The organism is Bradyrhizobium sp. (assembly GCF_016219575.1).
In the GTDB taxonomy this organism is placed as follows: Bacteria; Pseudomonadota; Alphaproteobacteria; order Rhizobiales; family Xanthobacteraceae; genus Bradyrhizobium.
The window spans coordinates 1-54997 of the sequence record NZ_JACRMG010000018.1 but is presented as its reverse complement, the minus strand read 5'-3'; the positions used below and the strand labels follow the sequence as shown (position 1 = coordinate 54997).

Genomic DNA, 54997 nt, shown 5'->3' with positions numbered 1-54997 from the left:
CTCGTGGCTGATCCGCGCCAGCATGTCGGACTTGGCGTTGGCGGCGCGTTCGCTGAGCCGTTGCGCCTGCTGCAGCTGGCTCTCGCTCTTGCGGCTCTGCGAGAGGTCGCGGAACACGGCGAAGAAATTCGGCCCGTCGGCGCGGGTGCGGCCGATGGTGATCGACAGCGGGATAAAGCCGCCCTGGCGCACGCGCCCGAGCGTCTCGCGGCCGTGGTCGAGCAGGCTGGCGCTGCCGGCGGACTTCACGCCGGCAAAATACTCGAACACGCCGTGCTGGCTTTCCGGGGCAAAGAGATCGGCGAGATTGCGCTGGACGAATTCTTCGCCGTCATAGCCGAACAGCGCCTCCGCGCTGCGGTTGCAGGCGGTAACGTTGCCCTCTTCGTCGAACATCACGATGCCCTCGGCCGTGGTGTCGAGAATGGCGCCGAGCTCTTCGGCATCGGCTTCGCCGGCCGCGGTCGGCAGCGCCTGCTGAACGGGCTCCGGCGCGATGGCGGGCGCAGGTACGGGGGCGGCATCGACCGGCCCTTCCGAGCAGATCAACGCCAGTGCGGCTTCATCGTCCCACGAAATCGTGTGCAGCCGCGCCGCGGTCGTGGCCGGCTCGCTCTCTTCTCCGCCGGCATGACTTGCCGAAATCGTCACGGGCGTGCCGGCTTCCGACGTACTGCTCGAGACCGAGACGCCGGGTTCGACATAGAGCGCGTCGAGACCTCCGGCATCTTCCAGCGCGTGCAGGCTGGAATAGCCGATGCGCCTGAGGAATGCAGGGTTGGCATAGAGCAGGCGGTCGAGCCGGTAGATCAGTACGCCTGCGGGGAGCAGATCGAGCAGCGCCTTGTCGCGCCTGGCCAGCCCGCGGGCCGGCGGCTCCGGCGGCGCCAGCCAATCGGGGCGGTCGCTTGCAGCAGGCGGGGCAATGGCGGCTTCCGGCTCGACGACGATTTCGGCTGCTTCGGCTTCCGCCGGTGCGCCCGCTTCGCCGGCCTCGCCATTGTCTAGACGCGCCGACAACTGGCGGGCGAGCTCGTCGAAGGCGCTGTTCTCCACCGGCGTCAGTATGGGCGGCTTGGCGTCGCCGACCGGGCGGAAGGGCAGCACGTTGGCCGACACCTCCGTCAGCGCCTCCCTCGGCAGCTCTGTCGACATCAGGGGTTCTTGCGTGTCCACGGGATGATCCAGGTCGGTTGAAGGCAAATTCTCCAAGACAACGGCTTCGGCAATTTCCTCCGCTGGCGCCGAATCGGCGACCGCCTCGGGTTCTACATTACCGGAGGAAGGAGGCTGCGGGTTGGACGGGGAAACGGAGATTCCGTGTCGCCGCAGCAATTCCAGCCGCAACAGGCCGGCAAGGTCGCGGCAGATGCCAAAGCCCCGGTAACCGTCGAAGCGCTGCTCGCTGTCGAGCGCCGGCGCGCCGGAGAGTTCGACGGGGAGGTAGCCGCCATCGACGGGCCAGTGCAAGCTGATGCCGCTGAATGCCTCATGCGAGCCCAGTGCCTTCCGCATCCGGGCGTCGCCATCGAGGCCGAGCGCGGCCGCGATCTCGCGCCACGGCCGGCCGACGAGGCTTTCCGTGAGCGGGCCGATCAGTTTCAGGAATTCATCGGTGCCGATATTGAAGCGGCCGTCGCGATCGGTCCGCCACTTGAAGCGTAGCGGATAGCGGCGATCGCCGATGGGCAGATCTTCATCGGCATCGTCGTCCGCCGGCGATGGCTCGCTCGCGGTGGCGGGCTGCAGGTCTTCCGCCGCGGCCGGCGGCTGTTCGGCCGGCGGTGGTTCGCGCCCCTCGGCGAATTCGTCGAACAGCGCGAACTCGGCAGGCGCTTCATTCGACTGCGCCGGAGTCTCATAGTCGGCCATGCGCGCCGGTGTGGGGGGCCGGCCGGCCGGTTCGCTCGTGATCTCGGGCGCCGCCGCGGCGATCGTCTCATGCGGCCGCTTCCTTCGCGCCACCCTCACTGCCGAAACGACCAGCACGCCATGGCGGCCGTCGGGAAAATCGATCCGCGAGCAGCTGCAGGTCGCAAGGCCGCCAGGCGCGGCGCCGAAGCCGCGCAGCCGCTCCATGCGCACCGTGCCGTCCGGATTGAGGTGTCGTGCGAGCTGCGCGATCTGGCGGCGGTGCGGATCGGCGGGACCGAAGATCGTTTCGGTCAGCTGCGCATCGCCGCGCGCGCCGAACGCGTCGACGCCGGCAGGATTGGCCCACAGGATTCGTGTGCCGTCGGCAGACCACAGCCAGGCGGGCAGGACGCCGTCTGCATGCGCCGCGAGTCGCGGATCGCTCGCGCCCAACGCCCTGAAATCGGCATCCTTCATTGTCCTGGCTTGACCGCGCTCGTGTGTCCTGTCGCCGCCGCGACGGTGGAAACTAACGTGGCGTTAGTATCGCCCGCGCGCAGGGGCAAGGTCCACGCTCGCCCGCCGATAACCTTAACCCCTGCCGGAGCTTTCCGGCGCCGTCGGCGTTAGGCATTGCAAACGGCAGCGGGAAGTCCACGATGCCGGCAGGCCGCCGCGGGTTGGCGGCCTGGGACGGACGGGTCAAACGGTGAAAACAGGAGTGCCGCATGAGTGACGATGGACGTGATCCCTTCGCGATTCCGAAGGATATGCGTGCGATGGCGGAGGCGAGCTTCGAGCAGGCCCGCAAGGCCTTTGACAAGTTCATGGAGAGTGCGCGGACGACCGCGGGCAATATCGAGGAGCGGCGCGAATCCGTGCGCTCCGGCGCCAGGGAGATCGGCGGCAAGGCCGTCACCTATGCCGAGAAGAACGTTCAGGCTTCCCTCGACTACGCGCAGTCGCTGCTCAAGGCCAAGGATCTGCCCGAGGTGATGAAACTGCACAGCGAATATGTGCAGTCCCAGATGCGTGCGCTGTCCGAGCAGGCGAGCGAAATGGGCCAGATCGTCAGCCGCGCGGCCATGGATGCCGCCAAGCCGAAAAGCTGAATTTGTTCAATGGTTGGCGGAACTCTCGGGCCGGAACCGGAATCCGGCTCGGTCTTATTATATCGCATCACAATTATACTTGTGCGGCATCGCAACAAATTTCATTGCATTGCACAAAATTGACATGATAAGGGTGTCTTATGTGCTCGCCCGATGAGGGCACCCCCAGACTTCCGAAGAGTACAGCGTGATCCAGTCCGTCGCGCCCGGCCCATCATTCCGGGACGCACGCATGGGGTCACACAGGTTTCACCTCACGACCCAAGGATGCACCCTCCATGTCGACCGATCCGTTCTCCGCCTCCATCATCCCGTTTGAAGTTCCCGAGCAGGTCCGCGCCTTCGCCGAGAAGGGCGTTTCGCAGGCCCGTGAAGGCTACGCCAAGTTCAAGGACGCCGCCGAGGCCCATAACGGCACCATCGAGGCCGTGTTCACCAGCGTGAACAAGGGCGCCAGCGCCTACTCCGCCAAGGTGATGGAGTTCATCAAGGCCAACTCCACCGCCTCGCTCGACTTCGCCCAGGAGCTGTTCGGCGTTAAGTCGCCGGCCGAAGCGCTGGAGCTGTGGAGCTCGCACACCAAGAAGCAGCTCGAGGCCTACACGGCGCAGGCCAAGGAGCTCGCCGAGCTCGGCCAGAAGATTGCGACCGAGACCGCCGAGCCGATCAAGGCCACCGCCGCCAAGTACTACAAGCCGGCCGCCTGATATTCGATCTGACTTGAGAACAAAGGCCCGGACCCGTCAGGTCCGGGCCTTTTTGCGCCGGAATCGTCGTCCGTGAACGCAACGTTCCGGCCTTGCCAAAGCCGGTCGTTGCACCTAGTTTCCGGCCAAATCGAGCCCCCTTTTTGCAGGGCGCGATCGGGATGCAGTTGTAGCTCAGTTGGTTAGAGCGCCTGTCTGTGGAACAGGAGGTCGGTGGTTCGAGCCCACCCAACTGTACCAACTAGATCAACCGGTTAGCAGTGCCCTGTTTGTTCGATACCTGTTTGGGTACCGAATTTAGGTATCGAACGTCAGAAACCTTCAAAGCGGAATTTGCTGCCGACCAAATATTCTTCCACGTCGTCGAAAGCGAGCCATCGTCGACTGAGAGTCTCGGCAACCGACCCTGTCGTGTTCGATCCTGCGAACGGATCGAGCACCACGTCGCCTTCCTCTGTCAGCATCTTGATAAAGAACTCGGGGAGGGCACGCGGATATCGCGCGGGGTGGACCTTGAGCCCTGCTTCCTTGCAACGCAGCGTGTACACGTCATTGGCTGCGTTGTTCCCCATGATCAGGGTGTTTGACGGAGGATCGCGCTCCTCCTCAAACATTTCTTGCTGAATGAAATTGGAGGGGATGGCTCCTTTTCCTTTGATCTCCGACCAGCTCGCATTGATCTTGTAGCCCCCGGGTCGCGTCGTCTCTCTGAGGCCCCGCTTGTTCAACCTGATCATGTCGGCGCTGAGACCTTGCGTGAGCACGCGTTGATTGGACGCCTTGGGCCACGGAGTCTTGGAGAGCCACCACACGTATTCAACGCTCTCCTTGATCCTGATCTTGCGGACTGTGACCCATTCTGCGGGCATCGGCATCTTGGCAGGGTTGTACCAGAAGCATTCCTGGGCAAGGTGAAATCCGATCTCGTCAACGAGCCGGATCAGGAGTCGATAGTGATAGAGGGATTTGGTCGGGACGCCCTTATTGTAGCTGCCTCCGATATTGAGAACCAAGCTCCCGTCATCGGCCAGCGTGCGATACATCTCGCGCGCAAATTCTAGAAACCAATCTACGTACTCGTTCTTATCGACGTTCCCGTATGCCTTCTTGAAGTGCAGGGCGTAGGGAGGGGATGTCACGATCAGATTGACTGATCCCTCCGGGATGTCGCGGAGCCCGACAAGGCTATCGGTCAGATAGGCTCTGCCGAACGCTGTTTTGTAGTACGGGGTGAGCGTATTGAGGGGCTCGCCTTCTTCGTGTTTCGATTTGCGAGGCTTGGCCGCAGACTTGGTCATCGTTCATCCGAGATCATTTGCTGTGCGGATTGTAGCGCACGGCGTGCCCGTCGTTTGACTTTGTCCGCACGAATTGGTGTAAGCGCCAATCTACCCACAGATGAAATAGTAATAGGTTGCATGTGTCAACCGATTTCCGGGCAGAAGATTGGATTTCGCAAGCTGAGGCTGCACGGCTTCGGCAAGTGTCGCGTCAGGCGATTTCCAAGCTTGTGCGCGGGAACCGCATTCGCACTATCGAGATCGGCGGCCACGTCCTGATCCGCCGCGAAGACATCAAGAATTTTGAGCCGAAGAAGGCGGGTCGTCCGAAGCGTCATGGATGACTTTGAGAAATTGCGCGCAGCTGCTCGTGCTCTGACGCCTGATCAGAAGCAGCAAATTTTCGCGGATATCCGGGACGGCGTTCTAATCCATCCGCTTGAACGTCAATTCCACGTCAACGCAGAAATCATCCTTGAGGCGATCCATCGTGCGCCCGACATCACGCAACGCGGCGTGCGAGGATTGATCGCGGAGTTGACGTTCGTCATCGACATCATGCCCAAGATGGAAGCCGAAGGTTGGAAAAACGATCCGCCTATCGGCGAACAGGCATACGATGCTCGCCTCAAGAAGGGTAATCAGAGCATCCGCATCCAGGTCAAGACGCAACGGAGAGCCAAGGGCGTCGCCATGCAACGTCGCAATGGCTTTCACGTGGTCGAGGTGCAACGGACGCGGACAGGAACTGACGGGGAGGGGCAAGCAACGCGGCCCTATCGGTTTGACGAGTTCGATCTGCTCGCGGTTTGTATGCAGGCGTCGACGGGATCATGGCATTCGTTCATGTACATCCCGTCTAAATCGCTCAAGCCAAAGCGAAAGGCTCCGGAGCAGATCAACACTATGCAGGCCATTCCCGCGTTCGGTGATGACGGGGTGTGGAGCAATGATCTCGCCACCGCGCTGGGTCGAGTAAACGACGCTGTTGAAGCAGCGGCAGGTGACGCTCCGATGCTGAGTTTCGAATAAGCTCATCGCCGCCTAGGACGATAATCATGTGAACGGATGAACAATTGAAAGTAGCTGCCCCATGCCGTTCAAACTGTGGTTGGATTGACACCGGTTTTGCCGTCTGGGAGACTTCAGTCGGCCCCGTTGCCGAGCTAGCCGGCAGCCTAACTCCTCGCCCTGCGAGGGTGGATCCGTAATTCTCGTATCCACCGGGGTCTCTGCGCGAAGGCGCAGGCTAGAAGCCCCTAACCCTGAGGGCTTCTATGAAGATCAAATTCAACAGAGACGATGTGTTCGTTGCGGAACTGCAAGTGAAGCGGCTGGCCAGAAAGCTGGCTAACGCAAGGCAGCTCTATCGCGAGATCAACGGAAATCGAAATGTGGAGCTGGTATGGGAACACATACCTCAGCGGCTTCAGAAGCTGTTCACTGCCCATTTTGACAGGGTCGCAGCGATGAGTGAGTCGGGTGAGCTAGACGAAGCCAAAGCGAAGCGTGATGCCGTCCTTGCGGAGAAAGATCGTCACAGTTTGCTAGGCCCGCTTTAGCAGAGTTGCCCCGCCGCCGCCCAGGAAAGGAAAACGGCGACGGGGCCGTTCTCGATCACGTTCGCCGCGTGATCGAATTGCCCGCCGCGTCGGGCAAAGGTTTTGGAGAACCTGACCGCGGGCTGTCGGGGTTGTTTCTATGAAGCGGACACTCGCCGACTTGTCCGCCCCGGGCGTGAAGACCGTCAAGAAACCGCCCGGGCCAAGCCCTCCGCTGTGATGCGCTCGAAGCGGAGGGGAACCGATCACGCCGCTTTCGCCTGTGATTTCGACACGACGATGCCTACCAAGGCCTCAACACCGACGTTCGGCCGATGCCCAATGATCGTGCCCTCTTCCTCAGCCGCATCGATATGCCCGCATTCCGCGCGTTCGCAATCCGCAAGCTCGGCTGCGATTGCGGCGAGGCGTTCGGCTTTTTCCTTGACCGTCAGCGCGAGTTTCGGCTTGGGCATCGCATCGACCATTTCGTTGATTTTGGCCTCAAGCTGTTCGGGCGCGATCCACGCTAAGAGTGCAAGCGTGTCGAGCACAGGTGCATAAGCCTGCGGGTCCATGTACGTGGCTTTCAGGTCGAATTTGTCATGCGTCGCAATCAGCGCAGGCTTTGCCTTCAACGCGCGATCAATGATCCATCGCTTTGCCGCGGCCTTGATCTCGACCGCAGGTAACGCAGCGAGTTCGGTTTCAGCGCGTTGCATGTGCAGGTTGACGATCTTTTCGCGCAGCGCCGTGACGGCCTGTTGCCGGGTCTGCCCGTTCAGCTTGACTTTGACTTTCTTCGCCTCCTCGACTTCCGCATCGGGCGGCAAGGTCGCGAGATAATGTTCGATCCTCGCGTTGAGGTCCGCGAGTGTTCTATGACGTGCTTGATGAGGCACCTGCACGTCCTGCAGTCGTGCAATTTCATCCTGCCACGCTGCGGCCTTTGGGCCGTGTGGATTGATGTCTACTGCGCGCTGCAACTCGGAGATCGTGCGCTGGTTCGACCGCATGAGGGTCAACGCCTGCTGCTCCTGATCTTTGAGTGCGAAGATTTTCGCGAGAGCGCGGGCGGGGAGTTCATCGTTTGTCATTGTTCACCTTCCTGTTTGGGTTTTCCCCCTGTGAGGGTTCACAGGGGGGGTCGCTTTTGATCAGGGCTTCCATGCGGCCTGTACGCGGCGATCACGGTCCGCAATTGCCTGATCGCGCGCCGCGAACAGCTGGGCGTTCGGCGCAGTCACCGGAACGAGAGCCGCGGGCTCGCTCGGCTTCGCCGTGTCGATCACGGGAGGCGGGTTGCGCCAGGCATCGCGAATGCTCGCGTCCCTCGCCTCTCGTGCTGCGTCGCCAGCCGCGTAAACGTCCTGCGTTGTGCCCGCGAAGCCGGGTCGGTGCTGACGTCCATCGAACTGCTCGTTGCGCTTGACGGCATCGGCGAGTGCAGCTGCAGCCGCAAGGCCAGGATTTGCCACATCCATCATCCGCATCGGGACGGTCATTCGGTCACCGTCCTGAAGAACGCCGTCGCGGCGAACACGCTTGCCGTATTTATCGATTACTTCCATTGGTCTGTTCCTTTTCGAGGGTTGGTTTACTCAGTCACACGTTGCGAACTTTCTTCATCGCTCAGCCCGTGATCGTGGTGCCGAGCATGACAATCTTCTCTGCGTCATAGTCGGACGCTTGAAACCACTTGCTGTAGATCTGACGTCCCCTGTGCGTGATCTCCCGCGTGATCACGTCGTCGCGCATCTCTTCCTCTGATCTCCCTGCCAGAGAGAACGTGTGGACTGCACCTTCGGCGTCTGTGATCGTGAAATGGGGCCGGTCACCATCGAGGTGGAGGGTGACGTTCTGTGCCAACTTGCCTAACCTCGTCCTCTGCACGTACTCCGCATGAAAAATGTAGAGCGCTTGATCGTGGTGGGCCGCATCGCACATGGTGGAATAAAGGTTCGTTACCGTCTTGTAGATTTGGCCGTGATCGTTCACGTAGGTGTCGGTGAACGTGTGCGAGAACATGTCCGCATCTCCACCGCGGGGTAGCTGGCGCTTTTTGAGGTAAGCCTGCCCGTCATAGATCGAGAAGAACGGGTAGATGTTGTCACTGTGCTTAGTCATCGGATTAATCCTCTTGCGGTCTGCATCTGAACGAGTGACGCCAATCGCTGGGCAGCGGGGCTCTGCTCTCGCGACGAGGACGGATCGATTGAGCCGACCCATGCCATCGAGGCGTCGTACTTGTATTTGCGGACACCCATGCTGGTGAGGACGCCGGCGACTGCGTTCGCAACGTCGTCATGTCCGCCGGGGCCGTGGTCAATCGAGTCCTTCCCCGCCCGACTTACTTTTCGTTCAAGGCCGAGCAACTGCGTTCGCAATCGTGCATGGTCGAGGAGATCGCACGTCTTGGAGTTCAGGAGCGGGAGAAACTCCGAATAAATCTGGCTCTTGGGCTTGAGCGAATGTTCGAGCGTGATTTGATGCTCGCGGAACGCCTCGACCGCGAACTCTGCGGCGAAGCGATCAGCCGTCACCTTGCGGATGCCGTACTGCTTGAGGGTCTCGCAAAGGTCAGAGATGACGGCTTTCGGCGAGAACGGCGGTTTCTTCTCCCTGATCACGTCGAGCACGGGCACTCTGTCTTCGACGTGCCCGATTGCGAGCGTGAAGCTGTCCTTGCCGGAGCCGCCCGCAGGGTCTGCAAAGGCGTAGTAGCGCCTGCCTGCAATGTACGGGCGCTCGCGTTCCTCTGCCGTGACTGCGTCAACCGCTTCGGCTGAAATGAAGGCTTCAACGTCTGTGCGGAACTGTGCGCCATATTCGGCTGACGCCGACACGGGGTCGCGCTCGTATTGTTCCTTGAGATAGTCAGGATCAATCGAGGGGTTCATGGTCTCGGTCGAGGCCTGCCACGACAAGACCCGAGGATCATCCTTGCCGTGATGCTGACGATGCATGTCCCACAACACGCCCTTGCGGGCATACGGCGAGGACGCAAGTAGGAGCATGGCGTTGGGGATCGTCGCCATCGACGGGCGAATTGCCTTGATGACTTCGGCATCGGGGTTTGCGCCTTCATCAGCCCAAAAAGCGATCTCGTCCGCCAAGGCGGCCACGCAGGTGGCCCCGCGAACCGAACGAAACGACGCGGTGGTCACTTCGATTGCGACGCTGTTGCTTAACTCCAAGCCGAACTGCGTCTCGCGTTCGATCAGTCGCGAGAGCATGGGCAGTTTGAAGAAGGCCTTGACGTAGCGGAGGATGATTTTCGCCTGATCGCGGTCTGCGGCGAGAACCTGAACGACGCCACGCTCACCGGGGTCTAGATAGGGCTTGTAATCGACGAAAGCCGCGAGCCAGGTCGCAATCAAGGCGAGGACGCGTGACTTGCCTCCGCGTCGGCCGACGACGAGGACAAGTTCGCGCATCTGTTCGGTCGGAGGGTCTGTGCGGCCTGTACACTTGCGATAGATCGCGAGATGGTCGCCCGTCATGGGCAGACCGAATGCGGCGCCGATCAGGGCTTGCCATGCGATCCAGCTATCAGGGTCTTTGAAGAACGGAGCGAACAGTCGGGGATCGGAGAACGCTTCAAGCAGTGTGAGGTGGTTTGATTTGCGAGGGCGGCGAGGTGGATGGGGGGCTTCGTCGTCAGGGTCTTCGAGGCGAAGCCGCTTGATCATGCCCTAGTCACTCCTCCTCGTCCTCGTCGAGGCGTGCCCTGCGGCGTGAGCCACCACCGCGCGCATACTCCAACGGGTCTGGAATGTCGTCGTCATCGCCATCGGCCTTGGCGTCAAACAAGCCGATCTTCTTCATCAGACGCGACTGCGTGTTTGACAGGCGCTGATATTCCAGTCGCTCGTCGAGGGTCGTCACGCCCGTCTTGACGTACTCGGCCTCGGAGTCTTCGAGCACGCATTGCAGGAAGGCGATGCGGCGAATGTGATTGCGGGTGGTCTCGCTAACGCGACTGTCGCCGCCACAGTCATGGGTGTATCGGAGCACCAAATCGGAGAAGCGACGGCCCCGCGGAGAATCCGTTGTCGATATGCGTTCGGCGAACAATCTGCGCCCTGACGTGACGGCAGACAGGTTGCGTTTGCGTTTCGGCTTGGCGTTTTGTTTCAAAGTGCCATGCATGTTGTTGCGTCGCGCTTGACGAATACTTGCCTCTATTTCTTGTATCGATGATACCCAACGGGCTACCCATGTCTATCCTGAGGTAGAAAATGGCGTTTTTTCCGGTGATTTCCTCGGCGATTACGAGTGTTGACCACCTGTTCGATAATCAGGCGGTCACAAATCAGCGTCGTTCGATGCGACGAAGAACTAAATAGAACAGTGGGTGAATGCGCGTGTTGCACCAAAAATTAGGTGTCTTCGCGGGCCTCGTTCTATCGATTTGAGACTAGGCGAACTATTCGTCGCGTGCTCTTGCCTGCTTCTTCATGAACTGCCGTCGATAGCGTGCGAGGTCATCACGGTCGATCAGGCCGACCTCCAGTAGCAACTGCAGTATCTCTTTCATTTCAGTGCGAATGTTGGAGATCGTCAGACCCGTGATGGAGTACCCCTGCTGTTTCATCGTTTCACATGCATCGAGGTAGCTCATGTCATGATCGAGCACTAAGTGCCGAATGCGTTTCTTGACGCCTCGTGCGTTTTGATACGCCTCCGACATTTCGACTTGTCTTGCTTTGCGGTTTTCCGCTTCAGGCTTTCCAATATAGCGGTTGGGTTTGACGCTGCGCGCGAGCTTCTCTCCCTTGACCCTACGTTTGAAGCCGGGGCCGGCGTGGGAGTAATCGTTATTCATGTCCATTGGGGTGGTCCCTCGTTCTGATTGTCGAGGGCAGGGGACGTTAATCGCCTTTTGCCGCGGTGACTAGGCGACGTGGCTCTCGATGTTGGGCGCTGGGGTATCGATTGCCGCCGCTAGGAGCGCAGATGAGTGGGGGTACGTCGTTTGACAGTCCGTCACCCCGTTTTGCGCAAAACCGCTTGTGCCGCCTCTGCCGCTTAGAGGAAAATCCGGCCAGCCACGGCCGTTAGGACGTCCGTGATCGGTTTTCCAAGAGGGCCGACACGATGGCATGTCCGCCGCACGCCCCGATCTGGCCGCACCAGGTCGGGGTATTTTTTTAATTTTTTTCGACGCACCCGGAACACATTTTCGATTTCATGTTTTTCCCAACGAGTGAGAAAGCGGGTGTTCAAGTGTTGAGTCGGAACTATTTCATTCAGCAAGCAACCACGTTGCTGAAGTTCGCGAAGGAGATCCGGGACCCGACCCTTGCGGTTCGCGCCCTCGATAAGGCCGCGGAACTCAGCGAGCATGCAGAGGAAGCGCCGGAGGCAATGGACGTAATGCCTCTCGCGCCCGAGGCCCATCCCCACTAGCGCAGTCTAGGAGTCGCGGTTCTTCCCTGCAAAGCTCGCCATCGTGTGCCATTCAATCGCAAGTTCCGACCATTGCTTTCTGGTCTCGGAGTCAGTCGCCTCCCGCGAGCGCTGTTCGGCTTCCAAGGCTTTCAAACGATACAGTTCCGATTTGCTTTTCAATCGCATGATTTCTTGCCCCAGCGGAGTACCCCAAACCGGGAATTCGGCCTTTGGTTCCAGTTGTGTTCACTTTGGTACTGTTATGCGGAACGAACGCCCTTGAAGCGCGTTCAGATCATGGAACTTTTGGCAGGACGGGAAAAAGTGGCAGAGTTACCGATTGTGCTTGTGGTCGAGGACGACCCTGAAATTCAAGCGATTGTCGAGGACGCGTTGGAAGAGGGCGGCTATGAAACGGCTATCGCGGCGTCCGCCGAAGAAGCTGTAACCCTGCTCAAGGGCAATGTGAGTAAGTACAGGGCGCTCGTCACGGACATCAATCTCAAGGGAACCATGGACGGCTGGCAAGTCGCGAAACAAGCCCGCTTGATCGATCCAGCATTTCCAGTCGTCTACACGACGGGTGCCGCCGCGGATTTATGGCCCTCGCACGGTGTCCCTAACAGCATTCTGCTGGAGAAGCCGTTCGCCCCCGCCCAACTCGTGACTGCCGTCTCCCAGCTTCTGAACGCGGGCACTGCGTCGCCATCGATTTCTCCATGACGCTGTGATGCATTTTTAATAAGTGTGCCTTCTAATCCGGCCACCATGCCGGTTTCTACAAACCCTTTGAAGCGCGACTTCTACGTCTACACGTTCAGTGTGGCTGGGTATCCGTTTTACGTTGGCATCGGGCGTTCGCTGCGCGGTCCAGATCGGCTTCGGTACGTGCGATCCCTGACAGCATCGAAACTAGCGACCAAGAGTTTGAGCGTGCGGGTAATGGCCGTCCTCGATAAGACGGTCTCGATCAAATATTCGTTCACGCGAAAGCCATTAAACAGGGCTCAGGCGCTTGCCTTAGAGAAGGAGACTATCCGTCGCTTGGTGCGCAACGGGTTCTTGCTGACGAATTGGCAGCACAACCCATATCGTCACACCGATACGAATAAGGCCGTAAACGCGGTATTGCGCAAGCGGTTAAGGCGTCCTTCTTATTAGCCAAACATATTGCATTTGCAGCGCCCATCCCGTTGCATTCATTCGCAATTAGCCATTTTCCCTTTAGGAAGCCACGAGTCATTGCTGATATCGGCCAGACATCGCACAACGGAGATGTTCCGCTTCTTTGCAAAATCAATCACGCCCTGCACGGTCTCGTTGATCCTGAGCAGATGCTGTCCCAATCTTCTATCAGTGTGATATTCGAAGCCACGCCTTGTGACGTACACACGCGGCTTTCGCGCTGTCAGCGTGCGTTTCTTCTGCCCGCGCTTTTTCGTCAGGCCGTTGCTGTATACGCGTCCCAGTCGTGCGAAATCGAATGTGCACAGTCTGAGCCTGCGTTGCCACAGCGCTCTGTGATCGAAGTCGATGAGGTCTTTTATGCCGTCTATATTCATGCGGCGGAGAGCGGCTACGCCGCACACTCGCCATTCAACGTGGAGGCAATAGAGTTCTCCCGTCAATTTTGCGAATTCGGGTCTATAGGCCACTAAATTCGTCGGTGCCCATCGTCGATCTGTGTATCGGGTCTTTTTGTAATATCGAACTTCGCCGCGATGCCCACGCTTCACCGAATGCCGATTGAAAAATTCAAAGGCTTGGTCGCGAGCTTCCTCAGTGTCAAATATCAGGTCCAGCGTGAATTCCGCTTGATTGAGAAAAGTGCCGTCGACCGAAGCCAAGAATGGAAGTAATTCTGCGCTGGGCTGTCTCGCTTCTACGCGGCGAATTAATCGCTGATCGAAGCGTGATTTATGCGCAGGCCTGTCGAGATCAGTGCCGCCGGAGCCGCATTGGCTTTTGATGTACGCCGTTTCATCATCGTCAAATTCACGCTCGATCCAAAACGCGATCTTGTCATTGTACGCGTATATGGCAATCGGCAAGCAGGGCTTGTCCGTTGGAGCGAGGTCACCTATCGTTGTGTGCATGGGCCGTCGCCTTTGTGGGTGATTGGTTCTGTCATGAGCTTTGACTTTCGCGGGTCGTTGTTCGTGATGTTGAGCGCACAACCATGACCCCACACTGTCCAGCAACGGTGTGGGGTCTTTGCGTTTTTATGGCGCGCTGCGCTTTGCGTATTTTTCGACGAGAGCTTCGAGATCGCTTAAGCGGAAAAAGCGTTTGCCGCTTCGTTGCGGCTTTGCACTCGTGTTCAAGAACACCGGTTTGAGCTCGCCAGCTTCAATCAGCCGGCGAAGATGCGAGACGGAGATGCCGCCCAGCATCGTGCGTGCTTGATCACGCGACACGAGAAGCGGTGTCGGCTGGGAGACGGGTTTCGATTTTGATTTTGAGTCGAACGGAATGACCTCTGACATGACGCGCCCATATCGTTGCGCGCAGCATCGTGCCTGTATAGGCAACGCTACCGCACTGAACGATGAAAGGAGCCTCGTCGGTATGTGCGAGGTCAGGCCGGAGCTGCGCGCTTATCATGCTCGCTGACGTGCCGGGCTTACACCGGCGACGTGGGCAGCTCTCTGATCCCCGTCGGGTTTCATCTGCCCGACGATGCCGCATAATCGCAAATCAATGGAAATGCTGTCAATCCCAATGACACCCATTGAACGCCCCGCTAGGAGCGGGATGGAGCGCGGTGCCCTGAGGCCCCGTACATCGCCCTCAACGACGCCCAAAAACGCATGGAGCGCGCTCCGCCCGCGTTTTCAGGCGCGTCGGGCGTGATCGAGGGCGACGACATTTGACGCCCCTTTGGGCGACGTGCCCCGATCAGGGGGCAGTCCGACGACGTTTGCGATGTGTTGCGCGAGGCGGAGCAGGGCGTCAGCGCGCTTCTCCTTGAACTGGGACCTAATGTACGTGCGTTTCACACCGGGGAGCGCGTGCCCCAGGACGACTTCGCCCGTTTGCATGTCGACGCCGATGTCCTCAAGCCGAGTGCGAGCCGTGCGCCGCAGATCGTGCAGGGTCCACCTTGGGATCGGATGCGGGAAGAGCTCCTGCAACTCGACCTTGCGTTGGCTGAACGAATTGAACGGCTTGTGCTCCCCTTTGTGCTCGACACCGAACACGTAGGGGTTCCCCTTGATGCGAGGCAGGGTCTTGAGGATTTGCAAGGCAAGGGGCGGGAGTTGCAGGACTTGGCCCGTGCCCTTGGCGTCGCCCGGCTCCTCGCGGATGTACCAAGTGTCCCCGACGACCTCCGACCATTTGGCCGTCGTCAGGCATTGACGGCGTTGGGCCGTCAGGAGAAGCAGTCGGACGAGACCACCGTATTGCCCGCCCAGCTTGGTCGCGGCGCGCCACACGAGCCGGAGTTCCTCGTCGTCGAGAACGCGCTCCCGGCCGCCGCCTCGCCGCTTGTTCTTACCTCGGCGCTTTGGCCGATAGCGGAGCGGGCTTTCGTAGTTGTCGAGGATCTCCTCGTCCTCGACCCACATCATGACGGAGCGGATCAGGGCGAAAACGATATCGGCTTGCCGCACGCCATTCGCCCTGCGCATGCTGCGCCGCAACTGGCCCGCATCGCTCTTCTTGAGGTCAATGAATACCTTCTTGCCCAGCGCCGGAACGACGTATCGGTTGAGACAGCGTTCGGTCTCCTTCTTGGTCCTGAAGTTGGCGACGACCTCGGCGATGTACTTTTTGATCACATCCTCAAATGTCGCATTGTACCACCACGCCTGATCCTCAGTTGCTCCTGCTCCAGGCTTCGGCCTGACATGCTGATCGGGGTCGAACTTTTGAGCGGCCTTGCGAGCGGCCTCCACGTTGAACTTATCGGGGTCCCATCGGCCGAGCTTATGCGTTCGCGTTTTGCCGTCCGTCTTGTATCGAACACGGAACGTCTTTGCGCCGCCGTATGACATGCGAAGAATGAGTTCAGTGCGAACAGTGTCGAACCAATCCTCTTGTGGCAGCGTGAGCTTGTGACGCGCGATCCACGTGTCGCTCAATCGCTGCTTCCTGTTCTCCTTCGGCCTTCTGCTCTCACTCATGACGCGCCCCGATTGTCGATTTAGGTGCCGTTTGGGTGACGATCATGCATTGATGATCGCAACTCCCGATGCACCCCGATGATATCGGATGAACGTCGAAAAATCGACTTAAGTTATTGAGTTTACGTGATTATTTGGCGTTGACAGCCTCGATGGTTGTTATTGAACGCCAATGACGCGATCAGGGGCATGACTGTGGAACAGGAGGTCGGTGGTTCGAGCCCACCCAACTGTACCAGCTTCGCCTGCCTGCACTTCGATCTCTGACAGCGTGGCGGCGCCCGGACTTCCGTCGCCTCGGCTTGCCAATCTCACCGCCTTCACCCACTATCCCCTCGGGGCTTTTCTCTGCTGGGGGATTCATGAGCGCCATTTTGAGGTGGGGATTTCATTTCGGCCTGGTGCTCGCGCCAGTGCTTCTGGCATCCGCAAGTCCCGCTTTCGCCTATACCCCGGAACAGCAGCAAGCCTGCACCCCGGACGCCATGCGGCTGTGCGGCAGCTACATTCCCGATGTCGACCGCATCACCGCCTGCATGATCCAGCGGAAGTCGCAGCTCTCGCCGGAATGCCGCCGTTTCTTCCGGCCCGGTCCGGAGCCGCGCCAGCAGGCGGCCGGGCCGCCGACCGACATCAGGCCGGTGGCCCGGAAGCCGGCGACCGCCGCCAAGACGAAGAAGCTGGCCGGCAGCGACCCGACCCGCCGTCAGGCCAAGGGAACTCCCGCCACCAGTTCCAAGCCGGTTTCCGCGACAGACTGACGCCTTGTCGCGGGCGATGCGATCGCCATCTCTCCGGCAGGGCGCGGAGAGACTTTCTTGAGCGTGAACTATCAAAACGAGCTCGACCGGCACTTTGCCTGGTTCGAGGCGAAGCTGCCGGCCGGTCCGGCGCGCTTCGTCAGCTGGCTGCGCCGCCCTTCGTCTCGGTTGGTGCGGATTCCGCTTGCCGCGCTCCTGGTGGTCGGCGGCTTCCTCTCGTTCCTGCCGGTGCTCGGGTTCTGGATGCTGCCGCTCGGACTCCTTTTGTTCGCGCAGGACGTGCCGGCGCTGCAGCCGCCGCTGGTTCGCATGCTCGCCTGGGTTGAACGCAGATGGAACGGGCGGCAGCGCGCGCGGAACGCGCCGTAGGCCAAAGGACTCGCCCGGTTGCGTTTTTCGGGCCGCCAGGGCCGAACGGTGTGACTCAAAAGCCAACTGTGCAGGCGATTCAGGAGCTTCGCCTGCAATTGCCCGCAAATTCTCCTTTCACGAATCACTTCGCTGATTCATTTTTGGCTTCTGGGGTCAATCTGGAGGCCAAGGGAATGAACGTCATTGTTTTTGCATCGCGTAAGGGGGGCTCGGGCAAAAGCACCCTGGCTGCTCACCTTGCCGCGCATGTCCACAAGTCAACGAGACCGTGCCTGCTGGTCGATGGAGATCCGCAGGGGTCCCTGACGCTCTGGCACAAGCTGCGCGGCACCAACGAACCGCCGATCCGCACCGCCGTCCGCTCGGTCGGCGAGATCATCGCCGCCGCCAAGCGCGACGGCATGGAATGGGTTTTCATCGACACGCCGCCGAATCTCTCGGCGGTCGTCGACGACGCGATCAAGAATGCGACGATGGTGATCATTCCGGCGCGGCCCGGCGTGTTCGACGTCAACGCCGTGCAGGAGACCATCCAGATCTGCCGTTCGGCCCGCAAGCCCTACGCGGTCGTGCTCAACGGTGCGCCGGCGCAGCGCGACGGGCTGGAGAGCCCGATCGTCACCATCGCGCGTGAGTCCCTCACAAAATTCCGTGCACCGGTGTGGGGCGGCCAGATCACCAACCGCGCCGACCTCTTGATGGCGCTCAGCCATGGCGAAGGCGCCCGCGAATATTATGCGGAAGGCCGCGCGGCGGCCGAGATTGCGCGCCTGTGGGCCGCGATCGAACGTTCGGTGAAGGCGATCCGCGGTGCGGCGCCGTCGACCGGCGCGATGCACAAGCAGGCGGCGTAACTTTCGCGTCAGCCCCGGAGTGTTGCAAAACGCGCGGCCTCCCGCGCGTTTTGCTTTTTGCCGGATGGCAGTTCCCGCGATGACTTACGCGACCATCAGCATGTAGAAGAAGATCACCGGCGACATGGTGAGCAGGACCGACCAGATGCCGATGGCCCACAGGATGTCCTCTATGGTGAAGCCTCTCTGCCTCACGATCGGCAAGACCGGCATGACCGGCGGTTCGATGACGGCAAGATTGTCTTGATTGTCCACGACGCGCCCCCGCGCTTTTTGTTCTCGTTGTCGTCAGACGATACGCGGCGGACTTTAAAATCCCGGCCGCGACTTCGCTCGCATTTGAACACAGGTGCTACCGCGGATTAACCACGGCAGCATCGGCCTCAGGCGCCGAGCAGGCGCAAGGCCGCGACCGGCACGAAGCCGATCAGCATCGCCCACAGCGCGAATGACGACACGATCATGACGTCGGTGGTACGTTGCGCGCGCTCGTAGGTCGCAAAGTTCGGATTGGTCGGCATGGTCTCCCCCCGTTTTTGTCGTTATGGGGACATTCATACGCCGAAGGTTTTAAGGTTGCGGTCGCGGCGTGGCGCGGAGTCGATCGAATGCTTTCACCGCTGCTTAACCACGCCGCTACCCCTGGATCAGGCCCTCCGCAGCAGCGGCGGTGCGCGGCGCGCGATCTCGCGATCGAGCGTGGCGGCAAGCTCAGTGCTCACCTCCACCATCGGCAGCCGCACCTCGGGGCTGTCGATCAGGCCGCTGCTCCACAGCCAGTGCTTGGCCGGCGAGGGGCTCGGCTCCGTGAACAGCAGCCGTGTCAGCTCCGCGACTTCGCGCCATTGCGCCTGCGCGCCCTCCTGGTTGCCTTCCCACAACATCGTCCGCACCGCGGCGAAGGCCTCGGTCTCGACATGAGCGGAGAGCAGGATCGCGCCGTCGGCGCCGTCGACCAGCGCATTGTGGTATTCCGCATCCTCGCCGGTCAGCACGCGGAAGCCGGCCGGGCGCCGACGCAACAGCTCGATCGATTGCTCGCGGTTGGCGCCGCAATCCTTCATGCCGGCGATGTTCGGATGCTCCGCCAGCTTCAGCAGCGTGTCGTTGTCGATGCCGACAGCCGTGCGATACGGAATGTTGTAGAGCACGAGCGGCCAGGAGGCGTGGTCGGCAAGCGCCGTGAAATGCCGCAGCAATCCGCGCTGCGACGGCCGGATGTAATAAGGGCTTGCGATCAGATAGCCGTCGATCGGCCAGGCCGCCGTCTCGTCCAGCGCATCGAACATCTTGTGCGTGCTCGCGCCCGACAGCCCCAGGCAGATCGGGATATAGCGGCCGCTTGCGGATATCTCGGCCCGCGTGATCGCGACCAGACGCTCCAGCTCGTTCATGCCGAGCGACATGCCCTCGCCCGATGTCGCCGCGAGGATCAGCCCGTCCACCGGGAGGGCCGCATAATGTCGCACCAGCCGCCGCAGCGAGGTCTCGTCCAGCTCGTTGTTGCGGAACGGCGTCACCAGCGGCAGCCACAGGCCGCGCAATTGTTCGCGTAAGTCAGTCATGGTCCTTCTCCTTGCAGTGTTGCGCCGGAGACGGGACCAACAAAAAACCCCGTCCGAACGGCGGGGTTTGGGATCGGTCGGGCTTTCAGAAATTTCAGCGCGCGCGATCGCAAGTCCCCGGGAGGGGACCTTTTTTCACCTGCGCTGCGACACACGGGAACGTGATCATGATTCGATCATGCGGGCCGGCGCGCCGCATGTCAACGGCATGACATTGCACCCGGTGCATTCGCTCAATCCAGAAAAAAAGCCGGGCCCATGAGAGCCCGGCTTAGGTATTGGCCACGTGAGGCCGACACAATCACCTTCCAAGAGGGATTACTGAACGTCCGCGCCACTGGAGGAGGGGGACAAATGCGTAACGCGAAAGCTCAGCGTACGTTCATTATGGGGTGCGTCATCGCCCTGCAGCAAGCACCCGAGCCGCATGTCAGACATGCGGACTCCGGGGGCTCGCGCGGAACGCGAGCCTGCCATGCGAGCCTATGAGGGCCAGCGCTGCGCCTTGCTGACCACGAAGTCGCGGAATACCTGCACCCGCGCCACCGTCTTCAGCTCTTCCGGATAGACGAAGTAGGTGTCGATCTGCATCGAGTCCGATTCGCCGAACAGCTGCACCAGGCGGTTGTTGTCCTCGACGAGGTAGTCCGGCAGCGCGGCGATGCCGAGGCCCTGCTGGCAGGCGCGGACGAGACCGAGGATGTTGTTGACCTTGAAATAGGCCTCGCGCGGGCCGGAGCCGTTGCGGCCGGCCTCGATCAGCCAGCTGCGGTTCTGCAGGTGGGTCGGCACCTGGGCGTCGCTCAGCATGATGATGCGGTGCTGGTCGAGATCGTCGAGCGTGCGCGGCGTGCCGAAGCGCTTGATGTATTCCGGCGAGCAATAGGCGTGGAAGCCGATCGAGAACAGCTTGCGTTGGATCAGGTCCGGCTGCGTGGGCTTGCGGGTGCGGATGGCCACGTCGGCCTCGCGCATCGACAGGTCGAGTTCCTCGTCGGTGACGATCAGCGAGATGCGGATGTCGGGATAGAGCGCGGTGAACTCGTCGAGCCGCGGCACCAGCCAGTTGATGCCGAGCGCGGGCGGCGTGGTGATCTTGAGATCGCCGCTCGGCCGCTCGCGGCTGTCGGTGAGCTTGGCGCGCGCCGCCTGCAGCTGCATGAACACGTCATGCGCGGTGCGGAACAGCAGGTCGCCCTGCTCGGTGAGAATGAGCCCGCGGGCGTGGCGGTGGAACAGCGAGACCGAAAGCTCCTGCTCCAGCGCGCTGACCTGGCGCGAGACCGCCGATTGCGACAGGCCGAGCTGCTCGCCCGCATGCGTGAAGCTGCCAGCCTCCGCCGCGGCGTGAAACACCTTCAGCTTGTCCCAGTCCATATCCGTGAATCCGTCCCTGGATCGTGCCATCGCTTTTCCGCCGCTGTCGCTATTCTGCCGCCGCGCGATCGCCGGCGCGCAGTGCAAGGAACCGTTCGGCCTCGAGCGCTGCCATGCAGCCGAGACCAGCGGCCGTGACCGCCTGCCGGTACGTCTCGTCAGCGACGTCGCCAGCGGCAAACAGTCCCGGTACCGAGGTGGCGGTCGAGTTCGGGGCCACCTCCACATAGCCGGAGGGTTTCAGCTTGATCTGGTCTTTCACCAGTTCGGTCGCCGGCGCGTGTCCGATGGCGATGAAGACGCCGTCCGCAGGCAGCTCTGACAGCGCGCCGGTCTTGACGTTCTTCAGCCGCACAGAGGTGACCTTGCTCGGATTCTCATCGCCCTTGATCTCGTCGATGGCGCTGTCCCAGATCACGCTGATTTTCGGGTTCTTGAACAGCCGGTCCTGCAGGATGCGCTCGGCGCGGAAATGGTCGCGCCGGTGCACCACGGTGACCTTCGATGCGAAGTTGGTGAGGAACAAGGCTTCCTCGACCGCGGTGTTGCCGCCGCCGACCACGATCACTTCCTTGCCGCGGTAGAAGAAGCCGTCGCAGGTGGCGCAGGCGGAAACGCCAAAGCCCTTGAACTTCTCTTCAGACGGCATGCCAAGCCAGCGTGCCTGCGCGCCGGTGGCGAGGATCACCGTCTCGGCCAGATAGACCTCGCCGCTGTCGCAGGTCAGGCGAAACGGCCGCTGCGCCAGATCCAGCCTGGTCACGAGGTCGGTGACGATCTTCGTTCCGACATGGGTGGCCTGCTTTTCCATCTGCTCCATCAGCCACGGGCCCTGGATGACGTCGGCGAAGCCGGGATAGTTTTCCACGTCGGTGGTGATGGTGAGCTGCCCGCCGGGCTGGATGCCCTGGATCAGGATCGGCTCGAGCATCGCGCGCGCGGCGTAAATCGCCGCCGTATACCCTGCCGGACCGGAGCCGATGATGACGACCTTGGCGTGGATGGGGGCGGGCATGGTGAGTTGCGCTCTCGAAGGGGGATGATCGGCACGGAAGCTGAAACTGCCCCGAAAAGGCAGCGCGGCGACGCCGAAATTGTCATTTCCAAGTCTATGATATGTGGCCAGCCATGCAAGTTTTGCAGTCCATCTCGGCGAATTTTCCCGCTTTTGTGAAAATTGTGGCAGTGCACGCGAAATAAAATTGCGCTGTCCGCACCGCCTACGCTAAGAGAGTTGCAAGGGGAAAATCCCCGCATGCAGTTTTAGGGACCTGGGCGCGCGTGTCGAAGCATCTGGACGAAATCGACCTCAAGATCCTCAGCGAGATCCAGGCCGACGGCCGAATCACCAATGTGGAACTGGCCAAACGGGTCGGTATCTCGCCGCCGCCCTGTCTGCGCCGGGTCCGCACCCTCGAGGAGGAAGGCTACATCCAGGGGTATCGGGGTCTGCTCGACCCGCGCCGGCTCGGATTCGATGTCACCGTGTTTGCTTCCGTCCACCTCTCCAGCCAGGCGGATGCGGACTTGCGCGCGTTCGAGGAATTCGTGCGCGCCGAACCATTGGTGCGGGAATGCTGGATGCTGTCGGGCGAGGTCGACTTCATCCTGAAATGCGTCGCGCCCGACATGGCGACGTTCCAGGAGTTCGTCACGCATCTCACCGCGGCGCCGCACGTGCGCAACGTCAGAACGTCGCTGGTGCTGCACAATTCGAAATACGAGGCGGCGGTGCCGCTGGAATTGAAGCGGAATTGACGCCTCAGAGTCATTCCGGGGCGATGCGTAGCATCGAACCCGGAATCTCGAGATTCCGGGTCTGGTGCTTGCGCACCATCCCGGAATGACTGCGTCACTTCTTCCGCATCGCGTCGACGCTGTAGGGCCCGCCGCCTGCGGTCGCGAGATAGAGGCAGGCGAAGCAGAACATGATCGCCAGCGTGCCGCCGTTGAGCAGCGGGAAGAACACCGGCTTGGCGGCATCCTTGAACATGTGGCCGAGGAAGTAGGCGACCGCCATCTGACCCGACAGGATGAACGCGCTGAGGCGTGTGAACAGGCCGATCATCAGGAGCGCGCCCAATACCAGCTCGATCGTACCCGCCGTGACGATCAGCGGCGGTATCTTGGCGAACATCGGCACCGCCGGAAATCCGAGGATTTTGGCGACGCCGTACTGAAACAACAGCAATCCCGTGATGAAGCGAAACAGGCTGAGCGCAACCGGCTGCCACTTCTCGAGCATCTTTTCGAATTGACCCATTGATTTTCCCCCCTTGTTTGGCGATTGACCCCAGACCTCAAGCAATACCGCACTATCCGGCCTTCGTCACCGGCATGTGAAATCAACACCCGCCGTGTTGAATCATTCCCACGGCCGCGCCTGTGCGCAACCCCCGATTTGCAATGCAACAAAAAAGCCGCGCATGGCGCGGCTCTTTCGCAACGGTAACTCGGGGGTGACTACCGCCACTCCACCTTGGTGATTTCATAGGCCTTGGCGCCGCCCGGCGCCATTACTTCCACGGTCGTGCCCTTCTTCTTGCCGATCAGCGCGCGCGCCAAAGGCGAAGTGATGGAGATGCGGCCCTTCTTGGCGTCGGCCTCGACCTCGCCGACGATCTGCCACACCGCCTTCTTGTCGGTATCCTCGTCGATCAGCGTGACGGTGGCGCCGAACTTGATGGTGTCGCCGGACAGTTTTGTGATGTCGATGATGTCGGCGCGCGCGAGTTTGTCCTCGATTTCCGCGATGCGGCCCTCGTTATGTGACTGCTCTTCCTTCGCAGCGTGATATTCGGCGTTCTCCGAAAGGTCGCCATGCGAACGCGCTTCCGCGATATGTTCGATGATGCGCGGACGATCCACCGTTTGGCGTTTCTTCAATTCCTCCTCGAGCGCGGCGTAGCCCGGCGCTGTCATCGGAACCTTTTCCACCATCTTTCCTGTCCTTCAACCGTGCGGTCCATTGAAGGCCCGCACGCAACGATTGTCGATTCGGCTTTTGGCGCCCCGGTCCGCGGGTCCCTCAAGCCTTACTGATTTCGGCCCCTTTCGGGGCCGACACAACGTCCACAACGAGCGGAGAGTTCCAGCCTAACGGCTTGTTTTCCAATCGCTTAGCGGGCGCTCCGGCCCGGGATGCGATCAACTCTCGGAAAAATAGCTCTGCAGGGTGCGGACCTCAAGGTCCCCGTCCCGGTAGGCGCGGATGCCCTGGGCCGCAGCCTTTGCACCGGAAAGAGTGGTGTAATAGGGCACTTTATGCAAGAGGGCAGCGCGCCGCAGCGAGCGGCTGTCGGCCAGCGCCTGCGGCCCCTCGGTGGTGTTGAAGACGAGCTGCACCTCGCCATTGGTGATGGCGTCGACGATATGCGGCCGGCCCTCCAGCACCTTGTTGACCTTCTCGGTCGGCACGCCGTTGTCGGAGAGATAACGCTGGGTGCCCGAGGTCGCCATCACCTTGAAGCCGAGCGAGTGCAGCAGCCGCACGGCGTCCGCAATGCGCATCTTGTCGTCGCCGCGCACCGAGACGAACACGGTGCCCTGGCGCGGCACGCGCGTGCCGCCGCCGAGCTGGCTCTTGGCGAACGCCACCTCGAAGGAACGGTCGATGCCCATCACCTCGCCGGTCGAGCGCATCTCGGGTCCGAGCACGGTGTCGACGCCGGGGAAGCGCGCGAAGGGGAATACCGATTCCTTCACGCCGACATGGCCGAGCTTCTTTTTCTTCAGCTTGAAGTCCGCGAGCTTTTCGCCGGCCATGATGCGCGCGGCGATCTTGGCGACCGGCGTGCCGACTACTTTCGCCACGAACGGCACCGTGCGCGAGGCGCGCGGGTTGACTTCCAGCACGTAGATGTCGCCGTCCTTGATGGCGTATTGCACGTTCATCAGGCCGACCACGTCGAGGCCGAGCGCGAGTTCGCGGGTCTGCCGCTCCAGTTCCTCGATGGTTTTCGCATCGAGCGAATGCGGCGGCAGCGAGCAGGCGGAGTCGCCGGAATGGATGCCGGCTTCCTCGATGTGCTCCATGATGCCGACGATGAAGGTGTCCTTGCCGTCGCAGAGGCAATCGACGTCGACTTCGGTCGCGTCCGACAGATAGCGGTCGAACAGCAGCGGGTTCTTGCCGAGCACGGTGTTGATCTGCCCGGTCTTGTCGTTGGGGTAACGCGCCTTGACGTCCGCCGGCACGAGTTCAGGCAACGTGCCGAGCAGGTAATTGTCGAGCTGCTCCTGCTCGCGGATGATCTGCATGGCGCGGCCGCCGAGCACATAGGACGGGCGAACCACCAGCGGCAGGCCCAGATCGGCCGCCACCAGGCGGGACTGCTCGACCGAATAGGCGATGCCGTTCTTCGGCTGCTTCAGGCGGAGCTTGTCGAGGATGCGCTTGAAGCGGTCGCGGTCCTCGGCGAGGTCGATCGCTTCCGGCGAGGTGCCGAGGATCGGCACGTCGGCCGCTTCCAGCGCGCGCGCCAGCTTCAGCGGCGTCTGGCCGCCGAACTGCACGATCACGCCGTGCAGCGTGCCGTTCTTGCGCTCGGTCGCGATGATCTCCAGCACGTCTTCGGCCGTGAGCGGCTCGAAGTAGAGGCGATCGGCGGTGTCGTAGTCGGTCGACACCGTTTCCGGATTGCAGTTGACCATGATGGTCTCGTAGCCGGCCTCGTCCAGCGCGAAGCAGGCGTGGCAGCAGCAATAGTCGAATTCGATGCCCTGGCCGATGCGGTTCGGCCCGCCGCCGAGGATGATGACCTTCTTCTTGTCCGACGGCGCGCTCTCGTCCGCGACGGCGCCCGCGAACGGCGCCTCATAGGTCGAATACATGTAGGCGGTGGGAGAAGCGAACTCGGCCGCGCAGGTGTCGATGCGCTTGAACACAGGCCGCACATCGAGCCCGTGGCGTTTGGCGGTGACTTCGGCTTCGGTGAGGCCGGCGAGCACGGCAAGCCGCGCGTCGGAAAAGCCCATGCCTTTCAGCGTGCGCATGCCGAAGCTGTTCGGCGGCAGGCCGTTGGCGCGGATCCTGGCCTCCATGTCGATGATGCCGCGCATCTCCGCCAGGAACCAGGGATCGATCTTGCAGGAGTTGAAGATGTCCTCGTTGGACCAGCCGAGCCGCATCGCCTGCGCCACCTGCAAGATGCGGTTCGGCGTCGGCGTGCCCAGTGCGGCGCGGATGGCGTTCTTGTCGTCATCGCGTCCAAGGCCTTCGATCTCGATCTCGTCGAGGCCGGTCAGGCCGGTCTCCAGGCCGCGCAGCGCCTTCTGCAGGCTCTCCTGGAAGGTGCGGCCGATCGCCATGACTTCGCCGACCGACTTCATCGAAGTGGTCAGGGTCGGCGAAGCGCCCGGAAACTTCTCGAACGCAAAGCGCGGGATTTTCGTGACGACGTAATCGATGGTCGGCTCGAACGAAGCCGGCGTCGCGCCGCCGGTGATGTCGTTGGCGATCTCGTCCAGCGTGTAGCCGACCGCGAGCTTGGCCGCGACCTTGGCGATCGGAAAGCCGGTGGCCTTCGAGGCCAGCGCGGAGGAACGCGACACGCGCGGGTTCATCTCGATGATGACCATGCGGCCGTCGGCCGGGTTGATGCCGAACTGCACGTTCGACCCGCCGGTCTCCACCCCGATCTCGCGCAGCACCGCGATCGAGGCGTCGCGCATGATCTGGTATTCCTTGTCGGTAAGCGTCAGCGCCGGCGCGATGGTGATGGAATCGCCGGTGTGCACGCCCATCGGATCGAGGTTCTCGATCGAGCAGATGATGATGCAATTGTCCTTCTTGTCGCGCACCACCTCCATCTCGAATTCCTTCCAGCCGAGGACGCTTTCCTCGATCAGGACTTCGTTGGTGGGGGAGGCGTCGATGCCGCGCTCGACGATCTCGATGAACTCGGCCTTGGTGTAGGCGATGCCGCCGCCGGTGCCGCCCATGGTGAAGGACGGACGGATAATGGCGGGCAGGCCGATATGGTCGAGCGCGCGCAGCGCATCGGGCAGGTTCTTGGTCTGGGTCGAGCGCGGGGTCTCCAGCCCGATCTTGGTCATGGCCTCGCGGAAGCGGCCGCGGTCCTCGGCCTTGTCGATGGCATCGGCGGTGGCGCCGATCATCTCGATATTGAATTTGGCGAGCGTGCCCTGCTTGCGCAGCGACAGCGCGCAGTTCAGCGCGGTCTGGCCGCCCATGGTCGGCAGCAGCGCAAAGCCGCCGGGAATGACGTTGCGCTCCTTCTCGATGATCTTCGCCACGATCTCCGGCGTGATCGGCTCGATATAGGTCGCATCCGCCAGCTCCGGATCGGTCATGATCGTCGCCGGGTTGGAATTGACGAGGACGACGCGGTAGCCCTCTTCCTTGAGCGCCTTGACCGCCTGGGTCCCGGAATAGTCGAATTCGCAAGCCTGGCCGATCACGATGGGACCGGCGCCGATTATCAGGATGGTGGAGATGTCGGTTCTTTTGGGCATCAAGTCTCACGGGATGGGCGGAACTGGGCACAAAAAAAGGGCGCGCTGGCCGCGCGTCCCCTTATGCCGACAGCGTGAGGGAACCCCTCGCGCGCGGGTGGTCTTTAGACCAGTTTCCGCACCCGCGAAACCCCCAAAAACGGGCCATCAACGGGGAATTCAGGGGGAAATTTGGGAATGCCGGGCCTGGCGCTTCGGGGCTTCGGTTACCAGTCCGTCTTCGCTCTCATTCCATTCGAGCTTCGCCGGACACGCTTGCCCCGCCGGTCCGCGTGGCTGCGCCACGCGTAGCCCGTCAGGGCGAAGCGTGGAGGCCCGGCCTGGATTTGAACCAGGATAAAGAGCAATGCACTGCTCCCGCGTCGACGCTTCCGCCACCGGGCCGGTTCCATCATGACCCAGGATGTTACGCCCGGGCCACCTTTACCGGCTGTTAACCCTAACCGGCCGGCTCATGTGCCGGTGAAGGCGTGTCGCGCCTCGAAGGTCATGCGCCAGGGGTTGTGGCCGATATTGTGGAGCGCGCGCGAGCCTGAGAAGCCGAATTTGGCGAACTTCGCCTTGATCTCGTCCTCGCTGTAGCGCTGCAGGCCGACCCGGGTGCGCAACTCGCGATAGTCCGACAATGCGGTCGAGATCAGCCCGACCAGCGCGTCTTTCAGGAATCCGTTCTTCATGGCGAACTGCAGCAGCGCCAGCACGTCCCGGAACATGCCGACCTCGGGCCGCAGGATATCGCCGAGCACGAAGCGGCCGGAGGGCTTCAGGATCCGCTTGACGGTGGCAAAGGCGGCGTCGAGCTCGTCCGGCGTCATATATTGCGCCACCGAATTCATCACGACGAGATCGACCGAGTTCTCGGCCATCTTCCTGACGTCCTCGAGCGAACGCACGCGGATTTTGGTATTGGGCGCAAAGCGCGCGATCAGCCGGCCGCGCACGCCGGGCGCGGGCTCGGCGAGGTAGAGCAGGCCGCAGGCATCCGCCACGCGTCCGGCCGACAGCGCCTCGCCGCAGGCATAGTCCAGCACGACCGCATCGGGGGAGGAAACATAGCCGGCGATATCCCGCGCAATGAGGGCAAAATGCCGGTCGCGATGCAGCTTGCTCACATAGATCGTGTGCGTGGAATCGTAATAGTCGATCCATTCATCCATGGATGGGGCCCGGAAAAGGAGGTTCCGGCCTTCGGAACCGTCGCTTGCGTGATGCGTTAGAGGGTTCAGCGGCGAATGTCCAACGCCCGGTCCTCAGAAAAAAGGTGCATCGTGAGCAAAGCCAGCAACAAATCCGAAAAAGTGTCAGGCCGAACGCCAAACTCTCCCTTCCTCCCTCTCATTGGCCGTTTGGGCGCGAGCGCGCATGTGATTTCCAAGGCACGCGCGGGATCACGGTCATGACGAGTCCCGCGCGGCCTCTTTGGCGCGAACGCTACTGCGCCGCTACGATCGCCGGCGGCCGCCAAGAGCCTTCACCTGGCGGCAGGACCGACGGTGCTTCCGTCTTCGGCCAGTACAGCCGCATCACCAGATAGATCGGGCCGTTTGGCGCCGGCAACCAGTTGGATTCCTTGTCCGCGCCGGGGGAGTCCTTTTGCACATACAGCGTGAGAGAGCCGTCGGCATTCTTCTTCATGCCTGGCAGCATCGGCGAATTAATCAGGTACCGGTTGATCGGGTTTTCGATCAGCAACTGGCTCTTGCCGTCATACATCGTCACCGACCAGAAGGCATTGACAGGCGGTTGCTGTCCGGCGGGGAAGGTGAGTGTGTATCTGTGCCTGGAGCCGTCGAGAATCTGGCCATCGGCAAGCGTCTTCGCCATTGGATAGACCGCTTCGACCGCGTCGTTGCCGTAGATGCCGCCCTTGGCGGCGGCAGCGCGCTTCAGCCAGTCACCGCTGTAGAATTGCCGGTCTCCGAACAGCGATCCGATTTTCCATCCATTTACGTCCTTCTGACCACTGGCGAGATACTTTTCGACCTTCTCTTCGCCGTCCTTCATTCCCAGTCCGATTTCGATCTTGTGCGTCAGCGGAAGATCCTTGAAGTCGAAGGTCTTTCCGGCGCCGACGCCGATGCGCGCTAGCTTGGCGCGGATTTCCTTTTCTTCCGGCCCGGCCGGTGCGAACTGGAGAGCGAAGTCGAGGTATTCGAAGAAGTTTTTCTTCACCAGCTCTGCATTGGCTTTGGGAAAGTCGATGGCAACCGTGGCGACCGTGGTCGATTGCTTCAAATAGGTCGACAGCGGTTGCACCTTGTAGCCGGCCTGGACTTTCTCGACATTCGGCATGTCTGCAGCATCGAAAAGTTGCGTGCGGTAGGCAACGGCAGAAAACTGCGTCGTGGACTGAAAAACCTTCTTGATGCCGGGCGGGGTCGTTCCCTGCCAATTGGGGCCGACGACCATATAGTCCCCAGCCTCGCTGCCGGTCGCGCGGCTACCGATATAGCCGTAGTTGAACGTGTTGCCATCGCAAAGCATCACCGAATAGTAGCGACTCTTCTCGACAGCCGGCACGGAAAGAACGATCGGCTCGGCGCGCAGATCGAGCCATAACAGGGAATACGGCGTATCGCTGTTGGGAGTTATGATGGCCGTGTCCTTGTAGGTGTAGACACGCGCCTCGTTCTTGATCTGGTTGAACGGCGCCTTGAATTGCCCGGAGCTTCTGTCGACGGCATACTCGTACATGACCGCATAGTTCATCACGATCGGAAGTCCGTAGATGAAGGCTTCCTCGGCGATGGCCTTGGCCTCGCGGATGTCGGGCCATTCGGCCTTGGTTTGCGCGCTCGCCGGGACAGGCGTCGTTGTCGTGACAATGAGTGCAGCTAGAGCTGCGGAACGGAGAAGGTCGCGTTTCGTCAACATGGTGCTGTCCTCCCACTCGTGGTTTCTTGTTTGCGCTGCTCCGTCAGCTGACCTTCTTCACCGGCGGAATCTTCCACGATCCATTGATGATGGAGGGGTTCTTTTCGCTCGGCCAGTACAGCCGCATCATCAGGACAAAATCGCCGGATGGGGCCGGCAGCCAGTTCGATTCCTTGTCCTTGCCTGGCGAATCCTTCTGGATGTAGAGGTCGGTCGAGCCATCCGGATTGGATTTCAGATTCTGCCGCGCGCTGATCGAATAGCGATTGAGCGGATTGTTCACGAAGAAATACTCGGCGTTGTACATGGTCACGGACCAGAAACCGAGCGCCGGCGGCAACTGCCCCTTGGGGAAGCGCATGACGTATTTGTTGGCGCCGTTGTATTTGCGCCCCTCGGCATCCTTCTCCGAGGTCGGATAGACGGCATCCTGCGGCCGGTTGGCGCCGAGCCCGATGGCGGTGACAAGCGCCCGCATCAGATAGTCGGTGCCGTAGATGCCGGTCTTGGTGGTGAAGCCCCAGCCGTTCTCGTCCTTCACCTCCTTGTTGACCTTGAACTGGAGCATGATGCGGTCGAAGCCGATTCCGGGAACGCGCTTGACGAAATCCGCCTTGAGCTTGCTCGCATCGAAATCCTGCCCCGGCACGATTCCGATTCTGGCGAACCTGGCGAGCTGCGGCGCATCCGCGGCCGCCGGCGGATTGTCCTTCATGAGCTTGCAGAGCAGCGTGAAATAGGCCGCCGCATCCATGCGGTTGACCTGCTCGCGCACTGCCGTCTTCATGTCGAGGGACGGATCGATCGTTCCCGCGGGCGGCGTGTAGGCCTTGCCGTAGGAGCTCAACGGCACCAGCTTGAATTCGTCCTGCAGCTTGTGCACCTCGGCGTAGTCTTCAGGCGTGCCGGTGCAATAGATGCGGCCGAGCAGCCAAACGATGCTGGTGGGCGATTTGAGTTCCTTGACGCCGGCCGGCAGCGTGCCCTTCCATCCGGGGCCGGTGATCGCATAGGTCTGCGCGCCGGTGCTGGTAGTCCGCTTGCCGGGCACCTGGAACACGGTGGTCCAGCCGTCCAGCATCGGAAACAGCGCGTAACGGCCCTTCATGTCGGGAATGCTGAGCACCCACGGCTCCTTGCCGACGTCGAGAAACGCGGTGGTGTAAAGCGTGTCCGCGTTCGGCGCGGTCACGTCGCGGAACGAGGCGTCGGGATATTTGCGCAGCTTGATGATCTGGCCCATCGGCGCGCGTGTTCCTGCCGGCGCCGCGACGTTGGTGATGACCCTGCGCGTCATCTCCATCGTCACCAGCGGATAGCCGAAGATGTAGGCGTCGGTGGCGAGCGCGAAGTCCTCGAGTCCTTCGCCGATGCCGAGGAGTTCGCCGAGCTCCGCACGGCTCATTGTGTTCATGGAGGCGCTCGCGAGCAGGCTCATGCCGCCAATCGTTACGTTGCGACGCGTGACATTCATGGAAAGAACTCCGTTGGGTGGACCCTGAAATACTGTCGATCTTGCCGTGTCGGTTCAATTCGCCTTGATCTGGGTCGGCCGTGCGCAGGTCGCCGTGGTCGTGCGAAAGAACGTGCAGCATGGCTGCACGAACGCGTAGGAGCGTCAGCAGAAATCAAGGCCGGTGCGCTGGAATTGGTCGCCAATATGCGTGTCGTAGAAGGGCTTCTTCGAAGAAAAGCTTCGGCTACCTCCACCGGCAGCACGCTAACACAAAGTGCGTGCACCAACCATCGCTTTGTTCCATTGCGTCCCGCGTTGCGGAAAATGCGCCGAATTCCAACGCGTGTGGTTAGCCGATCGTCTGCACGATCGCCCTGATTTTCAGGGAGTTTCCTTTGAGCTGTGGCTGGCGATGTTCGATGGCGCTATCCGCATTTCGACGACCGCCGCGCCGTTTGGCCGCACGAACTTAGGTCAGCGCTTCCACAACCTCACCAGCGGCCCATTCACTCCCAGCACCGGATCGGTCTTCGGCACCTTCACTTGCGGGATCGTCTTCAGCGCCTTCGCATGTGCTTCCTTGCTCGGCCGTACCAGATCCATTGGCGGCCCCGGCGGGTAGGCGCCGACCACGGAGAAGTCGCGGCTCGACGAGATGCATTGATGCCCGGTGCCTGCGGGGAGGATCGCCACATCGCCTGCGGCAATCTCCAGCACCTCGCCGCGCTCGCCGCCGAACCGCACTTTGGCGTGCCCGCGCGCGATGCCGAGCACTTCATGTACGGTGGCGTGATAGTGTGGGAAATCGTAGACACCGTTACGCCACATCGCGCCCCAGCCATTGCCGCCGAACAGTTTTTCGATCGTCGCTTCGGGGTGGCCATTCGCCACGTCCACCGCGCCCTTGTAGACGAGAAACGGCATCGGGTTGTTGGGGATGAGCCCATCGTCTTCGAAGACGAAGGTGAGGGGGCTTGCATCGGCTGCTACGACGGACATGGCCCGCTCCGTAATCGTAGGGTCGGCAAAGGCGCGAAGCGCTGTGCCCACCTTCATTTGCACTATGCAAGACAGGTAGGCACGCTTCGCTTTGCCCACCCTACGATTGAGTCAACTCGCTGTCAGCCGCCAGTTGCTTACGCGCTCTTCTTCGCCCGCATCAAATCGGCGAAACGCTGGAACAGATAGTGCGAGTCGCGCGGGCCGGGCGAGGCTTCGGGGTGGTACTGCACGGAAAACACCGGCTTGCCGTCCAGCGCAATACCGCAATTGGAGCCGTCGAACAGCGAGATATGCGTCTGCGTGGCGCCCTTCGGCAGCGTCGCCTGGTCCACGGCAAAGCCGTGGTTCATCGAGGTGATCTCGACCTTGCCGGTGGTCTCGTCCTTGACGGGATGATTGGCGCCATGATGGCCCTGATGCATCTTTTTCGTCTTGGCGCCGACGGCAAGCCCGAGCATCTGGTGGCCAAGACAAATTCCAAACGTCGGCGTGCCCGACTCGATGACCTTCTGAATCACCGGCACCGCGTATTTGCCGGTCGCCGCGGGATCGCCGGGGCCGTTCGACAGGAACACGCCGTCGGGCTTCATGCCCAGAATGTCCTCGGCCGAGGTCGTCGCCGGCACCACCGTCACCTTGCAGCCGACGCCGGCGAGGAGACGCAGGATGTTGCGCTTGATGCCGTAATCGATCGCCACCACGTTGAACTGCGGATCGCTCTGCTTGCCGAATCCCTTGTCCCAGGACCAGGGCGTCTCGTCCCAGGTGAAGCGCTGGCCGGAGGTCACCATCGGTACGAGGTCCATGCCCTCGAGGCCCGGCCATTCGCGCGCCTCTTCCTTCAGGCCATGCAGGTCGAACCTGCCTTCCCTGGAATGCGCGATCACGGCATTGGGCATGCCCTTGTTGCGGATCAGCGCGGTCAGCGCGCGGGTGTCGATGCCGGAGAGGCCTATGATGCCGCGCGCCTTCAGCCACTGGTCGAGATGGCGGGTGGCGCGGTAGTTCGAGGGGTTGGTGATGGCAGAGCGCAGGATCACGCCGCGCGCGCCGGGCGTTGCCGCCATGTTCACCGTCTCGATGTCTTCCTCGTTGGTGCCGACATTGCCGATATGGGGGAAGGTGAAGGTGATGATCTGTCCGGCATAGGAGGGATCGGTGAGGATCTCCTCATAGCCGGTCATGGCGGTGTTGAAGCAGACTTCCCCGACGGCCTGTCCTTCCGCGCCGAGGCCAAAACCTTCAAGCACGGTGCCATCGGCGAGCACGAGGAGCGCGGTCGGTTTGAGGTCCGGCCAGGCGGGAGCATTTTCAGATGTGGTCATGAGCGCTCTACATAGTGGGAGCGGTCGCGCCCGTCAAAGCTTGAGGCGCCGGATTCACACGCGTTTTCCGCATATTTGACAGGCAAATCGGCGGTCTTAAGCTGAGGTTCCCCGTCCGGCCCGATTTACCGGCGAATCCGCCCGATCCAGGAGCCGTACATGGACGACACGATGCCTATCCTGCTCGTCCCCGGCCTCGTCTCCTCGCCCCGGATTTTCGCGCCGGTGATGCCGGCGCTGTGGCGGCTCGGCCCGGTGACGGTGGCCAACCACATCCGCGACGACAATATGGGCGCCATCGCCCGCCGCATCCTGGCCGAGGCGCCGCCGCGCTTTGCGCTGGCCGGCCATTCCATGGGCGGCTACATCGCCTTCGAGATCATGCGCCAGGCGCCGGACCGGGTCGCCAAACTCGCATTGATCAACACCCAGGCGCGGGCGGATACGCCGGAGGCGACCGAGCGCCGCCGCGGCCTGATGCAGCGTGCGTGGAGCGGGCAGTACCACGCCGTGCTCGACGAGCTGTTTCCGGGTCTCGTGCATCCCTCGCGCCGCGGCGATGCGGGCTTGCGCCGGCTCGTCCACGACATGGGCGACGATGTCGGGGAAGGCGGCTTTGTCCGCCAGCAGGCCGCCATCATCAGCCGGATGGACTCCCGGCCGGCGCTCGCCTGGATCAGGTGCCCGACCCTGGTGCTGACGGGGGACGAGGACAACACCATTCCCAATGCGCTGTCGAAGGAGATGGCCGACGGCATCCACGGCGCGAAACTGGTGATCCTGCCCAATTGCGGTCACCTGCCGCAGCCGGAACAGCCGGAGGCGACGGCAGCCGCGCTGGTTGAATGGCTGAAGAGCCCGGCATAGCGTTTCCGAGCGAAGCGGGCACCGGTTCGCGTGAAGGAAACGCGTCAAAGAATGATTGTTTCGATTGCACGGACGGCCTAGATCAGGGCCAACAAACGCAAGAGGACTCAAGATGCTGCGCGACGACATCAACAATGCGGTCAAGGACGCGATGAAGGCGAAGGAGGAGCGCAAGCTCTCCACGCTGCGCATGGTCAACTCGACCATCAAGAACGCCGACATCGACGCGCGCGGGCAAGGCAAGCCGCCGCTGTCCGACGCCGACCTGCTCGGCCTGTTCCAGAAGATGATCAAGCAGCGCCAGGAATCCGTCGAGCTCTACGACAAGGGCGGCCGCGCCGAGCTCGCCGCCCAGGAGCGCGAGGAGATCGCGATCATCTCGGCGTATTTGCCGAAGCAGATGTCGGACGACGACGTCAAGGCCGCGATTGCAGCCGCGATCGCCGAGACCGGTGCTGCCGGCATGAAGGACATGGGCAAGGTGATCGGCGTGCTGCGCGCGAAGTTCGCTGGCCAGATGGACTTCGGCAAGGCCAGCGGCATGGTGAAGGCGGCGCTGACGTCCTGAACCTTCTCCCCCGCATCCGCCGAAGCCTGGTGCGAAGGCGGATGTGAAGGTGGCTCGCATCGACAGATGCGAGCCGGACGAGGGGTCTCTATCCGCTTGCGCTGCGTCAACGCCTCCGCCCCGTCGTTTGCCTATTCTTTTTTCTCAGGAGCCATGAACATGAATGACTACAGTATTCTTTCGCTGCCGGAACTTAATGACCGTATCGCCATCCTGCGCGACAATATCAGGCAGTTGACCGAACAGGCGACCGGCTCATCCGGAGCGGCAAGCGAGGAGCGGACGGCGGAACGCATCGCCCAGCAGCAGGACGAGCTCGACGCGCTGATCAAGGAGCGGGATTCCAGGGCGAGGAAGTAGGACAGGGCGCAAGCGGCAACAACCGCCGCAGATTTGACCAGGATCAATATCTTCTTCCGGCTGTCCGGCACCAATATTCAAAATGACAGGGGAGGAGGATCCGATGTCGATTTCCGGCAAGACCGATCCGGTGGTGCGGCCGATCGCGACGGCGGACATTGCCGAAGCCTTGGGGCAGGGCCTGCGCGATTTCCAGGCCATGCCGCTCTACGGGCTCATGTTCGGCGCGCTCTATGCCGCAGGCGGCATCCTGATCGTGCTCAGCCTGACCCATTTCGGCATGGTCTATCTCGCCTATCCGATCGCCGCCGGCTTTGCGCTGATCGGTCCGTTCGTCGCCATCGGCCTTTACGAGATGAGCCGGCGCCGCGAGGCCGGCCAGCCGGTTACGCTCCCCGCCATCTGGGCTACCGTGCGCTCGCGCCACGAACTCGGCTGGATGGCCTTCGTCACGCTCTTCATCTTCGTGATCTGGATGTACCAGGTACGGCTGCTGATCGCCCTCATCCTCGGCATCAACGCCTCGTTCTCCAGCCTGCAGCAGTTCATCACGGTGGTGCTTACCACCAACGAGGGTCTGCTGTTCCTTGCCATCGGCAATGCTATCGGCGCCGCATTGTCGCTGATCATGTTCTCGCTGACGGTGGTGTCGTTTCCGCTGCTGCTCGACCGCGAGGTCGATTTCGTCACCGCCATGGTGACAAGCGTGCGCGCCGTGGTGACGAGCCCGGTGCCGATGATCGGCTGGGCCGCCGTCATCGTGGTGCTGCTGATCGTCTCGGCGATCCCGTACTTCCTTGGCCTGGTGGTAACGTTGCCGGTGCTCGGCCACGCCACCTGGCACCTCTACCGCCGCATCGTCGCGCCGCTGCCGGGCTAGCCGCCAAACACGTTGCCCTGGCGGATGCTGCAGGACACGCCGCTGACGCTGAGGGAATGAATCTCGATGGTAAATCCGCCCACGTTGCGGAACGACTTCGGCGCGGAACCCGGTTCCTTGCCGACCGACATCTGTGCCGAGCAGCCGCTTCCGCCGGGTGCGACGTCGATGCGCAGGTTTCGCGCGTAGTTTGCCCAGTTGGCTTGTACGGCAATGGAGTTGCCGTTGACCGTGACCGTGCGCGCACCGCCGCGGAGGGATTCGCCTCCGCCGCCAACCTGATCGGTCCCATGTGTTCCGCCGCGGCCGCTGGAGGTCACCCGCGTGAAGGGTCTTCCCGCTCCGCTGACATACATCTGGAGCCGGAAGTTTCGTGTGACCGCGCGGACTTCCGAACCGTTGGTGCGCTGCTGCCGATTTTCTGTCCAGCTCACCAGCACCGATTTCCCGATCAAATCGCTGCCGGGCGCTGCACGCGCCTGCCACGAGCCCAACAAGAAAATCGCGATCAGCAAGCGCAATATCATTGTGCTCTCACGCCGTCGGTCTAGTTGGCGACGAGATTTCCATCCCGGATCGCGCAGCTGGCGCTGCTCACGGAGATGGACTGCACCTCCATGGTCTGCTTGCCGTCGAGGCTCTTCCACTTCTGCGGTCCGCCGGCCCTTCCGTAGACGACGCTGGCGCTGCAGCTGGAAAAGCCGGCGTCGAAATTGACCGTGATGCGTCGGGCAAATCCGGCGAAGACGGCTGTGCCCACCAGGCTGTTGCCCTGGAAAGCGAGCGTGCCGCCGCCGGCGCCCGGCGCCAGCTCGTTTTTCTTCTCCGCGCTGCGCGTGCTTTGCGTGCTGCGAACGAAAATCCGGCCCGCCGAGCTGACATAGGCGATCCGCTGCCGGCTGAGGGACGTGTTGAGCAACTGGCCGGCTTCGTTCTTTTCCTGAATGCTTTCGGACCAGTTGATGACGACCGACTTGTTGTAGAGCTGGGCGGGTGCTCCCGCCGCCGCCGCCGCGACAAGCGGGGTCAAGAGAACTGCCAGGAGAACTGCCGGGACAATCGCTTTCATCTCGATATCTTTCGTCGCGGAAATAGCGAAAGGCTACACCAGCCGTTCCAGCCGATCCAAGAGCATTGTGGCTCCGCTCAGGGCGTCTTGATCCCCATGGCCTTCAGCGCGTCCAGCATGCGTTGCGGCGGCGCCATCTGCACCACCAGAGGTCTGCCGGTTTCCAGCACGCTCTTCAGGCCGGACAGGATCGCCGGCCATCCGCTGCGTCCGCCGGAGAGGATGTCGTCGCCGAGCTCGCGGTCCTGCGATTGCAAGAGAGTCAGCCGCACGGCCTCGCCTGCCTGCTCGATCTCCCAGGTCACTAGCGTCGGGCCCAGCTTGTCGACCAGTTCCGGCCAGTTGACGTTGAAGGTGACGGTCAGCCTTCGCGGCGGATCGCATTCGATCACCTCGCCGGAAATATGCAATGCGCCGTCGGGCGTGCGCACGATGAAGGCGCCACCGATTTTGAGATCGACGTCCACCGAATGGCCGAAGAAATACTGCCGGCTAAACTCCGCACTCGTCAGTGCCTGCCACACCTTCTCCGGCGTGGAAGCGATGTAGATGGTGTAGACGATCGCCGGCTTGAACTTTGCGATATCCATCAGCTGAACTCCAACTTACTCATCACTCTGCTCCAGTCTTCTCTTCAACTCGCCGAGCGCGACGAGTTTTGCGCGCTCGAATTTCCTGATCCAGCGCTCGCCGATCTGATGGATCGGAACCGGATTGAGGTAGTGCAGCTTCTCGCGGCCGTGCCTGATGGTGCTGACGAGGTTTGCATCCTCCAGGATCGCAAGATGCTTCGTCACCGCCTGCCGCGTCATGGCCAGGCCTTCGCACAGTTCGTTCAGGGTCTGGCCGTTCTTGGCGTGGAGCCGGTCCAGCAGCGACCGCCGGGACGGATCCGCCAGCGCCTTGAAGACCTCATCCATGCGCAGAAAATTGGCAACCAAATGGTTGCATGTCAAGTGGCGTTTTCGAACGCACCGTGCATAATGCTCCGGTCATCCCTCCGCAGGTTTCCCCCGTCATGATGTCGCTGCAAGCCTATCTCGCCTTCTTCGTTGCCTGCATTGCGCTGGCGCTGTTGCCGGGGCCGATCGTCAGCCTTCTGATCGCCAACGGCCTGCGCTATGGCACCCGCGCCGCGCTGATCAATGTCGCCGGCGCGCAGGCGGGGCTTGCCATCGTGATCGGCATCGTCGCGATCGGCCTGACCTCGCTGATGGCGACCATGGGCTACTGGTTCGACTGGGTGCGCTTTGCGGGCGCCGCCTATCTGGTCTGGCTCGGCATCAAGCTGATCCGTTCGCCCGTCGAAGGCCTCAGGGTGGATGAGAAGCCTGCGCCGCCGCGCGGCGGCTTCTTCCTGCAGGGCTTTCTGGTGCTGCTGTCCAATCCGAAGGTGCTGGTGTTCTTCGGCGCCTTCATCCCGCAATTCATGGACATGAGCCAGCCGCACTTCCCGCAAGTTGCGCTGCTCGGCATCACCTTCATGGTCACTGCCGTGATGACGGATGCGGTCTACGCGGTGCTGGCCGGGCGTGCACGGCTGTTCTTCTCCGCGCGCCGCACGCGTCTTGTTTCGCGCATCTCCGGCGGCTTCATGATCGGCGGTGGCATCTGGCTGGCGCTGACGCGGGCGAGGTGAGGGCGGGAGGCGTATTTGCATCGCCGGTCTGCCGCGGCGCACTTGCGGGCGTTCATCGGGGAATCTAGGCTGGCCGGCAAGCAAGAGCACGGAGAGAAACATGGCCGTTCCGCCCGACGAGGAATTCGGCTTCGCCCCCGACCATGACTGTCCGGTTCCCTATATGCAGCGGACGCGGGATTATTACACCGCGATCGGCTACACCACGCCGTACCGCTGGGCGCACTACACGGACGCGCCGTTCCAGCCGCTGAAGAAGCCGCTGTCGCACTCGCGCGTGACCATCATCACCACGGCCGCGCAATACGACCCGGCGAAGGGCGATCAGGGTCCCGGCGCCGCCTACAATGGCAGCGCCAAGTTCTACACGGTCTATGACGGCGACACCTCCGCCGAGCACGATCTGCGCATCTCCCACATCGGCTACGACCGCAAGCACACCACCGCCACCGACAGCGGCACCTGGTTTCCGCTGCCGCAACTCATCAAGGCGCAGGCGCGGGGCCGGATCGGCGAGGTGGCGCCGCGCTTCTTCGGCGCCCCCACCAACCGCAGTCATCGCGTGACCATCGACGTCGATGCGCCCGAGATTCTCGCGCGCTGCCGGGCCGACAAGGTCGACGTCGCCGTGCTGGTGCCGAACTGCCCGGTCTGTCACCAGACCACCGCGCTGGTCGCGCGCCATCTCGAAGCCAACGGCGTTCCGACCGTGGTGATGGGCTGCGCCAAGGACATCGTCGAGCATGCCGCCGTGCCGCGCTTCCTGTTCTCCGACTTCCCGCTCGGCAATTCCGCCGGCAAGCCGCACGATGCGGCGTCGCAGGAACTGACGCTCGAACTGGCGCTGCGTCTTCTCGAGAGCGCGACCGGCGCGCGCACCACCATGCAGTCGCCGCTGCGCTGGAGCGAAGACGCCTCCTGGAAGCTCGACTATAACAATGTTGCGCAGATGAGCCCGGAGGAGCTGGCGCGCCGCCGCGCCGAATTCGACCGGCAGAAGGAAATCGCGCGGGGCAATCGCGCCGCCTGAGCTGCCGCCGGAGAAGCGTCTTGTGACCCGACCGTTCGAAGGCGTGAAGATCCTCGATTTCACGCAGGTGCTTGCCGGCCCCTATGCCAGCTATCAGCTGGCGCTGCTCGGTGCCGATGTCATCAAGGTGGAGCGGCGCGAGGGCGAGGACATGCGCCGCACGCCGCTCTCCCGCGAATGGGCCGAGCGCGGGCTCGCGCCGGGCTGGCAGGCCATCAACGGCAACAAGCGCAGCCTGACGCTCGATCTGTCCAAGCCGGAGGCGATCGCGATCGTCAGGCAACTCGCCGCGCAGGCCGACGTCGTGATGGAAAACTTCCGCCCCGGCGTGATGGACAAGCTCGGCATCGGCTACGCTGCGCTGTCCGAGATCAATCCGCGGCTGATCTATTGCGCGATCTCCGGCTTCGGCCAGACCGGCCCGCAGCGGCTGGGCGCCGGCTATGACGGCAAGATCCAGGCGATGTCCGGCATCATGGCGATCACCGGCCACGCCGAGACCGGACCGACGCGCGCGGGGTTTGCCGTGTGCGACGTGCTGTCGGGCGCCACCGCCGCCTTCGGCGTGTCCAGCGCGCTGTTCCAGCGCAACGCGACCGGCAAGGGGCAACTGGTCGACGTCTCCATGCTGGAGGCGACGCTGGCGTTTCTCTCCGGGCAGATTGCGGACTATTCCGTCGCCGGCCACAAGCAGCAACTGTCCGGCAACCAGGCCGTCAGCCGCAGGCCCACCGCCAATCTGTTCAGGGCGGGCGACGGCTACATCCTGCTCGCCGTCAACACCGAGAAGCAGTACCGCGCGCTGATGACCGCGCTCGGCTGCGAGGACACCTTCGAGGACCCGCGTTTTGCCGACTGGTTTGAACGGCAGAACAACGAGCCCGCGCTGCGCGCGCTCATCGAGGAAAAACTGGCGACGAAGAGTCCGCGCGAGTGGGAGAATATCCTCGAGGCTGCGGGCGCGCCCTGCGCCAGCATCTGGAAGGTCGAGGAAACGATCGACCATCCGCAGATCGCCGCGCGCGGCGCCATCCAGGAGCTTGATACGCCCTACGGCCGCCTGCGCTTCGCCGGCAGCGGTTTTCGCCTCGAACACGGCGGCGGCCGCCTCGACCATATGGCGCCGGCGCTCGGCGCCCACACCGACGAGGTGCTGCGTTCGCTCGGCTATGATGCGGACGCGATCGCGCAGCTGCATGCGCGGGAAGTGGTTTGAACCCCTTTCCGCTGGTGCGAGCGCGGAAATTGACCTCCATCAACACTGCTTCACCCCATTCGAGCTAAAATACTCAAGTTCGAAAGTCAGCGGAGGCGACCATGCACAGCGCGGTGCAGGCCATCCCACAGCGGATGCAGGTTCTGGTTGGTTCATCCACGTCCCGTTGGAGCGAAGGATGCTGGGCCATGGGCTGGCAGCCCATCGATACCGCGCCTTACGGCCGCGAACTCCACCTCAGCGTCATCGAGCACGGCGAGGTCCACGCTCTCGCTTTTCCCTGCTGGCGGCTGGACAATGGCTGGCTGAATTGCCTGACCAACAAGCGGGTCTCCGTCGATCCGACGCATTGGCGCAATTGGGAAGGATAGACGCGGTTCAATCGCTGTGTGCGTAAGCGTCGACGCTCGCTGCACTTGGTCGAACACCAGGAGCCATCAAGCATGCGGTCGCAATCCGCAGGCTTGTTCGCGAGCGGAAGCAAGAAGAACCCGTCGCCGAAGGAATTGAGACGAAGGCTCAACTGGAGAAGCTTTGTTCGCTCGGGATCGATTTTGGCCAAGGCTATCTGCTTGGCGGTCCGAAGCCGGCAGCGGCTTTGACCTTCTCGAGATATCAGCTGAACGACGAGATTGAAGCTGCGTGACCCAGCGACCATAGCGGCTCGTTCAGCGCATGGCTGGCCATCCTCATGTTTCATCCCAACTTGTCTATCGGAAATTGGCAAAGGAGCCGTGGCTTCATTGGCGCGCTCGGTTCGAATGGCTAAGGTCGGTGGGCCGGGAAGCGATGGGAGCCGCAATAATCATCGCTTTGACGGTAACGGCCCGGTGCGCTCTCTACCCCTGTGCACCGGGTCGTTAGCCGCCGCGCGCCGACTGCTCTCAACTTTGAGGACGATCAACGTGGCGATCTCTGAAGTCGCTACAAATAATGCGTAGCCGAGCGGCTGCCAGAACCGTCGTTGAGGTTATATAGGCTCGGACTCCTAGGCACTTCGAGCCCATTCTGTTCAGAGCATGCGTTGCAAGTCGGCGGTCACGCGATTCCGTATCCTGCAAAGGTAGCTCGATGGCTGATAGCAAACCCATTCCCGTGAGGCCCGTCGTCGTTTCCATACGAGGGGTCAAGTATCGCGGCACGTATTTTGTTGATGGATCGGTGGTGTATGTTCGGTCTCGGCTGGGAATAAAGGCGACCCAACTCGGGGGATCGTCGCCCGGCACGGTAGCCAAGTCACTTCTTTCGGAACTGGCCACCACGCGACGCCGGACCAGGGATAAATGATCCGTGGTCGAAATTGCTGCCACCGTCGAATTCCAGCCGTAAGACTCGCGTCCGCAAAGCCGCAACGGCGCGCGGTCTTCCCCGTTAGGCAGAGCCCGCACATGGAATGGGCCACTCGCACTTTTCGAAAATGCGGACATGACGGACGAGGACGCTGATCGTTCGCGAATATCGCCGATCTCGCCCTCCTGCCATCGACATCAGATCACCATCTCCTTCCGTATCATCTCCTCAATCTCCCGCAGGATCCGCGCGAGCCGGTCCGCCCATTGCCTCTGCCCGGACTCGTCGCCGATCAGGTCCTGGCGGATTTCGATGCCGCTGTTGATCAGTCCGCGCCGCTCGCCATGCACGGGGATGGTGTAGTCGGTCGTATCGCTCACCGCATAGGGCTCGTTGTCGCCGACCACGAGATCGCCCTCGGCGCGCAGGTGTCTTAGCAACAGCGGCGGCAGCGTGCGGTCGCGGTGATAGAGCGTGCCGATATGCCAGGGCCGCGCGATGCCGGCATAGACCGGCGTGAAGCTGTGCAGCGCCACCAGCACGGTCGGCTGCTTCCGTTGCAGGCGCGCCTCGATGATCTCGCCGATGCGGCGGTGATAGGGATCGAAGACCTCGCGGCGGCGGATTTGCCTCAACGCCGGCGTGAGCCCCTCATTGCCGGGAATGGTGGTGGCTTCGCTGATCAGCGGGATTGAACTCGCGACATCGGGCGGACGGTTGCAGTCGATCACCAGCCGCGAATAGCGCTGCGCGACCAGATGCGCGCCCAGGTGACTGGCGAGCCGCTCGGCGACGCCGGCGATGCCGACGTCCCAGGCGATGTGGCGGGTCAGCTCGCTCTCGGGCAGGCCGAGATCGCCGAGGGCGGGCGGGATGATCCGGCCGTAGTGATCGCAGGTGAAGAGATAGGGCGAATCACCGGCCTCGTTGAATTCGATCACCGGCGGAACATCGGCCTGCGTCAGGAGGTGTGCTGTGTCGCCAGCGTCACTCAAGGCGGATTTTCCTCAATTGTTGCCCATCGAATCGGCAAACCGGTCTGGAAATGAGCAGGCTTCTCTATAGATTACCCGGCCCGAAATCACGATGATTGCTCGACGATGCCGATCCTGACCATCAACCACAAGACTGAATATCGCTACGCCCATCCGGTGGCGTTCGGCGAGCACCGGGTCATGCTGCGGCCGCTGCCGGGGCACGATCTGCGCATCCTCGCGCATCGGCTTGCGATCGAGCCCGAGCCGATGTCGTTGCGGTGGATCCACGACGTATTCGGCAACTCCGTCGCGATCGCGACCTTTGACGAGCGCGCGGAAACGCTCACCTTCACCTCCACCGCCACCGTCGAGCACAATCCGGCGGAGGATTTCGCGCTGACGCCCGACGATCCCGCGTTCTTCTATCCCTTTCTCTACGACGACGAGGAATATCCCGACCTCACCCAATTCGTCACGCCGCAATATGGCGATCCCCATGGCGAGCTCTCGGCATGGGCGCGGCAATTCCTCGATGCCGATGCGCCGACGCCGACCCTCAACATCCTCAGCGGCATGACGCACGGCATCCGCAAGGCGTTCTTCTATCGCACGCGCCACGAGCAGGGCACGCAGCATCCGCTCGACACCCTGCAGCTCAGCTCCGGCACCTGCCGCGACTTCGCGCTCCTAATGATCGAGGCGCTGCGCCGGCTCGGCATCGCCGCACGCTTCGTATCCGGCTACATCTTCGTGCCCGGCGACAGCGCGCACGGCTATGTCGGCGGCGGCTCGACGCACGCCTGGGTGCAGGTGTATCTGCCGCGTGCGGGCTGGATCGAATTCGATCCGACCAACGGCATCGTCGGCAACCGCGATCTCGTGCGCGTCGCGGTGGCGCGCGATCCGCGCCAGGCGATTCCGCTGCACGGCGTCTACCTCGGCTCCGCCGACGCGTTTCTCGAGATGGACGTCGATATCAACGTGGTTTCGGTGGGCGATGAGGCGGATTCGGCCGCTTCCGGGACGCGGGAACTGCTGAACCAGGGTGCGCGTTGAGGAGACTCATACTGACGTGTCTCCCGTGAGGCGCGCCTTTGGTCGTGGCAATTGCGGAATTTTTGGGCATGGAGATCAGGGTCGGCTTCGAGATTTCCCACGCGGCGGTGCAGCCGACGCCGATGGTGATCATGCTCTCGATCCATCCATCGCGTTTTTCCGACATTGTCGGCACCGAGCGCATCGTCGCCGAGCCCGACGTGCCGATCGGCTTCTATCGCGACTCCTTCGGCAATGTCTGCGGCCGCCTCGTCGCGCCCGCCGGCGGCGTGACGCTGCGCGGCGCCGCGCTGGTGCGCGATACCGGGCTGCCCGACATAGTCGTGCCGACCGCGCAGCAGCTGCCGATCGAGCAATTGCCCGACGACGTCCTGCTCTATCTGATGCCGAGCCGCTATTGCGAGACCGACAAGCTCACCGACATCGCCTGGTCGCTGTTCTCCGGCACGCCGCAGGGCTGGCCGCGCGTGCAGGCGATCGTCGAATTCGTGCACCGTCACGTCACCTTCGGTTATCAGCACGCCCATCACATGAAGTCGGCGCACGACGTCTACGAGCAGCGCACCGGCGTCTGCCGCGATTTCGCGCATCTGGCGCTGACGCTGTGCCGCTGCATGGGAATCCCCGCGCGCTACTGCACCGGCTATCTCGGCGACATCGGCGTGCCGCCGGACCCCGAGCCGATGGATTTCTCCGGCTGGTTCGAGGTCTACCTGTCCGGCCAGTGGTACACCTTCGACGCCCGCCACAACACGCCGCGCATCGGCCGCATCCTGATGGGCACCGGCCGCGACGCCGCCGACGTCGCGCTCACCACCAGTTTCGGCCGCATGACGCTGACGAAGTTCGTGGTCGTCACCGAGGAAGTAGTGATGGCGAAAGATATGGTATAGGCCCCCGTCATTCCGGGATGGTGCGCCAGCACCAGACCCGGAATCTCGAGATTCTCAGGGGCGCAAGGGCGCCCCTTAGTTCGATGCTGACGCATCGCCCCGGAATGACTGGGTGGAAAATGATCTCCGACCGTCTCTTCGTCTACGGCACCTTGATGCGCGGCTTCGACCATCCGATGGCGCGGCTGCTGTCCGCCAATGCCGACCTCATCGGCGAGGCGCGCTGCCGCGGCCGGCTTTATCTGGTGAAGCACTATCCCGGCCTCGTGCTGTCGGACGATCCTGCCGACATCGTCCACGGCGAGCTCTACCGCTTGCGCGCCCGCGACGAGATGCTGCACGAATTCGACATGTACGAAGCCTACGGCGAGGCCTTTCCGCAGCCGACCGAATATCTGCGGCAGATGCTCGGCGTCACGCTCGAAGGCGGTGGCAACAGCGAGGCCTGGACCTATGTCTACAACTGGCCGGTCGCCGGGTTGCCGCGGATCGAGTCGGGGAAATTCCTGGCGCAGTGACCAGTGACTTCGTCATGCCCGGGCTTGTCCCGGGCATCCACGACTTCCTTGCAAGTCCTGCTTAAGGCGTGGATGGCCGGGACACGCCCGGCCATGACGGGGAGGGAGACGAGGAGGGATCATTCCACCAGCCGCAGCCGCAGGTCGATCTCGCGCTCGACGAACGTCCATTCCTCCGTCGCGCGCAGCATGGCGACCAGCTCCTCGAACATCGTGGCGTGCTCGGGCGCGTATTCGAACCAGGTGAGAAAATCGAAGGGCTCGCCCAGGTCGCGGCAGTGATAGAGCTGGCGGGCGATCTGCGGCAGATATTTCAGGCTGGCCGAGATGTGATGCGACTTTGCCTCCAGGATCTCGCGCCGCTCGTCCTGGTTCAGCGCCCACCACGCCGCCGACTTCCGGATCGGGATCAGCGCTGCAAAGGTTGCCTGCTTGCGCCCGAGCGGGGCCTGCTTTTCGGCAAGCAGCGCCTTCTCGGCCTTCTCGACATAGCGCAGATGTCCCGCGACGCCCGCGACCCGCCAGGCGGTCGCCGACGCCAGCAGCGGCAGCGCAATCGAGCTGCTCTCCGTGATCGCCAGCGCCGGCACGGCCGGAAGCCCTTCGCCCCGCACGGCCGAATTCAGCGTGATCCGCCACGCCCCGCTCTGTCCGCCCCTGAACGTCGTGAACATGGGGCTATCCAAGCTTGGAACCCGTAGTGCTTCAATGACAAAACGGCCTGTGAATTGCTCGGATAAGGCCTCATGGTATGAAGTTTTGCTCACACCTTGAGTGGTCCTGCCCGGGCCCTACCTATAAGGCTAGTCGACTGCCCTCGGCTTAGGCACTACCGCCACCCATGCGCTTCACGCCCCAGTTCCTCGAGGAGATCAGAGCCCGGCTTCCGGTTTCGGAAGTCGTGGGCAAGCGCGTGCGGCTGAAGAAGGCGGGCAAGGAGTACAAGGGGCTGTCGCCGTTCCAGCAGGAGAAGACGCCGTCCTTCACCGTCAACGACCAGAAGGGATTTTATCACGACTTCTCCTCCGGCAAGCACGGCAACATCTTTGACTTCGTGATGGAGACCGAGGGCGTCTCGTTCCCCGAAGCGGTCGAGCGTCTCGCCTCGATGGCGGGCATGGCGCTGCCGGCCGTGAGCCCGGATGCGGCGCGGCACGAGCAGCGGCGCAAGACGCTGCATGACGTCATGGAGTGTGCTGCAAAATTCTTCCAGGACACGCTGGCCTCGCGGGGCGGCGCCAGGGCGCGCGGCTATCTCGCCGACCGCTCCCTTTCGCCCGCCACGCAGCTGCAGTTTCGTCTGGGCTATGCACCCGGCGAGCGCTTTGCGCTGAAGGAGTTCTTGGGCAGCCAGGGCATCCCCGTCGCCGACATGGTGGAGGCGGGGCTCCTGATCGCGGGCGACGACATTCCCGTGCCCTACGATCGCTTCCGCGACCGCGTCGTCTTTCCCATCACCGATTTGCGCGGCCGCGTCATCGCCTTTGGCGGGCGCGCGCTGGAAAAGGACGCGCAGCCGAAATACCTCAACTCGCCGGAGACGCCGCTCTTCCACAAGGGCGACAATCTCTACAACCACGCACCCGCGCGGCAGGCCGCGCATGATGGCGCGCAGCTCATCGTGGTCGAGGGCTATGTCGACGTCATCGCGCTCGTTGCCGCCGGCTTTCCCGCGGCCGTCGCCCCGCTCGGCACCGCGCTGACGGAAAACCAGCTCGCGCTGCTCTGGCGCATCGCCGACGAGCCGATCCTCTGCTTCGACGGCGACCGCGCCGGACAGAAGGCGGCCTGGCGCGCCGCTGACCTCGCGCTGCCGCATCTGAAGCCGGGAAAAAGTCTTCGCTTTGCGCTCCTGCCGGAAGGGCAGGACCCCGACGATCTCGCCCGCTCCGGCGGCCGCGCCGCGATCGAGGACGTGCTGTCGGCGGCGCGCGGGCTCGCCGACATGATCTGGTCGCGCGAGATCGAGGGCGGCAGCTTTGCCACGCCCGAGCGCCGCGCGGCGCTGGAAGCGCGTATCGGCGAGCTCACCAATGCGATCCGCGACGAGGTCGTGCGCCGCTACTATCGCCAGGATCTCGCCGAACGCCTGCAGCGCGCCTTTGCGCCGGAGGCGGGTCGCGGAGGTTACGCCCGCGGCAATTTCGGTGGCCGCGGCGGCACCGAATCAGCCCGCCGTTTCGCCCCCCGCGCACCTGTCGTGCGGGGCCGGTTTCCGCCCCGGGGCGGGCAGGGAGGCGGCACCCCGGCGCTGGCGCCCGGCCCCTACCAGGCCGCGAGCGGGCAATTGGCCAACAGCCCGATCATGCGCGGCCAGCGCTCGGCATTCTCCCGCCGCGAGGCCCTGATCCTGCTGACCCTCGTCAATCACCCCTGGCTGCTGCACGACCATCTGGAGGAGGTCGCCGCCCTCGAACTGGCCCATCCCGAGGCCATCAAGCTCCGCGCCGGCATCATGGCGGCATTCGCGCAGGACCATCACCATTCCCCGGAGCCCGCCGAACAGGCCGAGAAGATGCGCGCCGATCTCGAATCGCGCGGATTAACCCCGATTTTTCAAAGGGTTGAGCGGGCGATCACCACCGGCGCCGTGTTCGGCGCTGCCACCGGCGCCGCCCGCGAGGACGTGCTCGCCACCTGGCGGCAACTTATTGCCTTGCATCAGAAAACCCACGCCCTACTTAGGGAGATGAAGGACGCCGAGCAGGCCTTGGCCGAGGACGGGAGCGAAGCCCATCTGGCTTGGCTGAAGGATATCCAGGCCCGGATGGCGGAAGCCGAAGGCACCGAGGCCCTGATCGAGGGTTTTGGCGAGCTTTCCGGCCGGTTCCAGCGTTCAGTGTGATCAAAAAATAATGCGGACGGCTCTTGCCGGACCCATTAAAAGACTCGCCAAACCCATGGTTTGCCTGCAAAAACAGGGTTAAGCGAAACTTAACAGCCGCACCTTACTAGGTGCTTCGAGACAGCTGACGTGGATCCGGGGTGGCGACACGAGCGCCGCCCTTTTGCGCGTCAGGGCATGAAACGGGAAAAGCGGGGTTCCTCCTTTTCACGTGACTCATGCACATAGGTTAGAGGGGACAAAAAGTCCGCCTCTGGAGTTGGTTCGGTGCGCTCGGCATTTCCAGCGCAGAGCGCGTTTCGGGAGCAATGAATGGCCACGAAGGCAAAGACGCTGCAGGTTAAGGACAAGGAAAAAGACGACAAGGCAGCCGACGCTCCCGAGAAGGAAGCCGCCGACGCCCCGTCGCCCTTGCTCGACCTGTCGGATGCTGCCGTCAAGAAGATGATCAAGCAGGCCAAGAAGCGCGGCTTCGTGACCTTCGATCAGCTCAACGCCGTGCTGCCTTCGGACTCCACCTCGCCGGAGCAGATCGAGGACATCATGTCCATGCTCTCCGACATGGGCATCAACGTCACCGAGGCCGACGACGAGGGCGAGGAAGAGGACAAGGATTCGGCCGACGACGATACCGACAACGAGCTCGTCGAGGTCACGCAGAAGGCCGTCACCGAGGTCAAGAAGTCGGAGCCCGGCGAGCGTACCGACGATCCCGTGCGCATGTATCTGCGCGAGATGGGTACGGTCGAGCTGCTCTCCCGCGAGGGCGAAATCGCGATCGCCAAGCGCATCGAGGCCGGCCGTGAGGCGATGATCGCAGGCCTCTGCGAAAGCCCGCTCACCTTCCAGGCCATCATCATCTGGCGCGACGAGCTCAACGAAGGCAAGATCTTCCTCCGCGACATCATCGATCTCGAAGCCACCTACGCCGGCCCCGATGCCAAGGGCGGCCTCAATCCGACGGTGATCGGTCCCGACGGCCAGCCGATCGCGGCTGCCCCCGCCAATGGCGATGCCGCCGCCGCGCCCGCCCATGTCGCCCCGCCCGCAGCACCCCCGACGGCGACGCCGTTCCGCGCCGCCCCGGGTGCCGTTCCCGGCGCCGATCCTGACGCCGAGGAAAAGGATCCGGCGGAGGCCGCGGCCGAAGCCGACATGGACGACGACGAGTTCGAGAACCAGATGTCGCTTGCCGCCATCGAGGCCGAGCTCAAGCCGAAGGTGGTCGAGACCTTCGACAAGATCGCCTCCGAGTACAAGAAGCTGCGCCGGCTGCAGGAGCACGACATCGCCAGCCAGCTGCAGAACGACTCGCTCTCCCCGCACCAGGAGCGCAAGTACAAGAAGCTGAAGGACGAGATCATCGTCGAGGTGAAGTCGCTGCGCCTCAACCAGGCCCGCATCGACTCGCTCGTCGAGCAGCTCTACGACATCAACAAGCGGCTCGTCTCGTTCGAGGGCCGCCTGCTGCGCCTCGGCGACAGCCACGGCGTCGCGCGCGACGACTTCCTGAAGAACTACCAGGGCTCGGAGCTCGATCCGCGCTGGCTCAACCGCGTCTCGAAACTGTCCGCCAAGGGCTGGAAGAACTTCGTCCACCACGAGAAGGACCGCATCAAGGAGCTGCGCGGCGAGATCCAGCATCTCGCGGCGCTCACTGGCCTGGAGATCGGCGAATTCCGCAAGATCGTGCACGGCGTGCAGAAGGGCGAGCGCGAGGCGCGCCAGGCCAAGAAGGAAATGGTCGAGGCCAATCTCCGCCTCGTCATCTCCATCGCCAAGAAATACACCAACCGCGGCCTGCAGTTCCTCGACCTGATCCAGGAAGGCAACATCGGCCTGATGAAGGCGGTCGACAAGTTCGAGTACCGCCGCGGCTACAAGTTCTCGACCTACGCCACTTGGTGGATCCGGCAGGCGATCACCCGCTCGATCGCCGACCAGGCCCGCACCATCCGCATCCCCGTGCACATGATCGAGACGATCAACAAGATCGTGCGCACGAGCCGCCAGATGCTCAACGAGATCGGCCGCGAGCCGACCCCGGAAGAGCTCGCCGAGAAGCTCGGCATGCCTCTGGAAAAAGTGCGCAAGGTCCTCAAGATCGCCAAGGAGCCGCTGTCGCTGGAGACCCCGGTCGGCGACGAAGAGGACTCACACCTCGGCGATTTCATCGAGGACAAGAACGCGATCCTGCCCATTGATGCAGCGATCCAGTCCAACCTGCGCGAGACCACCACGCGCGTGCTGGCGAGCCTGACCCCGCGCGAGGAACGCGTGCTCCGCATGCGCTTCGGCATCGGCATGAACACCGACCACACGCTGGAAGAAGTCGGCCAGCAGTTCAGCGTGACGAGAGAGCGCATCCGCCAGATCGAAGCCAAGGCGCTGCGCAAGCTGAAGCATCCGAGCCGAAGCAGGAAGCTGCGGAGCTTTTTGGATAATTGATCACGCGTCTTCGCCGGACTCGACCCCGGCAATCCATCGAGACAAAACGGCGGGCGAAAGCCCGCCGTTTTGTTGTTCCCGCCGCCAGCGATGGTGCAGCCCTTCGATGCAACTCGGACTCAATGCAGCCCCCGGATCAGCCTGATCAGCATCGCCGCGAGCTCCTTCTGCTCGCTGCGTGACAATCCGCCGAACCACTGGCCGATCGCGGCGAAATCGTTGGCGTTGCGGCGGTGCCAGCCGCGCTGTCCCGCCTTGGTCGCGATCAGCCGTTTGGCGCGCCGGTCGTCCTCGTCGTCGACGATCCGGATCAGGCCCTTGCGCGCGACGGCGAGCGCGATCTGCTTGGCGTTCTGGTGCGAGGTCGCCAGCGATTTCGCGGCTTCGCCGAGCGTCGGATTGCCATGCGCGCGCACGAAGCTGAGCAGGATGCCCTGCTGCATCGTCAATCCCTCGTCGCGCAGGCGCTGGTCGTAGAGGTATCGCAGGCGCTGGCTGGCGAGCGACATCAGGCGGAAGCAGCGGACGGCGTCGGCCGCATCGCCGGCCGCCTCCAGCTCGTCGGCCTCAAGTTTCGAGGACAGCTTGATTCGAGGGTCCATTTATGTAATATATTACATAATATCGGCCGATCAAGGAGGCGAGCATGATTTGTCTGATGCCGATGTGCGCCTATCTCTCCGAGACGTCGCGGATGATCCAGATCTACAAGGCCCTGAAGCGGCAGGGGGCCGAGGTAGTGATGGCCACCCATGGCGGCGTGCACGAGGCCCTGATCCAGGCCGAGGGCATCGCCTACGACATCGTCGGGCCCCGCATGGACGAGGCGCGCGGTCGCAAGTTCATCCGCGACAATGTCGGCATCGGCGACCCCAAACAGAGCATGTACAGCGCAGACGAGATGCGGACCTATGTCGCCGCCGAGGTCGATTACTTCCGCAGGAATCGCGTGGACGCGGTCGTCATCGGCTTCACGCTGACGACGCTGATCTCGACGCGGGTGGCGGGAATTCCGCTGGTGACCCAGCATGCGGGCGCCTTCCTGCCGCCGCTGTTCGAGCGCGGCATGCTGCCGGCGCCCTCGCGGCCGACCCAGGCGATCTTCAAGATCGTGCCGGACAGGATCGGCCGCTTCCTGATGAACAAGGGCGCGCCGCGGCTGCGGCTCTATCTCGAGGGCTACAATGCGCTGGCGCGCGAACTCGGCGTAGAGGGCGTGCCGAGTTTTCCCGCGCTGCTGCTGGGTGACCTGTCGCTGGTCACCGAAGCGCCGGAGGTCTACGGCATTAGCGAGAGCGAGATGCGCGCTTGGCGGCCGTCCGGCGGCAACTACTGGCCGACGACACGCTTCGAATATACCGGGCCGATTTTTGCCGAGATCGACAGCCCGATCCCCGCCAATGTCGAGCGGCTGCTGGCGTCCGACGGCGCCAAGATCTATGTCGCCATCACGTCCGCGCCCGAAGACATCGTGAGGCGCGCAGTGCGGGATGCGGCGAGCACGGGCGCCAAGGTGATCGTTGCCGGCACGGTGCACGATCTCGGCGACATGGAAGCGCCGGATGTGGCGGTCGGCGGCGTGCTGCCGAGCCACAAGATCATGCCGCGGGTCGATCTCGCCGTGACCGCCGGCGGCCAGGGCAGCGTGCAATGCGCGATGGCGGCGGGCACGCCGCTGATCGGCATTCCCTTGCAGCCGGAGCAGGACACCAACGTGCATCTGCTGCAGGAAAAGGGAGCGGCGCGCCTGCTGTCGATCGGCGATCTCGAACGCGGCAAATTGCCGGCGATGATCGCGGATGTGCAGGCCAGGCCGGGCTATCGCGCCGCCGCGCAAGCCATCAAGGCCGCTTACGCCGGGCGAAATGGACCGGCGCGCTCCGCGGAGGCGATCCTGCGATATCTGGAGAATCGCAAGCGCCAAGCCGCATGAGCGGGCGCCTGCGCCAAAATCCTATTTCTTCTTCGCGCCGACCCGGCTGATCTCCTTGATCGCCAGCGGCGGGCGGCCGGCTTTTTCGGCGATTTCGCGGTCCTGCTCGATGATGTAGCCGCGCGCGGGATCGTCGCCGTCGAGCCCGCCGAGCAGTTCGGTGGGCACGCGCCGGTTGGAGCGCTGGGAGCCGTCTTCATAAACGACGTTGAAAAAGGCGAACTCGCCTTTGGGATTGGTCCCGGGTTTTTTGGCCATGCGCGGGCTTGTCTCCGATAACGGCGCGGCTGTCAATTCGCGGGTATCCTGATGGCCTAGACCTCAGCCGGTGTTCCGCTAATCTGTCGGGGCTCGGGGCCATATCGCAAGGAAGTTTCGGCAATGATCGGACGCAGGAAATTATTGACGGCTGCCTTCGCTGCCCTGGCCATGTCGGCATTGAGTCCGCCGACTCACGCCGCCACTTGCGGCAACTCCGCCGCCGGCTATGAAGGCTGGAAGCAGCAATTCGCCGGCGAGGCGCGGGCAAAGGGCATCGGCGCCAACACGATCTCCGCCCTGATGGCGACGAACTATGCGCAGGCGACCATCAATGCCGACCGCGGCCAGCGCAGCTTTCAGCTCACGCTCGACCAGTTCCTCGCCAAGCGCGGCGCCACCACCATCGTCGCCAAGGGGCGGCAGTTGAAGGCCTCGCAAGGCGCGCTGTTTGCCTCGATCCAGCAGCGCTACGGCGTGCCGCCGGGGCCGCTGCTGGCGATCTGGGGCATGGAGACCGGCTTCGGCACCCAGCGCGGCAACCAGAACATGCTCGCCTCCATCGCCACGCTCGCCTATGACTGCCGGCGCTCGGCCTATTTCACCGAGCATCTCTACGCGGCGCTGCAACTGATCGACCGCGGCGCGCTCTCGCCGTCCCAGCGCGGCTCCATGCATGGCGAGGTCGGCCAGACCCAGTTCATGCCCAAGGCGATTCTGGCCTACGGCACCGGCAATCTCGAGAACTCGGCGAATGCGCTGAATTCGACCGCCAACTTCCTGCGCGCCCATGGCTGGCGCGCCGGCGCCGGCTATCAGCCGGGCGAGCCGAATTTCGCGGCCATCCAGGCCTGGAACGCCGCGGGCGTCTACCAGAAGGCGATTGCGCTGATGGGCCGCCAGATCGACGGCGGGGAGTAGACTGCATCCACCCTCTCCCCTTGTGGGCCTGTTGCGTAATTGGACTTATTGGCCGTGAGAGGGAAGAGGGACGTCTTTCGGATTGGGGCTGAAGGCTAGGTGGCTGTGTTCGGGGTGAAGCTTATGCTGCGATTGTCGCCCATCGGCGCAT

At 62.6% G+C, this 54997-nt stretch carries 58 protein-coding genes and 2 tRNA genes (1 of these 60 cut by a window edge); 27 read left to right on the top strand and 33 right to left on the bottom strand.

Annotated elements, in window-relative coordinates:
- Positions 1-2331: the 5' portion of a PAS domain-containing protein gene (locus tag HZB49_RS15785; protein WP_291612917.1), read on the bottom strand. Its footprint begins 660 nt before the window's first position; 2331 of the gene's 2991 nt are visible here — the first part of the coding sequence; the start codon lies at positions 2329-2331; its stop codon lies beyond the left edge, outside the window.
- A 251-nt stretch (positions 2332-2582) separates the two neighbouring features.
- On the opposite strand from HZB49_RS15785, the gene HZB49_RS15780 reads away from it, so the two are divergent.
- The 3 genes from HZB49_RS15780 (at position 2583) to HZB49_RS15770 (ending at position 3913) form a co-directional block, all read left to right on the top strand.
- Entirely contained in the window at positions 2583-2966 is a 384-nt protein-coding gene (locus HZB49_RS15780; RefSeq protein ID WP_291612915.1) for a phasin family protein, read from the top strand.
- 278 nt (positions 2967-3244) lie between these two features.
- Positions 3245-3673: a phasin gene (locus HZB49_RS15775; RefSeq protein ID WP_291612913.1), complete on the top strand. Its 429-nt coding sequence runs from the start codon at positions 3245-3247 to the stop codon at positions 3671-3673.
- A 163-nt stretch (positions 3674-3836) separates the two neighbouring features.
- Positions 3837-3913 (top strand) — tRNA-His (locus HZB49_RS15770).
- 71 nt (positions 3914-3984) lie between these two features.
- On the opposite strand, the gene HZB49_RS15765 is transcribed toward HZB49_RS15770, so the two are convergent.
- A complete protein-coding gene (locus tag HZB49_RS15765) occupies positions 3985-4971 on the bottom strand; it encodes a site-specific DNA-methyltransferase (protein WP_291612912.1) in 987 nt (328 codons plus the stop codon).
- Positions 4972-5093: 122 nt separating this feature from the next.
- On the opposite strand from HZB49_RS15765, the gene HZB49_RS15760 reads away from it, so the two are divergent.
- From HZB49_RS15760 to HZB49_RS15750, 3 genes are all read left to right on the top strand, one after another.
- On the top strand, positions 5094-5297 hold the full coding sequence (locus HZB49_RS15760; protein WP_291612910.1) for a helix-turn-helix domain-containing protein: 204 nt from the start codon (positions 5094-5096) through the stop codon (positions 5295-5297).
- A complete protein-coding gene (locus HZB49_RS15755) occupies positions 5290-5985 on the top strand; it encodes a hypothetical protein (RefSeq protein WP_291612908.1) in 696 nt (231 codons plus the stop codon). Before HZB49_RS15760 ends, HZB49_RS15755 begins: the two co-directional genes overlap by 8 nt.
- Positions 5986-6230: 245 nt before the next feature.
- On the top strand, positions 6231-6515 hold the full coding sequence (locus HZB49_RS15750) for a hypothetical protein (protein ID WP_291612906.1): 285 nt from the start codon (positions 6231-6233) through the stop codon (positions 6513-6515).
- A gap of 245 nt (positions 6516-6760) precedes the next feature.
- Here HZB49_RS15750 and HZB49_RS15745 read toward each other — a convergent pair whose 3' ends face one another.
- The 6 genes from HZB49_RS15745 to HZB49_RS15720 all read right to left on the bottom strand — a co-directional run bounded on the left by HZB49_RS15745 (position 6761) and on the right by HZB49_RS15720 (position 11328).
- Positions 6761-7591, bottom strand: a complete 831-nt coding sequence (locus HZB49_RS15745) for a hypothetical protein (RefSeq protein ID WP_291612904.1) — start codon at positions 7589-7591, stop codon at positions 6761-6763.
- A 60-nt stretch (positions 7592-7651) separates the two neighbouring features.
- Positions 7652-8065, bottom strand: coding sequence for a hypothetical protein (locus tag HZB49_RS15740; protein WP_291612903.1), 414 nt, complete (start codon positions 8063-8065; stop codon positions 7652-7654).
- 61 nt (positions 8066-8126) lie between these two features.
- A complete protein-coding gene (locus HZB49_RS15735) occupies positions 8127-8621 on the bottom strand; it encodes a hypothetical protein (protein ID WP_291612901.1) in 495 nt (164 codons plus the stop codon).
- On the bottom strand, positions 8618-10186 hold the full coding sequence (locus HZB49_RS15730; RefSeq protein ID WP_291612899.1) for a hypothetical protein: 1569 nt from the start codon (positions 10184-10186) through the stop codon (positions 8618-8620). The genes HZB49_RS15735 and HZB49_RS15730 overlap by 4 nt, the downstream gene beginning before the upstream one ends.
- 7 nt (positions 10187-10193) lie before the next feature.
- Positions 10194-10646, bottom strand: coding sequence for a hypothetical protein (locus tag HZB49_RS15725; RefSeq protein ID WP_291612897.1), 453 nt, complete (start codon positions 10644-10646; stop codon positions 10194-10196).
- Positions 10647-10923: 277 nt separating this feature from the next.
- Complete coding sequence (locus HZB49_RS15720; RefSeq protein ID WP_291612895.1) at positions 10924-11328, bottom strand: hypothetical protein; 405 nt, start codon at positions 11326-11328, stop codon at positions 10924-10926.
- A gap of 857 nt (positions 11329-12185) precedes the next feature.
- On the opposite strand from HZB49_RS15720, the gene HZB49_RS15715 reads away from it, so the two are divergent.
- Positions 12186-12611: a response regulator gene (locus HZB49_RS15715; RefSeq protein WP_291613049.1), complete on the top strand. Its 426-nt coding sequence runs from the start codon at positions 12186-12188 to the stop codon at positions 12609-12611.
- A gap of 476 nt (positions 12612-13087) precedes the next feature.
- Here HZB49_RS15715 and HZB49_RS15710 read toward each other — a convergent pair whose 3' ends face one another.
- The 3 genes from HZB49_RS15710 to HZB49_RS15700 form a co-directional block, all read right to left on the bottom strand.
- On the bottom strand, positions 13088-13984 hold the full coding sequence (locus HZB49_RS15710) for a hypothetical protein (protein ID WP_291612893.1): 897 nt from the start codon (positions 13982-13984) through the stop codon (positions 13088-13090).
- A gap of 126 nt (positions 13985-14110) precedes the next feature.
- On the bottom strand, positions 14111-14374 hold the full coding sequence (locus tag HZB49_RS15705; RefSeq protein ID WP_291612891.1) for a helix-turn-helix domain-containing protein: 264 nt from the start codon (positions 14372-14374) through the stop codon (positions 14111-14113).
- A gap of 348 nt (positions 14375-14722) precedes the next feature.
- On the bottom strand, positions 14723-15973 hold the full coding sequence (locus HZB49_RS15700) for an integrase family protein (RefSeq protein ID WP_291612890.1): 1251 nt from the start codon (positions 15971-15973) through the stop codon (positions 14723-14725).
- Between the two features lie 404 nt (positions 15974-16377).
- Between HZB49_RS15700 and HZB49_RS15695 the strand changes: the two genes are divergently transcribed.
- The 3 genes from HZB49_RS15695 to HZB49_RS15685 all read left to right on the top strand — a co-directional run bounded on the left by HZB49_RS15695 (position 16378) and on the right by HZB49_RS15685 (position 18002).
- Positions 16378-16776: a hypothetical protein gene (locus HZB49_RS15695; RefSeq protein ID WP_291612889.1), complete on the top strand. Its 399-nt coding sequence runs from the start codon at positions 16378-16380 to the stop codon at positions 16774-16776.
- 63 nt (positions 16777-16839) lie between these two features.
- Positions 16840-17145, top strand: coding sequence for a hypothetical protein (locus HZB49_RS15690; RefSeq protein WP_365858104.1), 306 nt, complete (start codon positions 16840-16842; stop codon positions 17143-17145).
- 176 nt (positions 17146-17321) lie between these two features.
- Positions 17322-18002: a ParA family protein gene (locus tag HZB49_RS15685; protein WP_291612887.1), complete on the top strand. Its 681-nt coding sequence runs from the start codon at positions 17322-17324 to the stop codon at positions 18000-18002.
- An 84-nt stretch (positions 18003-18086) separates the two neighbouring features.
- On the opposite strand, the gene HZB49_RS15680 is transcribed toward HZB49_RS15685, so the two are convergent.
- From HZB49_RS15680 to trxB, 5 genes are all read right to left on the bottom strand, one after another.
- Entirely contained in the window at positions 18087-18257 is a 171-nt protein-coding gene (locus HZB49_RS15680; protein WP_291613055.1) for a hypothetical protein, read from the bottom strand.
- Positions 18258-18385: 128 nt separating this feature from the next.
- Positions 18386-18523: a hypothetical protein gene (locus tag HZB49_RS15675; protein ID WP_291612886.1), complete on the bottom strand. Its 138-nt coding sequence runs from the start codon at positions 18521-18523 to the stop codon at positions 18386-18388.
- A gap of 126 nt (positions 18524-18649) precedes the next feature.
- Complete coding sequence (gene dapA / locus HZB49_RS15670) at positions 18650-19567, bottom strand: 4-hydroxy-tetrahydrodipicolinate synthase (RefSeq protein ID WP_291612885.1); 918 nt, start codon at positions 19565-19567, stop codon at positions 18650-18652.
- A 483-nt stretch (positions 19568-20050) separates the two neighbouring features.
- Positions 20051-20974: a LysR family transcriptional regulator gene (locus HZB49_RS15665; protein WP_291612884.1), complete on the bottom strand. Its 924-nt coding sequence runs from the start codon at positions 20972-20974 to the stop codon at positions 20051-20053.
- Between the two features lie 19 nt (positions 20975-20993).
- Positions 20994-21959 carry a thioredoxin-disulfide reductase gene (gene trxB / locus HZB49_RS15660; RefSeq protein WP_291612883.1) on the bottom strand — a complete coding sequence of 322 codons (966 nt, stop codon included), beginning with the start codon at positions 21957-21959 and terminating at the stop codon, positions 20994-20996.
- Between the two features lie 266 nt (positions 21960-22225).
- Between trxB and HZB49_RS15655 the strand changes: the two genes are divergently transcribed.
- The gene (locus tag HZB49_RS15655; RefSeq protein ID WP_291612882.1) at positions 22226-22702 is read left to right on the top strand and encodes an Lrp/AsnC family transcriptional regulator; all 477 of its coding nucleotides are present in this window, start codon (positions 22226-22228) and stop codon (positions 22700-22702) included.
- 94 nt (positions 22703-22796) lie between these two features.
- Here the strand turns inward: HZB49_RS15655 and HZB49_RS15650 are convergent, their stop codons facing one another.
- The 9 genes from HZB49_RS15650 to carA all read right to left on the bottom strand — a co-directional run bounded on the left by HZB49_RS15650 (position 22797) and on the right by carA (position 34078).
- The gene (locus HZB49_RS15650) at positions 22797-23207 is read right to left on the bottom strand and encodes a DoxX family protein (RefSeq protein WP_291612881.1); all 411 of its coding nucleotides are present in this window, start codon (positions 23205-23207) and stop codon (positions 22797-22799) included.
- A gap of 200 nt (positions 23208-23407) precedes the next feature.
- The gene (greA, locus tag HZB49_RS15645; protein ID WP_291612880.1) at positions 23408-23884 is read right to left on the bottom strand and encodes a transcription elongation factor GreA; all 477 of its coding nucleotides are present in this window, start codon (positions 23882-23884) and stop codon (positions 23408-23410) included.
- A gap of 207 nt (positions 23885-24091) precedes the next feature.
- Positions 24092-27421 (bottom strand): carbamoyl-phosphate synthase large subunit, encoded by a 3330-nt coding sequence (carB, locus tag HZB49_RS15640; RefSeq protein WP_291612879.1) that lies wholly within the window; start codon positions 27419-27421, stop codon positions 24092-24094.
- 308 nt (positions 27422-27729) lie between these two features.
- A tRNA-Ala gene (locus HZB49_RS15635) sits at positions 27730-27805 on the bottom strand.
- Positions 27806-27873: 68 nt separating this feature from the next.
- Complete coding sequence (locus HZB49_RS15630) at positions 27874-28578, bottom strand: class I SAM-dependent methyltransferase (RefSeq protein ID WP_291612878.1); 705 nt, start codon at positions 28576-28578, stop codon at positions 27874-27876.
- Positions 28579-28852: 274 nt separating this feature from the next.
- The gene (locus tag HZB49_RS15625) at positions 28853-30295 is read right to left on the bottom strand and encodes a DUF1254 domain-containing protein (protein ID WP_291612877.1); all 1443 of its coding nucleotides are present in this window, start codon (positions 30293-30295) and stop codon (positions 28853-28855) included.
- Positions 30296-30338: 43 nt separating this feature from the next.
- Complete coding sequence (locus HZB49_RS15620; RefSeq protein WP_291612876.1) at positions 30339-31769, bottom strand: DUF1254 domain-containing protein; 1431 nt, start codon at positions 31767-31769, stop codon at positions 30339-30341.
- Between the two features lie 456 nt (positions 31770-32225).
- Positions 32226-32750: a hypothetical protein gene (locus tag HZB49_RS15615; RefSeq protein WP_291612875.1), complete on the bottom strand. Its 525-nt coding sequence runs from the start codon at positions 32748-32750 to the stop codon at positions 32226-32228.
- Between the two features lie 137 nt (positions 32751-32887).
- Positions 32888-34078, bottom strand: a complete 1191-nt coding sequence (gene carA, locus HZB49_RS15610) for a glutamine-hydrolyzing carbamoyl-phosphate synthase small subunit (protein WP_291612874.1) — start codon at positions 34076-34078, stop codon at positions 32888-32890.
- 159 nt (positions 34079-34237) lie between these two features.
- On the opposite strand from carA, the gene HZB49_RS15605 reads away from it, so the two are divergent.
- From HZB49_RS15605 to HZB49_RS15590, 4 genes are all read left to right on the top strand, one after another.
- Positions 34238-34945, top strand: coding sequence for an alpha/beta hydrolase (locus HZB49_RS15605; RefSeq protein ID WP_291612872.1), 708 nt, complete (start codon positions 34238-34240; stop codon positions 34943-34945).
- Between the two features lie 112 nt (positions 34946-35057).
- The gene (locus HZB49_RS15600; protein WP_291612870.1) at positions 35058-35513 is read left to right on the top strand and encodes a GatB/YqeY domain-containing protein; all 456 of its coding nucleotides are present in this window, start codon (positions 35058-35060) and stop codon (positions 35511-35513) included.
- A gap of 153 nt (positions 35514-35666) precedes the next feature.
- Positions 35667-35873, top strand: a complete 207-nt coding sequence (locus HZB49_RS15595) for a hypothetical protein (protein WP_291612868.1) — start codon at positions 35667-35669, stop codon at positions 35871-35873.
- Positions 35874-35976: 103 nt separating this feature from the next.
- A complete protein-coding gene (locus HZB49_RS15590) occupies positions 35977-36753 on the top strand; it encodes a DUF2189 domain-containing protein (RefSeq protein ID WP_291612866.1) in 777 nt (258 codons plus the stop codon).
- On the opposite strand, the gene HZB49_RS15585 is transcribed toward HZB49_RS15590, so the two are convergent.
- From HZB49_RS15585 to HZB49_RS15570, 4 genes are all read right to left on the bottom strand, one after another.
- Positions 36750-37268 carry a hypothetical protein gene (locus HZB49_RS15585; RefSeq protein ID WP_291612864.1) on the bottom strand — a complete coding sequence of 173 codons (519 nt, stop codon included), beginning with the start codon at positions 37266-37268 and terminating at the stop codon, positions 36750-36752. The two genes, HZB49_RS15590 and HZB49_RS15585, sit on opposite strands and share 4 nt — an antisense overlap.
- Positions 37269-37300: 32 nt before the next feature.
- Positions 37301-37822 carry a hypothetical protein gene (locus tag HZB49_RS15580; protein ID WP_291612862.1) on the bottom strand — a complete coding sequence of 174 codons (522 nt, stop codon included), beginning with the start codon at positions 37820-37822 and terminating at the stop codon, positions 37301-37303.
- Between the two features lie 77 nt (positions 37823-37899).
- On the bottom strand, positions 37900-38412 hold the full coding sequence (locus tag HZB49_RS15575; protein WP_291612860.1) for an SRPBCC family protein: 513 nt from the start codon (positions 38410-38412) through the stop codon (positions 37900-37902).
- A 15-nt stretch (positions 38413-38427) separates the two neighbouring features.
- Positions 38428-38742, bottom strand: a complete 315-nt coding sequence (locus tag HZB49_RS15570) for a metalloregulator ArsR/SmtB family transcription factor (RefSeq protein ID WP_291612858.1) — start codon at positions 38740-38742, stop codon at positions 38428-38430.
- 101 nt (positions 38743-38843) lie between these two features.
- On the opposite strand from HZB49_RS15570, the gene HZB49_RS15565 reads away from it, so the two are divergent.
- The 5 genes from HZB49_RS15565 (at position 38844) to HZB49_RS15545 (ending at position 42353) form a co-directional block, all read left to right on the top strand.
- Positions 38844-39461: a LysE family translocator gene (locus HZB49_RS15565; protein WP_291613048.1), complete on the top strand. Its 618-nt coding sequence runs from the start codon at positions 38844-38846 to the stop codon at positions 39459-39461.
- A 100-nt stretch (positions 39462-39561) separates the two neighbouring features.
- Entirely contained in the window at positions 39562-40491 is a 930-nt protein-coding gene (locus HZB49_RS15560) for a glycine/sarcosine/betaine reductase selenoprotein B family protein (protein WP_291612857.1), read from the top strand.
- A gap of 22 nt (positions 40492-40513) precedes the next feature.
- Positions 40514-41707 carry a CoA transferase gene (locus HZB49_RS15555; protein WP_291612855.1) on the top strand — a complete coding sequence of 398 codons (1194 nt, stop codon included), beginning with the start codon at positions 40514-40516 and terminating at the stop codon, positions 41705-41707.
- Positions 41708-41895: 188 nt separating this feature from the next.
- Entirely contained in the window at positions 41896-42078 is a 183-nt protein-coding gene (locus HZB49_RS15550) for a hypothetical protein (RefSeq protein WP_291612853.1), read from the top strand.
- A 65-nt stretch (positions 42079-42143) separates the two neighbouring features.
- The gene (locus HZB49_RS15545; RefSeq protein ID WP_365858102.1) at positions 42144-42353 is read left to right on the top strand and encodes an EAL domain-containing protein; all 210 of its coding nucleotides are present in this window, start codon (positions 42144-42146) and stop codon (positions 42351-42353) included.
- 841 nt (positions 42354-43194) lie between these two features.
- Here HZB49_RS15545 and HZB49_RS15540 read toward each other — a convergent pair.
- Entirely contained in the window at positions 43195-43992 is a 798-nt protein-coding gene (locus HZB49_RS15540; protein ID WP_291612851.1) for an N-formylglutamate amidohydrolase, read from the bottom strand.
- A gap of 105 nt (positions 43993-44097) precedes the next feature.
- On the opposite strand from HZB49_RS15540, the gene HZB49_RS15535 reads away from it, so the two are divergent.
- The 3 genes from HZB49_RS15535 to HZB49_RS15525 all read left to right on the top strand — a co-directional run bounded on the left by HZB49_RS15535 (position 44098) and on the right by HZB49_RS15525 (position 46441).
- A complete protein-coding gene (locus HZB49_RS15535; protein WP_291612849.1) occupies positions 44098-45030 on the top strand; it encodes a transglutaminase family protein in 933 nt (310 codons plus the stop codon).
- A gap of 68 nt (positions 45031-45098) precedes the next feature.
- On the top strand, positions 45099-45923 hold the full coding sequence (locus HZB49_RS15530; RefSeq protein WP_291612847.1) for a transglutaminase family protein: 825 nt from the start codon (positions 45099-45101) through the stop codon (positions 45921-45923).
- A gap of 119 nt (positions 45924-46042) precedes the next feature.
- On the top strand, positions 46043-46441 hold the full coding sequence (locus HZB49_RS15525) for a gamma-glutamylcyclotransferase family protein (RefSeq protein ID WP_291613046.1): 399 nt from the start codon (positions 46043-46045) through the stop codon (positions 46439-46441).
- A gap of 119 nt (positions 46442-46560) precedes the next feature.
- On the opposite strand, the gene HZB49_RS15520 is transcribed toward HZB49_RS15525, so the two are convergent.
- The gene (locus HZB49_RS15520; protein ID WP_291612845.1) at positions 46561-47115 is read right to left on the bottom strand and encodes a chlorite dismutase family protein; all 555 of its coding nucleotides are present in this window, start codon (positions 47113-47115) and stop codon (positions 46561-46563) included.
- Positions 47116-47282: 167 nt separating this feature from the next.
- Here HZB49_RS15520 and dnaG point away from each other — a divergent pair, with 167 nt between their 5' ends.
- Together dnaG and rpoD are read left to right on the top strand one after the other, a co-directional pair.
- Positions 47283-49286, top strand: a complete 2004-nt coding sequence (gene dnaG / locus HZB49_RS15515) for a DNA primase (protein ID WP_291612843.1) — start codon at positions 47283-47285, stop codon at positions 49284-49286.
- Positions 49287-49598: 312 nt separating this feature from the next.
- Positions 49599-51734, top strand: coding sequence for an RNA polymerase sigma factor RpoD (gene rpoD, locus HZB49_RS15510; RefSeq protein ID WP_291612841.1), 2136 nt, complete (start codon positions 49599-49601; stop codon positions 51732-51734).
- 119 nt (positions 51735-51853) lie between these two features.
- Here rpoD and HZB49_RS15505 read toward each other — a convergent pair whose 3' ends face one another.
- Positions 51854-52336: a MarR family transcriptional regulator gene (locus tag HZB49_RS15505; RefSeq protein ID WP_291612839.1), complete on the bottom strand. Its 483-nt coding sequence runs from the start codon at positions 52334-52336 to the stop codon at positions 51854-51856.
- Between the two features lie 44 nt (positions 52337-52380).
- Here HZB49_RS15505 and HZB49_RS15500 point away from each other — a divergent pair, with 44 nt between their 5' ends.
- The gene (locus HZB49_RS15500; protein ID WP_291612838.1) at positions 52381-53667 is read left to right on the top strand and encodes a nucleotide disphospho-sugar-binding domain-containing protein; all 1287 of its coding nucleotides are present in this window, start codon (positions 52381-52383) and stop codon (positions 53665-53667) included.
- A gap of 21 nt (positions 53668-53688) precedes the next feature.
- On the opposite strand, the gene HZB49_RS15495 is transcribed toward HZB49_RS15500, so the two are convergent.
- Positions 53689-53925 (bottom strand): hypothetical protein, encoded by a 237-nt coding sequence (locus HZB49_RS15495; RefSeq protein ID WP_291612836.1) that lies wholly within the window; start codon positions 53923-53925, stop codon positions 53689-53691.
- Between the two features lie 123 nt (positions 53926-54048).
- Between HZB49_RS15495 and HZB49_RS15490 the strand changes: the two genes are divergently transcribed.
- Positions 54049-54846 (top strand): lytic murein transglycosylase, encoded by a 798-nt coding sequence (locus tag HZB49_RS15490; RefSeq protein ID WP_291612834.1) that lies wholly within the window; start codon positions 54049-54051, stop codon positions 54844-54846.
- Positions 54847-54997 lie beyond the last annotated feature (151 nt).

Excerpts from the sequence above, each read along its gene's own strand:
- HZB49_RS15780 (WP_291612915.1), top strand. The coding sequence starts at position 2,583 with ATGAGTGACGATGGACGTGATCCCTTCGCGATTCCGAAGGATATGCGT.
- HZB49_RS15775 (WP_291612913.1), top strand. The coding sequence starts at position 3,245 with ATGTCGACCGATCCGTTCTCCGCCTCCATCATCCCGTTTGAAGTTCCC.
- HZB49_RS15765 (WP_291612912.1), bottom strand. The coding sequence starts at position 4,971 with ATGACCAAGTCTGCGGCCAAGCCTCGCAAATCGAAACACGAAGAAGGC.
- HZB49_RS15755 (WP_291612908.1), top strand. The coding sequence starts at position 5,290 with ATGGATGACTTTGAGAAATTGCGCGCAGCTGCTCGTGCTCTGACGCCT.
- HZB49_RS15750 (WP_291612906.1), top strand. The coding sequence starts at position 6,231 with ATGAAGATCAAATTCAACAGAGACGATGTGTTCGTTGCGGAACTGCAA.
- HZB49_RS15745 (WP_291612904.1), bottom strand. The coding sequence starts at position 7,591 with ATGACAAACGATGAACTCCCCGCCCGCGCTCTCGCGAAAATCTTCGCA.
- HZB49_RS15740 (WP_291612903.1), bottom strand. The coding sequence starts at position 8,065 with ATGGAAGTAATCGATAAATACGGCAAGCGTGTTCGCCGCGACGGCGTT.
- HZB49_RS15735 (WP_291612901.1), bottom strand. The coding sequence starts at position 8,621 with ATGACTAAGCACAGTGACAACATCTACCCGTTCTTCTCGATCTATGAC.
- HZB49_RS15730 (WP_291612899.1), bottom strand. The coding sequence starts at position 10,186 with ATGATCAAGCGGCTTCGCCTCGAAGACCCTGACGACGAAGCCCCCCAT.
- HZB49_RS15725 (WP_291612897.1), bottom strand. The coding sequence starts at position 10,646 with ATGCATGGCACTTTGAAACAAAACGCCAAGCCGAAACGCAAACGCAAC.
- HZB49_RS15720 (WP_291612895.1), bottom strand. The coding sequence starts at position 11,328 with ATGGACATGAATAACGATTACTCCCACGCCGGCCCCGGCTTCAAACGT.
- HZB49_RS15715 (WP_291613049.1), top strand. The coding sequence starts at position 12,186 with ATGGAACTTTTGGCAGGACGGGAAAAAGTGGCAGAGTTACCGATTGTG.
- HZB49_RS15710 (WP_291612893.1), bottom strand. The coding sequence starts at position 13,984 with ATGCACACAACGATAGGTGACCTCGCTCCAACGGACAAGCCCTGCTTG.
- HZB49_RS15705 (WP_291612891.1), bottom strand. The coding sequence starts at position 14,374 with ATGTCAGAGGTCATTCCGTTCGACTCAAAATCAAAATCGAAACCCGTC.
- HZB49_RS15695 (WP_291612889.1), top strand. The coding sequence starts at position 16,378 with ATGAGCGCCATTTTGAGGTGGGGATTTCATTTCGGCCTGGTGCTCGCG.
- HZB49_RS15685 (WP_291612887.1), top strand. The coding sequence starts at position 17,322 with ATGAACGTCATTGTTTTTGCATCGCGTAAGGGGGGCTCGGGCAAAAGC.
- HZB49_RS15675 (WP_291612886.1), bottom strand. The coding sequence starts at position 18,523 with ATGCCGACCAATCCGAACTTTGCGACCTACGAGCGCGCGCAACGTACC.
- dapA (WP_291612885.1), bottom strand. The coding sequence starts at position 19,567 with ATGACTGACTTACGCGAACAATTGCGCGGCCTGTGGCTGCCGCTGGTG.
- HZB49_RS15665 (WP_291612884.1), bottom strand. The coding sequence starts at position 20,974 with ATGGCACGATCCAGGGACGGATTCACGGATATGGACTGGGACAAGCTG.
- trxB (WP_291612883.1), bottom strand. The coding sequence starts at position 21,959 with ATGCCCGCCCCCATCCACGCCAAGGTCGTCATCATCGGCTCCGGTCCG.
- HZB49_RS15650 (WP_291612881.1), bottom strand. The coding sequence starts at position 23,207 with ATGGGTCAATTCGAAAAGATGCTCGAGAAGTGGCAGCCGGTTGCGCTC.
- greA (WP_291612880.1), bottom strand. The coding sequence starts at position 23,884 with ATGGTGGAAAAGGTTCCGATGACAGCGCCGGGCTACGCCGCGCTCGAG.
- carB (WP_291612879.1), bottom strand. The coding sequence starts at position 27,421 with ATGCCCAAAAGAACCGACATCTCCACCATCCTGATAATCGGCGCCGGT.
- HZB49_RS15630 (WP_291612878.1), bottom strand. The coding sequence starts at position 28,578 with ATGGATGAATGGATCGACTATTACGATTCCACGCACACGATCTATGTG.
- HZB49_RS15625 (WP_291612877.1), bottom strand. The coding sequence starts at position 30,295 with ATGTTGACGAAACGCGACCTTCTCCGTTCCGCAGCTCTAGCTGCACTC.
- HZB49_RS15620 (WP_291612876.1), bottom strand. The coding sequence starts at position 31,769 with ATGAATGTCACGCGTCGCAACGTAACGATTGGCGGCATGAGCCTGCTC.
- HZB49_RS15615 (WP_291612875.1), bottom strand. The coding sequence starts at position 32,750 with ATGTCCGTCGTAGCAGCCGATGCAAGCCCCCTCACCTTCGTCTTCGAA.
- carA (WP_291612874.1), bottom strand. The coding sequence starts at position 34,078 with ATGACCACATCTGAAAATGCTCCCGCCTGGCCGGACCTCAAACCGACC.
- HZB49_RS15605 (WP_291612872.1), top strand. The coding sequence starts at position 34,238 with ATGGACGACACGATGCCTATCCTGCTCGTCCCCGGCCTCGTCTCCTCG.
- HZB49_RS15600 (WP_291612870.1), top strand. The coding sequence starts at position 35,058 with ATGCTGCGCGACGACATCAACAATGCGGTCAAGGACGCGATGAAGGCG.
- HZB49_RS15595 (WP_291612868.1), top strand. The coding sequence starts at position 35,667 with ATGAACATGAATGACTACAGTATTCTTTCGCTGCCGGAACTTAATGAC.
- HZB49_RS15590 (WP_291612866.1), top strand. The coding sequence starts at position 35,977 with ATGTCGATTTCCGGCAAGACCGATCCGGTGGTGCGGCCGATCGCGACG.
- HZB49_RS15580 (WP_291612862.1), bottom strand. The coding sequence starts at position 37,822 with ATGAAAGCGATTGTCCCGGCAGTTCTCCTGGCAGTTCTCTTGACCCCG.
- HZB49_RS15575 (WP_291612860.1), bottom strand. The coding sequence starts at position 38,412 with ATGGATATCGCAAAGTTCAAGCCGGCGATCGTCTACACCATCTACATC.
- HZB49_RS15570 (WP_291612858.1), bottom strand. The coding sequence starts at position 38,742 with ATGGATGAGGTCTTCAAGGCGCTGGCGGATCCGTCCCGGCGGTCGCTG.
- HZB49_RS15565 (WP_291613048.1), top strand. The coding sequence starts at position 38,844 with ATGTCGCTGCAAGCCTATCTCGCCTTCTTCGTTGCCTGCATTGCGCTG.
- HZB49_RS15560 (WP_291612857.1), top strand. The coding sequence starts at position 39,562 with ATGGCCGTTCCGCCCGACGAGGAATTCGGCTTCGCCCCCGACCATGAC.
- HZB49_RS15550 (WP_291612853.1), top strand. The coding sequence starts at position 41,896 with ATGGGCTGGCAGCCCATCGATACCGCGCCTTACGGCCGCGAACTCCAC.
- HZB49_RS15535 (WP_291612849.1), top strand. The coding sequence starts at position 44,098 with ATGCCGATCCTGACCATCAACCACAAGACTGAATATCGCTACGCCCAT.
- HZB49_RS15530 (WP_291612847.1), top strand. The coding sequence starts at position 45,099 with ATGGAGATCAGGGTCGGCTTCGAGATTTCCCACGCGGCGGTGCAGCCG.
- HZB49_RS15525 (WP_291613046.1), top strand. The coding sequence starts at position 46,043 with ATGATCTCCGACCGTCTCTTCGTCTACGGCACCTTGATGCGCGGCTTC.
- HZB49_RS15520 (WP_291612845.1), bottom strand. The coding sequence starts at position 47,115 with ATGTTCACGACGTTCAGGGGCGGACAGAGCGGGGCGTGGCGGATCACG.
- dnaG (WP_291612843.1), top strand. The coding sequence starts at position 47,283 with ATGCGCTTCACGCCCCAGTTCCTCGAGGAGATCAGAGCCCGGCTTCCG.
- rpoD (WP_291612841.1), top strand. The coding sequence starts at position 49,599 with ATGGCCACGAAGGCAAAGACGCTGCAGGTTAAGGACAAGGAAAAAGAC.
- HZB49_RS15505 (WP_291612839.1), bottom strand. The coding sequence starts at position 52,336 with ATGGACCCTCGAATCAAGCTGTCCTCGAAACTTGAGGCCGACGAGCTG.
- HZB49_RS15500 (WP_291612838.1), top strand. The coding sequence starts at position 52,381 with ATGATTTGTCTGATGCCGATGTGCGCCTATCTCTCCGAGACGTCGCGG.
- HZB49_RS15495 (WP_291612836.1), bottom strand. The coding sequence starts at position 53,925 with ATGGCCAAAAAACCCGGGACCAATCCCAAAGGCGAGTTCGCCTTTTTC.
- HZB49_RS15490 (WP_291612834.1), top strand. The coding sequence starts at position 54,049 with ATGATCGGACGCAGGAAATTATTGACGGCTGCCTTCGCTGCCCTGGCC.